General features: G+C 35.0%; 60 protein-coding genes and 1 pseudogene (1 of these 61 running past the window's edge). 42 read left to right on the top strand and 19 right to left on the bottom strand.

Translation table 11 applies throughout. The features are described 5' to 3' along the window. Together ABX784_RS01545 and ABX784_RS01540 are read left to right on the top strand one after the other, a co-directional pair. Window positions 1-1342, top strand: the 3' portion of a protein-coding gene (locus tag ABX784_RS01545) for a hypothetical protein (protein WP_372651761.1). Its footprint begins 359 nt before the window's first position; the window shows 1342 of its 1701 coding nt (coding positions 360-1701); its start codon lies beyond the left edge, outside the window; the stop codon is at window positions 1340-1342. Between the two features lie 44 nt (window positions 1343-1386). Next, a complete protein-coding gene (locus tag ABX784_RS01540; RefSeq protein ID WP_372651758.1) occupies window positions 1387-2517 on the top strand; it encodes a PDC sensor domain-containing protein in 1131 nt (376 codons plus the stop codon). Here ABX784_RS01540 and ABX784_RS01535 read toward each other — a convergent pair. Then, window positions 2510-2902, bottom strand: coding sequence for a hypothetical protein (locus tag ABX784_RS01535; protein ID WP_372651755.1), 393 nt, complete (start codon window positions 2900-2902; stop codon window positions 2510-2512). The two genes, ABX784_RS01540 and ABX784_RS01535, sit on opposite strands and share 8 nt — an antisense overlap. Before the next feature lie 162 nt (window positions 2903-3064). Between ABX784_RS01535 and ABX784_RS01530 the strand changes: the two genes are divergently transcribed. The 8 genes from ABX784_RS01530 to ABX784_RS01495 all read left to right on the top strand — a co-directional run bounded on the left by ABX784_RS01530 (window position 3065) and on the right by ABX784_RS01495 (window position 13939). Next, entirely contained in the window at window positions 3065-6100 is a 3036-nt protein-coding gene (locus ABX784_RS01530) for an AAA family ATPase (protein WP_372651753.1), read from the top strand. After that, window positions 6090-6914, top strand: a complete 825-nt coding sequence (locus ABX784_RS01525; RefSeq protein WP_372651751.1) for a mechanosensitive ion channel family protein — start codon at window positions 6090-6092, stop codon at window positions 6912-6914. The genes ABX784_RS01530 and ABX784_RS01525 overlap by 11 nt, the downstream gene beginning before the upstream one ends. 242 nt (window positions 6915-7156) lie before the next feature. Continuing rightward, the gene (locus tag ABX784_RS01520; protein WP_372651749.1) at window positions 7157-9772 is read left to right on the top strand and encodes a PAS domain-containing protein; all 2616 of its coding nucleotides are present in this window, start codon (window positions 7157-7159) and stop codon (window positions 9770-9772) included. A gap of 2 nt (window positions 9773-9774) precedes the next feature. After that, window positions 9775-10602, top strand: a complete 828-nt coding sequence (locus ABX784_RS01515) for a protein-glutamate O-methyltransferase CheR (protein WP_372651747.1) — start codon at window positions 9775-9777, stop codon at window positions 10600-10602. Beyond that, window positions 10602-11069 (top strand): chemotaxis protein CheD, encoded by a 468-nt coding sequence (locus ABX784_RS01510; RefSeq protein WP_372651745.1) that lies wholly within the window; start codon window positions 10602-10604, stop codon window positions 11067-11069. The genes ABX784_RS01515 and ABX784_RS01510 overlap by 1 nt, the downstream gene beginning before the upstream one ends. A 3-nt stretch (window positions 11070-11072) precedes the next feature. Then, complete coding sequence (locus ABX784_RS01505) at window positions 11073-12569, top strand: chemotaxis protein CheW (RefSeq protein WP_372651743.1); 1497 nt, start codon at window positions 11073-11075, stop codon at window positions 12567-12569. Between the two features lie 49 nt (window positions 12570-12618). Continuing rightward, window positions 12619-13470, top strand: a complete 852-nt coding sequence (locus ABX784_RS01500; RefSeq protein ID WP_372651740.1) for a hypothetical protein — start codon at window positions 12619-12621, stop codon at window positions 13468-13470. 139 nt (window positions 13471-13609) lie between these two features. Continuing rightward, window positions 13610-13939 carry an SWIB/MDM2 domain-containing protein gene (locus ABX784_RS01495; RefSeq protein WP_372651738.1) on the top strand — a complete coding sequence of 110 codons (330 nt, stop codon included), beginning with the start codon at window positions 13610-13612 and terminating at the stop codon, window positions 13937-13939. A gap of 8 nt (window positions 13940-13947) precedes the next feature. Here the strand turns inward: ABX784_RS01495 and ABX784_RS01490 are convergent, their stop codons facing one another. Next, window positions 13948-14727 carry a substrate-binding periplasmic protein gene (locus ABX784_RS01490; RefSeq protein ID WP_372651736.1) on the bottom strand — a complete coding sequence of 260 codons (780 nt, stop codon included), beginning with the start codon at window positions 14725-14727 and terminating at the stop codon, window positions 13948-13950. A gap of 111 nt (window positions 14728-14838) precedes the next feature. Here ABX784_RS01490 and ABX784_RS01485 point away from each other — a divergent pair, with 111 nt between their 5' ends. After that, entirely contained in the window at window positions 14839-15489 is a 651-nt protein-coding gene (locus ABX784_RS01485) for an O-methyltransferase (RefSeq protein WP_372651734.1), read from the top strand. A 3-nt stretch (window positions 15490-15492) separates the two neighbouring features. Further along, window positions 15493-15933 (top strand): NINE protein, encoded by a 441-nt coding sequence (locus tag ABX784_RS01480; RefSeq protein ID WP_372651732.1) that lies wholly within the window; start codon window positions 15493-15495, stop codon window positions 15931-15933. Here the strand turns inward: ABX784_RS01480 and ABX784_RS01475 are convergent. After that, entirely contained in the window at window positions 15911-16642 is a 732-nt protein-coding gene (locus ABX784_RS01475) for a glycerophosphodiester phosphodiesterase (protein WP_372651730.1), read from the bottom strand. The genes ABX784_RS01480 and ABX784_RS01475 overlap by 23 nt on opposite strands. 109 nt (window positions 16643-16751) lie before the next feature. Beyond that, window positions 16752-17066, bottom strand: a complete 315-nt coding sequence (locus ABX784_RS01470) for a hypothetical protein (protein WP_372651728.1) — start codon at window positions 17064-17066, stop codon at window positions 16752-16754. A gap of 219 nt (window positions 17067-17285) precedes the next feature. Between ABX784_RS01470 and ABX784_RS01465 the strand changes: the two genes are divergently transcribed. The 3 genes from ABX784_RS01465 to ABX784_RS01455 all read left to right on the top strand — a co-directional run bounded on the left by ABX784_RS01465 (window position 17286) and on the right by ABX784_RS01455 (window position 20627). Continuing rightward, the gene (locus ABX784_RS01465; RefSeq protein ID WP_372651726.1) at window positions 17286-17525 is read left to right on the top strand and encodes a hypothetical protein; all 240 of its coding nucleotides are present in this window, start codon (window positions 17286-17288) and stop codon (window positions 17523-17525) included. 134 nt (window positions 17526-17659) lie between these two features. After that, entirely contained in the window at window positions 17660-19663 is a 2004-nt protein-coding gene (locus tag ABX784_RS01460) for a methyl-accepting chemotaxis protein (protein WP_372651724.1), read from the top strand. A 67-nt stretch (window positions 19664-19730) separates the two neighbouring features. After that, window positions 19731-20627 carry a M23 family metallopeptidase gene (locus ABX784_RS01455; protein ID WP_372651722.1) on the top strand — a complete coding sequence of 299 codons (897 nt, stop codon included), beginning with the start codon at window positions 19731-19733 and terminating at the stop codon, window positions 20625-20627. 1 nt (window position 20628) lies between these two features. Here the strand turns inward: ABX784_RS01455 and ABX784_RS01450 are convergent, their stop codons facing one another. Continuing rightward, window positions 20629-21075, bottom strand: coding sequence for a DMT family transporter (locus ABX784_RS01450; RefSeq protein WP_372651720.1), 447 nt, complete (start codon window positions 21073-21075; stop codon window positions 20629-20631). A gap of 112 nt (window positions 21076-21187) precedes the next feature. Between ABX784_RS01450 and ABX784_RS01445 the strand changes: the two genes are divergently transcribed. Further along, window positions 21188-22303: a DNA recombination protein RmuC gene (locus ABX784_RS01445; RefSeq protein ID WP_372651718.1), complete on the top strand. Its 1116-nt coding sequence runs from the start codon at window positions 21188-21190 to the stop codon at window positions 22301-22303. A gap of 57 nt (window positions 22304-22360) precedes the next feature. Next, complete coding sequence (locus ABX784_RS01440; protein ID WP_372651715.1) at window positions 22361-22498, top strand: hypothetical protein; 138 nt, start codon at window positions 22361-22363, stop codon at window positions 22496-22498. Between the two features lie 55 nt (window positions 22499-22553). Here the strand turns inward: ABX784_RS01440 and ABX784_RS01435 are convergent, their stop codons facing one another. Both ABX784_RS01435 and ABX784_RS01430 read right to left on the bottom strand, forming a co-directional pair. Beyond that, entirely contained in the window at window positions 22554-22931 is a 378-nt protein-coding gene (locus ABX784_RS01435) for a response regulator (protein WP_372651712.1), read from the bottom strand. Window positions 22932-23127: 196 nt separating this feature from the next. After that, window positions 23128-23766, bottom strand: a complete 639-nt coding sequence (locus ABX784_RS01430; RefSeq protein ID WP_372651709.1) for an alpha/beta hydrolase — start codon at window positions 23764-23766, stop codon at window positions 23128-23130. Window positions 23767-23902: 136 nt separating this feature from the next. On the opposite strand from ABX784_RS01430, the gene ABX784_RS01425 reads away from it, so the two are divergent. Beyond that, window positions 23903-24517 (top strand): 50S ribosomal protein L25, encoded by a 615-nt coding sequence (locus tag ABX784_RS01425; protein ID WP_372651707.1) that lies wholly within the window; start codon window positions 23903-23905, stop codon window positions 24515-24517. Further along, window positions 24498-25973: a hypothetical protein gene (locus ABX784_RS01420; protein WP_372651705.1), complete on the top strand. Its 1476-nt coding sequence runs from the start codon at window positions 24498-24500 to the stop codon at window positions 25971-25973. Before ABX784_RS01425 ends, ABX784_RS01420 begins: the two co-directional genes overlap by 20 nt. Here ABX784_RS01420 and ABX784_RS01415 read toward each other — a convergent pair. Continuing rightward, on the bottom strand, window positions 25970-26500 hold the full coding sequence (locus tag ABX784_RS01415; protein ID WP_372651703.1) for a hypothetical protein: 531 nt from the start codon (window positions 26498-26500) through the stop codon (window positions 25970-25972). The genes ABX784_RS01420 and ABX784_RS01415 overlap by 4 nt on opposite strands. Before the next feature lie 166 nt (window positions 26501-26666). On the opposite strand from ABX784_RS01415, the gene ABX784_RS01410 reads away from it, so the two are divergent. Beyond that, window positions 26667-27140, top strand: a complete 474-nt coding sequence (locus ABX784_RS01410; RefSeq protein WP_372651701.1) for a DUF962 domain-containing protein — start codon at window positions 26667-26669, stop codon at window positions 27138-27140. Here ABX784_RS01410 and elbB read toward each other — a convergent pair. Both elbB and ABX784_RS01400 read right to left on the bottom strand, forming a co-directional pair. After that, window positions 27127-27786, bottom strand: a complete 660-nt coding sequence (gene elbB / locus ABX784_RS01405; protein ID WP_372651696.1) for an isoprenoid biosynthesis glyoxalase ElbB — start codon at window positions 27784-27786, stop codon at window positions 27127-27129. The two genes, ABX784_RS01410 and elbB, sit on opposite strands and share 14 nt — an antisense overlap. A 2-nt stretch (window positions 27787-27788) precedes the next feature. Then, window positions 27789-28382: a tRNA (guanosine(46)-N(7))-methyltransferase TrmB gene (locus ABX784_RS01400; protein WP_372651693.1), complete on the bottom strand. Its 594-nt coding sequence runs from the start codon at window positions 28380-28382 to the stop codon at window positions 27789-27791. Window positions 28383-28440: 58 nt separating this feature from the next. Here ABX784_RS01400 and ABX784_RS01395 point away from each other — a divergent pair, with 58 nt between their 5' ends. Further along, window positions 28441-29316 (top strand): DMT family transporter, encoded by an 876-nt coding sequence (locus tag ABX784_RS01395; protein WP_372651691.1) that lies wholly within the window; start codon window positions 28441-28443, stop codon window positions 29314-29316. Here ABX784_RS01395 and grxB read toward each other — a convergent pair whose 3' ends face one another. Then, the gene (gene grxB, locus ABX784_RS01390; protein WP_372651689.1) at window positions 29317-29961 is read right to left on the bottom strand and encodes a glutaredoxin 2; all 645 of its coding nucleotides are present in this window, start codon (window positions 29959-29961) and stop codon (window positions 29317-29319) included. A gap of 100 nt (window positions 29962-30061) precedes the next feature. Here grxB and ABX784_RS01385 point away from each other — a divergent pair, with 100 nt between their 5' ends. From ABX784_RS01385 to ABX784_RS01355, 7 genes are all read left to right on the top strand, one after another. Beyond that, complete coding sequence (locus ABX784_RS01385; protein ID WP_372651687.1) at window positions 30062-31933, top strand: MFS transporter; 1872 nt, start codon at window positions 30062-30064, stop codon at window positions 31931-31933. Beyond that, complete coding sequence (locus ABX784_RS01380) at window positions 31930-32352, top strand: PPC domain-containing DNA-binding protein (RefSeq protein WP_372651685.1); 423 nt, start codon at window positions 31930-31932, stop codon at window positions 32350-32352. The genes ABX784_RS01385 and ABX784_RS01380 overlap by 4 nt, the downstream gene beginning before the upstream one ends. Next, window positions 32339-32791 (top strand): HAD family acid phosphatase, encoded by a 453-nt coding sequence (locus ABX784_RS01375; protein WP_372651683.1) that lies wholly within the window; start codon window positions 32339-32341, stop codon window positions 32789-32791. The genes ABX784_RS01380 and ABX784_RS01375 overlap by 14 nt, the downstream gene beginning before the upstream one ends. Window positions 32792-32801: 10 nt before the next feature. Next, window positions 32802-33002 carry a hypothetical protein gene (locus ABX784_RS01370; protein WP_372651681.1) on the top strand — a complete coding sequence of 67 codons (201 nt, stop codon included), beginning with the start codon at window positions 32802-32804 and terminating at the stop codon, window positions 33000-33002. A 24-nt stretch (window positions 33003-33026) separates the two neighbouring features. Continuing rightward, the gene (locus ABX784_RS01365; RefSeq protein ID WP_372651679.1) at window positions 33027-33701 is read left to right on the top strand and encodes a hypothetical protein; all 675 of its coding nucleotides are present in this window, start codon (window positions 33027-33029) and stop codon (window positions 33699-33701) included. Between the two features lie 348 nt (window positions 33702-34049). Beyond that, window positions 34050-34505, top strand: a complete 456-nt coding sequence (locus ABX784_RS01360) for a hypothetical protein (RefSeq protein ID WP_372651677.1) — start codon at window positions 34050-34052, stop codon at window positions 34503-34505. 37 nt (window positions 34506-34542) lie between these two features. Continuing rightward, the gene (locus ABX784_RS01355; RefSeq protein ID WP_372651675.1) at window positions 34543-35736 is read left to right on the top strand and encodes an MFS transporter; all 1194 of its coding nucleotides are present in this window, start codon (window positions 34543-34545) and stop codon (window positions 35734-35736) included. Between the two features lie 25 nt (window positions 35737-35761). On the opposite strand, the gene ABX784_RS01350 is transcribed toward ABX784_RS01355, so the two are convergent. Continuing rightward, entirely contained in the window at window positions 35762-37753 is a 1992-nt protein-coding gene (locus tag ABX784_RS01350) for a transketolase C-terminal domain-containing protein (protein ID WP_372651673.1), read from the bottom strand. 325 nt (window positions 37754-38078) lie between these two features. Between ABX784_RS01350 and ABX784_RS01345 the strand changes: the two genes are divergently transcribed. Next, a complete protein-coding gene (locus tag ABX784_RS01345) occupies window positions 38079-38318 on the top strand; it encodes a hypothetical protein (protein WP_372651671.1) in 240 nt (79 codons plus the stop codon). A 46-nt stretch (window positions 38319-38364) separates the two neighbouring features. Continuing rightward, complete coding sequence (locus tag ABX784_RS01340) at window positions 38365-39786, top strand: aldehyde dehydrogenase family protein (RefSeq protein WP_372651669.1); 1422 nt, start codon at window positions 38365-38367, stop codon at window positions 39784-39786. Here ABX784_RS01340 and ABX784_RS01335 read toward each other — a convergent pair. Further along, a complete protein-coding gene (locus ABX784_RS01335) occupies window positions 39779-40570 on the bottom strand; it encodes a substrate-binding periplasmic protein (RefSeq protein WP_372651667.1) in 792 nt (263 codons plus the stop codon). The genes ABX784_RS01340 and ABX784_RS01335 overlap by 8 nt on opposite strands. Further along, entirely contained in the window at window positions 40567-41589 is a 1023-nt protein-coding gene (locus tag ABX784_RS01330) for a sugar ABC transporter substrate-binding protein (protein WP_372651664.1), read from the bottom strand. Before ABX784_RS01330 ends, ABX784_RS01335 begins: the two co-directional genes overlap by 4 nt. A gap of 198 nt (window positions 41590-41787) precedes the next feature. Between ABX784_RS01330 and ABX784_RS01325 the strand changes: the two genes are divergently transcribed. From ABX784_RS01325 to ABX784_RS01295, 7 genes are read left to right on the top strand one after another with little or no spacing between them, the layout of a single operon-like run. Next, window positions 41788-43491: a cytochrome c gene (locus ABX784_RS01325; RefSeq protein WP_372651662.1), complete on the top strand. Its 1704-nt coding sequence runs from the start codon at window positions 41788-41790 to the stop codon at window positions 43489-43491. Between the two features lie 4 nt (window positions 43492-43495). Further along, window positions 43496-44053, top strand: coding sequence for a GNAT family N-acetyltransferase (locus ABX784_RS01320; RefSeq protein WP_372651660.1), 558 nt, complete (start codon window positions 43496-43498; stop codon window positions 44051-44053). Window positions 44054-44108: 55 nt separating this feature from the next. After that, the gene (locus ABX784_RS01315; protein ID WP_372651658.1) at window positions 44109-45296 is read left to right on the top strand and encodes an NAD(P)/FAD-dependent oxidoreductase; all 1188 of its coding nucleotides are present in this window, start codon (window positions 44109-44111) and stop codon (window positions 45294-45296) included. Beyond that, window positions 45293-46093: a DUF1338 domain-containing protein gene (locus ABX784_RS01310; RefSeq protein ID WP_372651656.1), complete on the top strand. Its 801-nt coding sequence runs from the start codon at window positions 45293-45295 to the stop codon at window positions 46091-46093. The genes ABX784_RS01315 and ABX784_RS01310 overlap by 4 nt, the downstream gene beginning before the upstream one ends. Continuing rightward, a complete protein-coding gene (locus tag ABX784_RS01305; protein ID WP_372651654.1) occupies window positions 46077-46793 on the top strand; it encodes a glycerophosphodiester phosphodiesterase family protein in 717 nt (238 codons plus the stop codon). Before ABX784_RS01310 ends, ABX784_RS01305 begins: the two co-directional genes overlap by 17 nt. Further along, window positions 46794-47375, top strand: a complete 582-nt coding sequence (locus tag ABX784_RS01300; protein WP_372651652.1) for a hypothetical protein — start codon at window positions 46794-46796, stop codon at window positions 47373-47375. Further along, on the top strand, window positions 47376-47909 hold the full coding sequence (locus tag ABX784_RS01295; RefSeq protein WP_372651650.1) for an NUDIX hydrolase: 534 nt from the start codon (window positions 47376-47378) through the stop codon (window positions 47907-47909). It begins immediately after the preceding gene. Here the strand turns inward: ABX784_RS01295 and ABX784_RS01290 are convergent. Next, complete coding sequence (locus ABX784_RS01290) at window positions 47890-48441, bottom strand: NYN domain-containing protein (protein ID WP_372651648.1); 552 nt, start codon at window positions 48439-48441, stop codon at window positions 47890-47892. The genes ABX784_RS01295 and ABX784_RS01290 overlap by 20 nt on opposite strands. A gap of 20 nt (window positions 48442-48461) precedes the next feature. Then, a complete protein-coding gene (locus tag ABX784_RS01285) occupies window positions 48462-52076 on the bottom strand; it encodes a hypothetical protein (RefSeq protein WP_372651646.1) in 3615 nt (1204 codons plus the stop codon). Between the two features lie 160 nt (window positions 52077-52236). Here ABX784_RS01285 and ABX784_RS01280 point away from each other — a divergent pair, with 160 nt between their 5' ends. Further along, a complete protein-coding gene (locus ABX784_RS01280) occupies window positions 52237-53580 on the top strand; it encodes a hypothetical protein (protein WP_372651644.1) in 1344 nt (447 codons plus the stop codon). Here ABX784_RS01280 and ABX784_RS01275 read toward each other — a convergent pair. Together ABX784_RS01275 and ABX784_RS01270 are read right to left on the bottom strand one after the other, a co-directional pair. Beyond that, window positions 53568-54251: a lysophospholipid acyltransferase family protein gene (locus ABX784_RS01275; protein ID WP_372651642.1), complete on the bottom strand. Its 684-nt coding sequence runs from the start codon at window positions 54249-54251 to the stop codon at window positions 53568-53570. The genes ABX784_RS01280 and ABX784_RS01275 overlap by 13 nt on opposite strands. A gap of 56 nt (window positions 54252-54307) precedes the next feature. After that, entirely contained in the window at window positions 54308-54829 is a 522-nt protein-coding gene (locus ABX784_RS01270; RefSeq protein ID WP_372651638.1) for an RNA recognition motif domain-containing protein, read from the bottom strand. 212 nt (window positions 54830-55041) lie between these two features. Here ABX784_RS01270 and ABX784_RS01265 point away from each other — a divergent pair, with 212 nt between their 5' ends. The 4 genes from ABX784_RS01265 to ABX784_RS01250 all read left to right on the top strand — a co-directional run bounded on the left by ABX784_RS01265 (window position 55042) and on the right by ABX784_RS01250 (window position 57370). Then, a complete protein-coding gene (locus ABX784_RS01265; protein ID WP_372651636.1) occupies window positions 55042-55596 on the top strand; it encodes a hypothetical protein in 555 nt (184 codons plus the stop codon). A 164-nt stretch (window positions 55597-55760) separates the two neighbouring features. Then, complete coding sequence (locus ABX784_RS01260) at window positions 55761-56855, top strand: hypothetical protein (protein WP_372651632.1); 1095 nt, start codon at window positions 55761-55763, stop codon at window positions 56853-56855. Between the two features lie 19 nt (window positions 56856-56874). Continuing rightward, on the top strand, window positions 56875-57159 hold the full coding sequence (locus ABX784_RS01255) for a hypothetical protein (RefSeq protein WP_372651630.1): 285 nt from the start codon (window positions 56875-56877) through the stop codon (window positions 57157-57159). Then, window positions 57095-57370 carry a YgjP-like metallopeptidase domain-containing protein gene (locus ABX784_RS01250; RefSeq protein WP_372651769.1) on the top strand — a complete coding sequence of 92 codons (276 nt, stop codon included), beginning with the start codon at window positions 57095-57097 and terminating at the stop codon, window positions 57368-57370. Before ABX784_RS01255 ends, ABX784_RS01250 begins: the two co-directional genes overlap by 65 nt. Before the next feature lie 10 nt (window positions 57371-57380). On the opposite strand, the pseudogene ABX784_RS01245 reads toward ABX784_RS01250, so the two are convergent. Further along, window positions 57381-57671, bottom strand: a pseudogene (locus ABX784_RS01245) (DNA-formamidopyrimidine glycosylase); the annotation flags it as partial.

Below are 57671 nucleotides of genomic sequence, written 5' to 3'. Positions count from 1 at the left end.
CGATTGGTTCAGTGAGGAGAATCAAGAGATTTTGAATGAAATAAAAGAGCTTCAAATAGAGCTATCTAATGCTGGTTTTATTCGAAGACGTTTCATAAAAGCAAAAATAAAAAAGTTAAGAAAAGAGCTTAATGGTGGAAGCCGTAAAGTTCCAGACCTTAGGTACAATGCCAGTGGAAATGTTATTAAAAGCAAAGTCTTTGTTAAAAATGGAGATGATGTAAATACTATTTTTAGAAATATCAGCAATAGTATTTCGACTGCTTCATTTAGAACAAAAGCATCAGAGTCCGGAGATACAAAAAACTTCCGCGATACTTACCCCGTAAGAATAGATAGAGACTCTATAAAACCTGGAACAATTCTCTACGACCCAAATGGACATATAGGAGTTGTTTATGAGGTAACTCCTAATGGAAAAATACATCTCATTGATGCTCACCCAGACAATTCATTAACAGCAATTACTTATGGTGAAAAGTTCTCAAGAACTTCAGTCAAAATTGGTGGAGGCTTCTCTAATTGGAGACCTTTTTCTTATGAGGATTCTCAAGTTAATTTTAAAACAAATGAAGAGCTTGAAGATTATGACCTATCTCAATACCAAAAGAGTAAGGACTTTACTTTTAACGGAAAGGTAATGAGTTTCTACGAATACGTAAGAAATAAACTCTCAATTGGTAACCTTGTCTATGAGCCAGTTAAAGAGCTTAGAGAACTTTTAGGTGAATTGTGTTACGAGTTTCAGGAGAGAAAATTATCTGTGGATAAAGCTATCGCTTCTGGAATTAACAAGCAGGCACATCCCTCTACTTTACCGAGTAATATATATGGAACAGATGGAGACTGGGAAACTTACTCTACTCCTTCTAGAGACGCACGTCTTAAGGCCTCAATTCGTGAGGGGAGAGATCTTGTTAAGAAAATGATTATCTTAGACTCTAAAAGAGATCCGGCTCTTCTCTACAGTGGAGCAGACCTTAGAAGCGATCTTGAGCTTACTTACAACCAAGAAGTAAAGAAATGTTCAGTTTCAGTTGAATCGTCAATAAATATTAACATTCAGATGAACCTACATGAAATGCTAACATCTATTTATAAGCAATCCTTTGATCCTTACCATTGTATTGAGTTAAGGTGGGGACTTACAAGCGAAGAAAACCTAAAGAACTGCCAAGATTCTAAAGATAAATTGGATTGGTACCAAGAAGAACAGGGGCTTAGAAATACAATTGATAGAGATTATTCTCTAAAGATGGATTTCTCTCTTTTTGAGTTGGGAAATGCAGAGATTTCGCTAGTTGAGCAGGAGAATATTTCTATCTTAAATGCGCTAAAATAGCTCAATATTCTTTACTTTTTCCTAACTATATTTTATTGTATAGCATGAGGTCTTTAGTTGCTTTTTTATTTTATATTGCCAGTTTAAGTTCCTTTTCAGTGGATTTAGAGATTGCTGTTTCTTCAACTGAGCTTGGCGGAGTGAATGAAGAGTTAATCAGGTCGATAATCTCCTGCACAACTAAGACACCAAAATCAAAAATTAGCATTCATAGACTCCCAAGTCTTCGTGGCAAACAAGAATTCTTAAATAAATCTACCGATGGTTATTATCCCACAACTTTCAATCCTCGTAAGAAGCAAGATGGTCTTTTTCCTTTGTATATTGATGAAGTTTTAATGGTAAGTCTTAAGAACATCACTTCAAAGAATATCTCTCTTGGGCTAGTTCAAGGTGATAATACTCACTACTTGAAAAGACTTAAGAATTATCATCTCACATTTTCAGTTTTAAACTCTAATACTCTCTTGAGAGGGCTTATCGACAGAAGAGCTGAGGCCATAATTATCAAGCGCTCTGATATACCTCCTTCTTTCTCCCTTGAAGGTTATGACTTAACATCCTTAGAGTTTGTAGAGTCTGGTATAGAGTTAAATTCACGCTTTTATAAAAAAGTAAAAATGTCTCGAAAAGAGGTAAGTCATAATTATACCGAGTGTTTACAAAAAATTAACTTCAATCTCAAGTATGAGAAGAAGGTCGTGCTGGCCGATAAATTACTCACAGACGTTGCTAATATACAAAGAGCGCTGAACCTAAAAAGAAGGAGTATTCCTTCTATAAAAGAAAGAGACAATATCTGGAAAAGTCAAAATCAAGACGAAGAGTTTATTCAAAAGGTTTTACAGAGTAAGGAAAGTCGAGAATTAAGAGACGTTCTTTCTGGAATGGACTTTGTGACAGAAGCATTTGTGTTTAACTACCAAGGGGCAATTCTTGGAGGTTTAGCTAGAACGAGTGATTTTGATCAGTCCGATGAAAAGAAGTATAGACTAGTTAAATATCAAAATACTTTTAGTCAGAAAAATATAACAGATATTTACTTTGACCCTTCTGCCGGAGTATTTCAAATTGGCATAATGATTAGACTTGAAGATAATAAAGGTCGATTTGCTGGTGGAGTGTATATAGGGGCCAATATTAATAAAATATTAACCCACTACAATATTAATTAAAATCTTTGCACGACCAGTTCTTAGAGTGGATATCGTGAGAAGGGATTCTAGCAAATGCAGAATAATTACCATCACTGGCCTGCATAACCTTATCTATTCTTATTCTGAAGTTACCTGTCGTATAGGTTTGAACTTTTCCATCATATTTTGAAAGTAAATTCACTTTCTTAAAGTATGAATTGATTCTCCCATCTTTTAGAGTATTAATTTTTATTTCATGAAAGACTCTCTTATTACCAAATCTTGACTGAAGTATATATGCATCATCAACAGGAGAGTTGTGATTCAAACTAACACAGCGGTAGAGAGCTTTTCGGTTTGGCTTAAGGCCAGCATACGCAGGTTGAAGTAAACTTATTGTAAGTATCGCTAGTAATGATTTCATATTTTCTTCTCCATGTTTTTGTATATTATATCAGTGATTGAAAAAGAGGTGAGGTTAGAAAAATATTCGTTGACGCGCAAGGTCTTAGAGGTGTCGATTTAGTTGTTTCCAATTATCAATAAGAACCCTAAAATAAGGTAAATACTTATTTTGGAGTCTTCATTGAAGAATATTACTAAGCTTATCTTCTTCTTCCTCATATTTTCGACAAATGTCTTTGCCGAAAATAAGTGTGTAAGAAGTGAGATCAATTCATTAAATGATACTGTTATTGGAAATATCCAACAGAGAAAAGTTGGAATAAAAAATGTCCTCGAAGGTAGAGGTGGTGACAGTTCATTAATTTGGAATGTCTTTGGTCATAATTTCGATTATTTAAAAACTAATCAATATATCAAGAATCTAGAAATCATAAATAAAGACTCAAAAGGGATATCTCCTGAGTATGAGTTTCTCTCTAATTGTCTAAAAGAACTCAAACTTACAAGAAAGTATAATAACCTAGTTAAACTTTCTAGAGAGTATAATAATTTAAAAATTGATCTCTTAAAAAAGAACTTATTATTAAATAATACAATTAAACTAAGTATTGACTCTAATAGCGCAATCCCTTCACTCGCGAAAGAAATAAATGATGAGTACTCAAAGCTTCAGTCTTTAAAAAGAGAAATAGAGAAAGACCTTGCAAGAAATGAGTCTAAAGTAATTGAGGAGGACTCATCTAAAGAGGTTACTTTCTATAAGAACTCATTACTTAAATTGAAGCTAGAGCTTTTAAAAGTAAAGGGTCTTTACAATAGAAATTTACAACAGAAAATTGAATACTTTAATCTAAAATCTCTAAAACTAGCCAACTTATCGTCAACGTATAATGAAAGTGATGTTCAAGCTATTGAATCCCACTTTATTGAAGTTGAAAAAATCTGGAAAGAAGTTACGAGACAGAATTTCTATGATCTTATTAAAAGCGTTCTTATTTTTGATCTTCCAAAAATACCTGAATCATTTACTGGAGAAGTTAGTGATTCAGAAGAGCTAAGAAAAGATAGAGCAAGTCTCATTAGTTTCAGAAAGGAAACTATTTCAGACCTAACAAAAAAGAAAGAAGAAGAGCTTAAGCTTTTAAATAATTTACTCATTCAAATAAATTCACTTCGAAGTAATTATTATAATAAAATTAGTTTTGAGTTTCTTTCGGGGCGTATATTTACTTATTCATATTTTGGGTCTCTTAAAAATGAAGTCTATGCATCACCTTATAGAGTTTTAAATTATATTTATTCAAAATATTTATTTGTAAATGAAAAGGTATCTTTGGGTAGAGAGGGGATTACGAGTCTAAGCTTAATTATTCTCAAGTATATATTTATAATTCTTTCTTTGTTGAGCCTAAGACTCGTTCTTAATAAAGCTCATGGTTATCTAGATAGAAAAAATAGAAGTTTAATTAACCGTAGAAATAGAGCAAAGGTCTACCGCTATCTAACAACAATTTGGAATAAGCATAGCGAGAACTTTCTTAGTATTTCTTGGCTTATCATTTTGTCGTGTATTTCTTACTTCAAGCTACTTGAGAATATTTCAATTATTTTAGATATTTGTATTGTTTTCATAATTGCTAAGACAATTAGATCAATAGTCATACTCTTTTTGAGTTCAGTTTCTTTAATTGATACGAGAAACTATAAGAACTTTAGAGAGAAGGCCGAGGACACTGCGGGAAGATTTGCAACAATCTACCTTGTCTATTCATTGATCATGGTATTTTTAAATCTAACTGTTGGGAAAGTATATATTTACTCAATAGTTAAGGTCATCGCTATTTTATATTCTTTTTACCAGGTTATGGAGGCTTCCTCGACATGGTCAGATGAATTTAATAAGTACACGGAGAAGAAGTTCTCAGGTGTAATTGTTGATAAAATTGAAAGATTCTATAAGTTTCTTCCTAAAAAGCTACAAGCAATATTTAGTTTGATATTCATTTCTATATTAACGAGTATGGATATTTTTATAAAAGCAACTGAGAACTTTGCAATATCCAAAAAGATATCAGCTAACTTATTTAAAAAACAAATTGAAAGTGTAGAAGTAGAAGATGGTGCTGATGAAAAAATTCCTCTGGAGTATAAAGACAAGTTTTCTTTTAAGTCTCTAGAGCTTGAAGACCACTATGTAGACCACACTCAAGAGATTGAAGCAGGTATTAAAGAAGAAGTTGTAGAGTGGCTTGAAGGAAAGTCTGAAGAGCACTCGGTCGTTGTTCATGGAGACAAGGGGATAGGGAAGACGACTCTTTTAAAAAAAGTGATCAAAGATTTAGGTAGTGAACATGGAGAAAATTTAAATTTTATCTATACAAAAGTTCCTTCTAAAACAATCGATAAAGATAAGGCATTCAAGTTTATTGAAGAGTCTCTAGGGTTTGAAGAGGAAGGATCATTTGATCTTTATAGACTCGATAAGAAACTTGAGAAAAAAACAGTACTTGTAATTGATGAAGCTCAAAACTTATTCCTTTCACACACTAAAGGGTTCTCTGCATATAACGCTCTTATTAATATGATTAACCTAAGCACTGAAAATATCTTCTGGGTACTTTCATTCAATAAGTATAGCTGGCTTTACTTAGATCGAGCATTTGGTCGTAGTCAATTCTTTAGAAATATATTTGCTTTAAAGGGCTGGGATGACAATGCAATCAAAGATCTTATTTTAAAGAGACACAAAAGTAGTACCTATAAGCTATCATATGATTTACTTATAAATGCTACCAGGTCACAAGATGAGATGGATCGCTATACAACTATTGAAGCTAAGTTCTTTAAACTTCTCTGGGAATTATCTCGAGGTAATCCAAGGGCGGCTCTCTACTTGTGGATGACGTCACTATCAAAGAGAAATTCAAAAACGTTTAATGTTCATATCCCTAAAGATGCTGACTTAGATAGCTTAGATAAACTTGGTGATGATATTTTCTTTGTTGTGGCAGATGTTTTAAAGCATGAGAACTTATCTCCTTCAGAGATTGAGAGCACTACTAACTTGCCAAAAGGGATTGTAAGAAACGCAATTAAAGTGGGACAAGAAAGAAATTTCTTTTTCAAAGATGAACAAGGGAGATATATGATTGAAATATCTTCTCAATACGGTCTTATCAAGTATTTAAGATCAAAGAACTTTATATATGGAAACTGATATTGGTAATATGGTATTTACTTTTTTTAAAGTAGATAAGATTTTTCTTTTTATATTCCTAATTGCGTTAATTGTACTTTTCATTCGATTGGTTAATTTATGGTCTGAAAAGTTTCAAGAGAAACTCTCTGGTAGACGTCTACTCATTCTACAGATTACTACAGTTTTCTCTTTTGCCACATACTTAATAGGTACTCTAGGAGCTTTTTACTTTGTTTTTAGACCTTCTAAAGAGCTTCTTCTAACTGTTGGTGGATCTGCTGCTGTAGCATTTGGTTTTGCTTTAAAAGATCTTGTTGGGTCTGTGATCGCTGGCTTTATTTTACTTTTTGATAGACCATTCCAAGTGGGGGACAGAGTTACTTATGCAGATAGCTACGGTGAAATTAAAAGCATTGGTCTAAGATCTGTAAAGCTTCAAACTTTGAATGATGATACTGTCACAATTCCAAACTCTAAGTTTCTTACTGATACTGTTGCTAGTGGAAATAGTGGTGCATTAGATATGATGATAGTTACACCATTTTATATTTCTATCCACGAAGATTTAGACCACGTTAAACATCTACTTCATGAGGTTGTGATTACGAGTCGGTTCGTTTTTCTTGAAAAGCCAGTTATTATAACTTTTGAAGAAACTCCAATATCAAATGACTTTGTTATCAAAGTAAATGTTAAGGCCTATGTACTAGACGTTAAATTTGAAAAATCATTTCTTACTGATATTACAATTAGAGGAAGTAAAATCCTTAGAGAGAATGGGATTAAAAGACCTAACTCTACTGTTATAAATTCTCCGATAGAATCAGTATAGAAGCTATAAAACTTGGCATAACAGGATGACTAACCTTAAGGTATCCTTGATACTGGGACATATGTCCTGGTTTTTTTTATGGTATTTTATAATTTATTTTCTTAATAAATTCCATACTTTATATACAGAAATTAAAGAGGACATTAAAGTTTCCATTTAGGGCCATATTCCTTCCCTCCAATTCTTAAGAAATCCCCATACTCTACCCGAAGGGAAGATAAATATTTAATATGGAGAAATAAATGAGTGCAGCTTTAAAAAATGTAGAAGAATTCAAAAACGAGCTTAGTCATGACCTGCTTTCGGCCTACCAAGCTGTTGATAGAGTTCTTTGCGTAATAGAGCTTCTACCTTCTGGGGATATAAGTAATGCTAATGAGAACTTCTTAAATCTTCTAGGTTATCACTCAGTAGATGATATTAAAGGAAAGCATCATAGAGTTTTATGTGAAGAAGAGTATGTTAGCTCATTAGAATATAAAAGCTTTTGGAATGAGCTTAGAAAGGGTGAACCTTACCTCGGTGAGTATCTTTTCAAAGGTGCCAACGGTTTAGATAAGTGGGTTCAGTGTACTTATAGCCCAATTATTAATGACAAAGGTGATGTCACAAAAATCATTGCTTTTACTAGAGACATAAGTTCATTAAAAAGTAATATACAAGAGCTTGAGGGGAAGATGAATGCTATCTCAAAGTCGCAAGCTGTAATCGAGTTTAATCTTGATGGTTCAATAATTTCTGCCAATGAAAATTTTCTTACGACTGTTGGATATAAGTTAGATGATATTATAGGTCAGCATCATAGAATTTTTTGTGACAAGGATTATGCTAGCTCTTTAGAGTATAGTGATTTTTGGGAAAAGCTTAAAGCTGGAAGATTTGATTCAGGTGAATACAAGAGGCTTGGACGAGACGGGAAAGAGATCTGGATTCAAGCAACATATAATCCAATTTATGGACAAGATGGTAAACCGTATAAGGTTGTAAAGTTCGCGACAGACATTACTGATACAAAATTAGTAAATGCAGATTTTGAAGGAAAGATAGATGCTATTTCTAAAGCTCAAGCAGTTATCGAGTTTAATCTAGATGGAACTATTATATCTGCGAATGAAAATTTTCTTTCGACAGTAAACTATGAACATGGTGAAATCGAAGGTCGTCATCACAGTCTCTTTTGTGAGGAAGAGTTCGCAAGCTCATCAGACTATAAAGCGTTCTGGGAAAAACTCAGAAACGGTGAATTTCAAACTGGTGAGTATAAGAGATTAGGTAAGGGTGGTAAAGAGGTTTGGATCCAGGCATCATATAATCCAATTTTTGATATGGAGGGGAAGCCATTTAAAGTTGTTAAGTATGCAACGAACGTAACTGATGAAAAGTTAAGAAATGCGGAGTTTGAAGGAAAAATTAATGCTATTTCTAAAGCTCAAGCAGTAATTGAATTCAACCTTGATGGAACCATATTAAATGCTAATGATAACTTTCTAGAAACATTAGGTTATGAACTTTCTGAAATTGAAGGAAAGCATCACCGAATCTTTTGCGAAGATGGATTTAGCTCGTCCCGTGAATATAGTGCCTTTTGGGATAAGTTAAATAGAGGTGAATTTCAATCAGGAGAGTATAAGAGAATTGCGAAGAATGGCAGAGAGGTATGGATTCAAGCATCGTATAATCCAATATTAGATATGGATGGCAGACCATTTAAAGTCGTTAAATTTGCTACAAATATAACAGCTGAAAAGTTAAAGGCTGAAGCTATAAGTAAATCTCAAGCAGTAATTGAATTTGATTTAAATGGAAATATACAAAATGCTAACGAGAATTTCCTTAAAACTGTCGGTTATAGTCTAGATGAGATTATAGGAAAACATCATAGATTATTTTGTGATAGCGAATACACTAAAACACCAGAGTATGAAAACTTTTGGAGTGATCTAAGAAGAGGTAACCCAAATAGTGGCAGATTTAAAAGATTTGATAAAGACAAGAATGTAGTATGGCTACAGGCCACTTATAATCCTAGTTTTGATAATATGGGAGTACCTTGTGGGGTAACCAAATTTGGCTCGGATATAAGTATGCAAGTAGAAGTAGAGGAAACAGTTTCTAAGTTATCTGAAGAGTTTACTAACAGCACTAGAGATATATCGAATAAATCATCAGATGTAGCAACTGGTGCTCAGGCGCTTGGAGCAACCACTGAAGAGATGAATGCTTCGATTGAAGAACTTACAGCATCGATAAATGCTATTGCTGAAAACTCAAAGAATACTGACAGTGTTGCTAAAGTAACGCACGATGAAGCAGAAGCAGGTGCTCTGGCCATTGCAAAGGCAATAGAGTCTATGGATTTAATAAGTAAGTCATCAGAAGATATAAGTGAAATAGTAAAAGTTATAAGTGAAATAGCTAATCAAACAAATCTATTGGCATTCAATGCTGCAATAGAAGCAGCTAGGGCCGGAGAGCATGGTTTAGGATTCTCTGTTGTTGCTGATGAAGTTCGTAAATTGGCGGAGAGATCTTCGCAGGCCACGAAAGAAATTTCAAAACTAATTAATGAAAGTGTGAAAAGAGTATCTCACGGAAGTGAAATTTCAAAACAAGCTGGCGCGGCATTCGATAAAATTGTTGAAGGAGTTAATAAGACAACTCAGGCCATCTCGGAAGTGTCTTGTGCAGCTGAAGAGCAGTTAACTGCAGCAAAAGAGATAAGTACAGCGATTCAAGAAGTTGCAGAGCAGGCAGAAGTCTCTGCAGCAGCTTCAGAATCTATAGCGAGTGCAACTCGAGATCTATCTACTGGCGCTGAAGATCTTAAAATTACTGTTGATAAGTTTAAAGTAGCATAGCTATGGCACTTGTTATTGAAGAACTAGATATTGATACTCTTAGAGAAGTGATCTCACTTGTTCATAGCGCTACAGGGATTTCTATACCTGAGCACAAGAAAACAATGATTAAGAGGAGACTCTCTTCGAGGCTTAGGTCGCATTCGATAACAAGTTTTAAAGAGTATTTGTCACTTGTGAAGAAAGATAATAATGAACTTGTTCACTTTATAAATATGGTGACAACAAATGAGACGAATTTTTTTAGAACGGATAGGGTATGGGAATATTTTGAACAAATATTTCTCACTGACTTTTTAAAACATAGTGCAGGTAAAACCTTGAAGATGTGGTCTGCTGCTTCTTCTACGGGAGAAGAGGGCTACAGTCTGGCCATGAGCTGTGAAGAGTTTAAACAAGAGCATAAATGTCAGTTGAATTATAATGTTCTAGGAACGGATATTGCTAGCAGTGTTGTCTCTCATGCTGAATGTGGAAAGTATGAAGGTCGAAATATTGATAACCTAAGAAAGAAGAACCCTTATAGACTTGAAAAGTATTTTAGAGAAAAAGATGGCTTATATAGTATCTCACCATCTTTAAAATCTAATACGTCATTCAAGGTGCATAACCTTTTTAAGGTTTTAGATGAGCCTGGTAGTTTTGATATTATTTTCTTAAGAAATGTTCTCATATATTTTACTCCTGTAGATCAAGAAATAGTAATTCAAAACATAGAAAAAAAACTTTCACCAGAAGGGATTTTAGTTATAGGAGAGTCTGAGTCTTTATCAAGATTAGATACAAAACTAAAGTTTGTGTCTCCATTAGTTTACAAAAAGTGTAGTTGATGGAAAGGGAAATCATAAGAGTTAAGATTGGAGAGGTGAAGGTAGGGCATCGTACGCAACTACTTAAGACAACTCTTGGTTCATGTATTGGCATATCAATATATGACACTGTTAAAAAGAAGTGTGCTCTGGCCCACTGTCTCTTGCCTGAAAGTGATGAGAACTTAGGTATAGGTGCAAGATATGTAAACCAAGCAATAGAGTCATTATTTGCTTTAATGAAGGTTCGTGATCGTGATCAAAAAGAGTTTATTATCTCTTACGCGGGAGGAGCTAATATGATGTCTCAAATACAGCTAGAATCTAGTAATAAGATAGGAAATAAAAACTTAGATGCTATTAGAAGCATTTTAAAAAAATATAAATTTAAGGTGAGAGAGCTTGATTGTGGAGATACTTTCGGTAGACAAATGTCCATCGACTGTACTGATGGAAAAGTCATAGTCTCAAGACTTTTGAATGGATAGAGTATGGATAACTTGAAAATTAGTGATGATATTGTAGAAGCGGTAAGTGAAAGACTCATTTTTGGTTCTTTTGTTGTTGGAAGACTAGAGGTGGCAGTAGATGTTGCTCTTGTCCAGGAGGTCGTAAACTATCCTGAGACATTTACTAAGATGCCCCTGTCTAGTTCATGCCTTGAGGGGATATTTAGCCTTAGAGGCGCGATCATACCAATTTTAAATTTGAAGAGCTTATTAGGCCTTGGCAATAGTGAAATCATTGGAAGTGAGAAGATTGCAATCGTAGACTGCGATGGAGCCAAGATTGGACTTGTATTTGACTCTACTTCTGAAATTTTAAGAATTAATCAATCTGATATTCTTTCGTCCAATCCATCAAAGGGACAAGAGGGTTATATGTCCGGTTGTATAAAGCTAGATCAAGATTCACGAATCTTAAATATTTTAGACATTAAAAGCTTAGTCAGTATTGCTAACTTAAATGATATTCTAACGAAGCAAAAAATATCCTCTGGAATCCTTACTCATAAAGAATTTCAACGAAACTTGAAGAAATGTATTGTTTTCACTGTAGGAAGTCTAAAGCTGAGCTTTGAAATAAATGGTATTAATGAGGTTATTAAAGTTTCTGAATTGAAGGGAAGTCATATTCAATGTGAGTTATGTTTAGGCATGGTAGAGTTAAGAGGATTAGTCATCCCAATTATTGATGTCAATAATCTCCTAGAGGGAGAAGGATACAGCGAAAGCTCAATTGAAAATCAAAGAATTATTATTCTTAAGAGTGAAGGTGTTTCTTTGGGGCTATTAGTAGACTCTGTACAAAATATTCAGCCTTTTTCAGATGGTGACTTATTACCTATACCTATTCTTAGAGAGAAGCATAAAGAGATCTTTGTGGGATGCATATCAAGTGAATCTAGTGAAGATGTTATTTTAATAAATCATGAAACAATTTTAGCTCATAATGAAATTGTCGAAATATCAAAAGGACATGATCTCATTTATAATAAAGACTATAAAGATGTTAACTCTGTTAGAAAAAAGGTTATTAATCAATCTTTTATATCTTTTAGAATTAATGACTTATATGGACTTGAAATAAGTGAGATTAAAGAAATCATAAATTATTCAGAAGATATAATTCCATCACCTGGTTCATCACCACTTATAAAAGGTATGCTCAATTTGAGAGGGGATGTCATAACAATTGTGGATGCTAGGGAGATGTTCTCTATCGATCGCATTGATTTAGACTTCCAAAAATCTAAAATTCTTATTTTTGAGGCAAAGTCTAAATTAGTAGGACTCGTAGTAGACTCATTAGAAAGTATAATCACTATTGATATAAATTCAAAATTAGTTCTTCCAAGTATTGTGACTCGAGATTTAGAGAAAAGACTCGGTGACGATTTAAAGGAAGTTATCTCATTCAAAAAAAATGACGATCTAGACACTGTTTTAACTATTTTAAACCTAGAGAATATTGCATTGCGCTTTTAAATTTGAGTTAATCTTATGGTATGAAACTCTCATTATTTAGGAGAGTTTCATGTTTAAAATATTAATACCATTTATATTGATTCAGTTTTCTTTTGCATCCTCTATCCCTGAGAATGACCTTTTACGTCCCGTGTTGGAAAAATCAGATGAGCAGAAAGAGAATTTCTTTCGCTTAGTAGGAAGCGTTGAAAGAGCGTATAGAGAAGATATTGAGTCCTATGGAAAAACTCTTGTTGTTACTAGTGATTGGGAAGATCCAAAAGTGAATGCCTCTGCTTGGAAAAAAGGTGTTGAGTATAACTTTAAAATCTATGGTGGTCTCTACCGCTTTGAGCCCGTAACTGACGATGCGTTCCTACTTGTTGCTTGTCATGAAGTAGGACATCTTATTGGAGGAGCTCCAACCTATAAACCTTTTAATAATGCCAGCTCTGAGGGACAGGCCGATTATTTTTCTGTTTCTAAATGTTTTAGAAGAGTCATAAGAGGTGAGGACCACGAGAGTGTGATAGGAAATACCCCTTTAAGCCCTCTAGCTCTATCTGAGTGCGCTGAAAGCTTTGCTACTAATAGTGAGCAATATCTAATATGCCTAAGGACTTCTGTAGCGATTGTGGCCATGGCCAAGACTATTAAAGCAATCTCTGATATCCCTGAAGTTCCACAAATCGATACTCCAGATCCCTATGTAAGAATGTTCATTATTTTTAATGGCTATCCAAACCCTCAATGTCGAATAGATACACTTTTTGCTGGAAGCTTATGCCAAGTTTCCTCTGATGTAGAAAATGATTTTGATCTTCTACTCTATAATCAGGGGAATTGTTCGGTTGAAGGTGGTGACACAAGAGGGCTTCGTCCACTGTGCTGGTATGTTCCAAGAAGTGATATTCAAGAGTAACGCTAAGGGTAATATTGCAAGTGCGCGTTGAGTCTATTGATTATTTCGATAAAATCGGGCACTTTAGAGTGTTCAATCTTGGCATTGTTCAACTAGTTATGGGACAATCTCCTTAATATTAATAGATAAAGGATTAACAATGGCAGAAGAGAAAGGATTAAAGAAACCAGTTAAGTTAAAGTCTGAGCTAGCAGCAATGCTTAATGCAACAGAACTTCCAAGAACTGAAATCACAAAGAAACTTTGGGATTATATTAAAGCTAATAAACTTCAAACAAAAACTGAAAATGGTGCAGCTGAGAATGCTGGAAAGTATATCGTTGCTGATTCTACTTTACTTCCAATTTTCAAAAACACGAAGTCTACTAGTAAGTCAGGTAAATTAACTGACCTTACAAATATGAAAGAAGGCGAAACTATCAACATGATGCAAATGGCAGCTGTTGTTGGTGCAAATATCGAAAAATAATATTTTTCTTAGCGCCTTAGGGCGCTAGTTTTTTTTTCCTTTCCGTATTTCTTCCAAACTTCATCTAACTTTCCATTTTTACGTAAGTTATCAATCAAGCTATTCATTTCGCTCGTTGTAGGATGATTATCTTTTCTCACTAGGATTGTATGACGATAGACTTGGTCAAACTTTTTACTCACTAAAATTTTATCTCTAAATTTAGGATTTTGATTTAAGAATAAATTCAAATATGATTTAGTCACAATTGCAATAGTGGGCTCTTTTCGAGTCACCACATTCTTAATATTATCCTCATGGTTATTACCAAGTCTCATATTGAAATACTTTGAGAGATAATCTTTGTCTGTCACCAGATTTGCAAATTGGTAGTGATAGCCTACTATTCCAAGGATAGTTTTACCTTTAAATGTTGAAAAGAATGTCTCATCTCTATCAGGTTGGGCCTTGGCAATAAAAACTTCCCCACCATTTAGAATGACTTTAGTTGGCTCAATAGGTTCTTCTTGCCAGCCCCAAATGATATTTTCAAAGAATATTAAATCATACTTTTTCTTATTGAAGTCTAAGTATCTTCTTTTTGCTGAAGTAGGCTTAAATGTAAATTGATACTTCTCTTGGAATTGATTAAGTGCATTTATTAAGTCTATGGTCATTCCGGAGGGAGCATTGTTTTTTAGAATAACAAATGGAGGAAACTCATATCCACCAACAATAACTTCTTTCTTTGCGAAAGTTGATATAGTTAGGATCATAGACATTAGAAGTATTAAAGATTTAGTTTTCATAGCTGACTATTGTAGCAGAGTTTAATATATTGTGTAAGTGTGTCGCTTGCAGCTAAGTAGGGGATGGTTTAAAGTAATATTAATTATTAGCATTAGAATATTGAGGAAAAGTTGAACTTTTTAGATGAGAAGATATTAAATTATTCAATTGAGAAATCAACATGTCCAGGAGAGGTCTGTAATGATCTTGAAGTTTATACTAAAGAGAACCATCCTCTTCATAGAATGATCTGTGGGAAGCTTGAGGCCTCTCTTTTAAAGTTTTTAATTAGTTTATCTGGTGCAAGTGAAGTTTTAGAGTTAGGAACATTTACAGGCTATTCTGCTCTGGCCATGGCAGAATCACTCCCTGATGGCGGAAGAGTTACAACGATTGATAAAAATAAGAAGATCTCTACTATATCAAATGAATTTTGGAAAAAGTCTGAGCACGGAGCTAAAATTAATCAATTATTTGGCGACGGACTAGAGGTTCTATCAACCCTTAAGTCTAAGTTTGACTTAGTCTTCATTGATGCTGATAAAAGAAATTATCAGGCGTACTTTGATAAGTGTTTAGAGTTATTAAATGAGAATGGTCTTATAGTCGTAGATAACGTCCTTTGGTCAGGCCGAGTTGTACCAGGCTTTAATGACGATCTAGAAGAGGATAAGAGTACTAAGTATCTTATGGACTTCAATGATTATATTGAAAGTCGTAATGATTTAGTTAAAACTTTATTACCGATTAGAGATGGTATTTATCTTATAAAAAAGGGTTAGAGAATGACGACATATATAGTTAAAAATGATGAGAGAGTTGTAGACACTCATAGTAAGGTATTTGCTTATATTCTTTGGGCATTTGGGTTTACAGGTGTTCATAGGTTTTACTTTGGTAAACAAATTACTGGAACTATTTGGCTTTTTACAGGTGGAGTCTTTGGAATAGGGTGGATTGTTGATGCTTTTCTTATTCCTGAAATGGATGATGAGGCAGATATCACATTTTGGGATGGAGATATTCAATATACTATTGCTTGGATACTACTTCTTCTATTAGGAGTGTTTGGGTTTCACCGCTTCTATATGGGAAAGATTGGTACAGGCTTAATTTATTTACTGACAGGGGGAATATTCGGAATAGGTATTCTCTATGATCTATGGACTCTCAATGAACAAATAAACGATGTAAACGTGACTCTTAGAAAGAGTCACATAGGTTAATATGATTGCCCGGCTTGAAAACACCAAACAGGCCGGCTGCTTTTATCTTATTACACCAATAGTGATCTTTATCCTTAAAAGTTTTTTTAAATTTAGATTTAAAACCTAGGAATCCTACTTTAAAAGGCATGTCATACTTTGATTCAAAAATGATATCAGCGTTCTCCATATACTCTTCTCTAAAGTCTTGTAGAAGGGATATTGTTTTTTCTTTTGCTTCTTTTGAGTAGATGTACTTAATTTCAACAGACATAGGTTTTCTTAATCCAATCTCTTTTGATAATTCTAAGAATTCAGAAAGTGTCGGTATCTTTTGATCAGGATGATCTGTTAGATGAAGAGTTTGTAGTTGGTCGTAGGTTAGCTGATGTATCTTTATTAGATTGAACTTCTTTTTTAAGTATGACACATTATTCTCTTCATATATTCTTTCTAACGCCTGAAGATTTTGCTTTTTATTTACCATTCTTCTAATTGTTTTATCGTGAAAGACTACCAATCTTCCATCTTTAGTCTCTTGAATATCAAACTCTAAATAAAGAAAGTTCTCATCAAACTGTAACTCATTTAAAGAGTGCTCTAGTGCTGTTAAAGAATTTTCTGGTAAATGACTATAATACTCTTTCTTGCCACCACCAGCTCTGTGACCTAAGTTTTTTGCAAAAATATTCGTAGAAATTAGTAGAAATACCAGTATGACTTTTTTCAAAAATAAACTCCCTTTTATATGGAAGCCTATCGGACTTTGAATTACTTTTCTAAAATAAAATAAGGCTACTGCCTTTCTAGGGGGAGAAAAGGCAGTAGCTATATAGACATTAGTTTCCTAATGTATAAGCATTATGAATAGATTCAATTAATTTTCCAAATTGTACTGCTGAGATTTCGCCTTCTCTTGCCATCTCTCCGAACTCTAATGACTCAATTGACTGAACTCTTGAACAAACGTCTTTACCTAAATCTCTAGTAATTTCATTCGCTGCAAATCTGATGAACTCATCTTCAGAGTTTAAATTTATCATTTCACTACAAGGAGCATCTTGATAGAAATCAATAGATTTTGAAGTTTCAACATTTGCTGATACGCTGGCAATGCTTGTAAATGCAGCAGCTAACAGAATTAACTTTTTCATACCTGATCCCTTTTGTTTGGTAATTTATTTGTTTTATATTAAGCAACTTTGAGGCCAAGAATTTGAATGGGGAATAAGGTACTTATAGATTAGAAGCTGTTAATTAGATAACAACTGTCAAAATTATAGTCATTTTAAAGAGATTTATTGTCTTGAGTGTTGACGAAAACTGGAGACTGAAAATAAAATAGAAACTTAAACTTTTACATGAGGTAAGAAATGGCTAAGAAAAAAGCAACTAAGAAGGCAGCACCTAAAAAGAAGGCAGCAGCTAAGAAAAAAGAAATGTTAATCGTTGGTTCTAAAACTAAGGAAGCACTTAAAGGGAAAGGGTACAATGTATCTTCTGACACTCTTGAAGCAATGAATGAATATGTATACTGGCTTGTTGATCAAGCACAAAAGAAATGTACTGCAAATGGTAGAAAAACTATCAGACCATACGATATCTTGGCCTAGTTACAGCTACTTATGGGGAGGCCCTCTCCCCATTTTATTTAGCAATCTTAACTTAACAATAATTTAATATAAATTCTTAATATTTCAATCTAGCTTAACTGATACACTCCGATAAGAAGTTATAAGGAGTTATCATGAATTTAAAAATTAGGCTAATCCTGTGTTTCCTCTTAGTTGGAATCATCCCATTTGCTATATCAAGTTATATTGCTGTGGATAGAAGTAGTGATGCGCTAGTAAAAGGTGTTCATGAGAAAATTGATGCTACAAAAAGTTTAAAGATAGATCAACTCACCAATCTATACTCAAGGTGGTACTCCAATGCTGAACTATTGGCAGCATCTAGAAAGCTACAAGATATTTTTGTAAGGGCAGATGAATCTGGATGGGACTCAGTCTCTAAGTATAAAGATTATTTTTTAGGAGTTAGTAAGAACACTCACTTTGAAGACTTGTTCTTTGTTACAGATGAGGGAAAGATAATTGGTGCCGTAAAGAATGAAGCTCTTATTAATAGCAGTATGGATCAATTTCTAAATACTCCTCTTTACAAGGCGTGGAATAAAACAAAATTAAATGAAGAAGAGTTGGCCGTTTCATACTCTTCTTTAGAGAAATACTCTGCCCTTGATGGTAAGCACCAATCATTTCTAGTGGTAAAGTTTGCAAACAACTCTTCTGCAAGAGGAAGGTGGGATGCTGGAGCTAGTATTGGATCTATTATTTTAATGTTACCAAATGAAGAAATTGATAAGATTGCAAATAATAGAGTAGGGATGGGAGAAACCGGAGAAACCTACTTTGTTGTAAAAAAAGAAAATGGTGAAACTATCTATGCTTCAAATAGAGTTGTAAAAAATGGACCTATTGGAAAAGTAAAGAAGGGATCAACAATTGCAAAAATCTTCAATGATAAGAAAGATTTTGATATTACGAAAGTAGGATCTACTGGAGTGACTGAGATCGCTTATGCATCATACTTTACCTTCAATGAAGTAGAGTTATCAATGCTTATCACTCAATCTCAAGATGAAGCTCTAGCTTCTATATCTGCCTTTGAAAAGTTAATAGGAATTCTTTCAATAGTTTTTTGTATCGCTATTTTTATCGTAGCTTCATTTATTGGAAATACAATTTCTAAACCTATTTTAGCAATTAGTAATAAACTTTTTAAAAATGCAGAAGATGTATCAGGTGCGTCTAAAAGTATTGCTGTATCAAGTTCTAGATTATCTTCTGCTACAACAGAGCAAGCGGCAGGCCTTCAGGAAACAGTGTCATCGGTTGATGAGATTAGTGCAATGATTGACCGTAATACAGAGGCATCTAATGAGTCGAAGGCTGCATCCGAAGAAAGCAGAAAAGTTGCTGAGGACGGTAAGAGAACAATTGATGAAATGATTAAGGCGATTGAAGATATTAGTGAAAGTAACTCTCAAATTACTGGAGAGATGAGTGAGTCAAATAAAAGAATTGCAGATATAATTAAATTAATTAAAGAGATTGGTGAAAAGACAAATGTCATCAATGATATTGTGTTTCAAACAAAACTCCTATCGTTCAATGCTTCGGTTGAAGCTGCTAGAGCGGGGGAGCATGGAAAAGGCTTTGCAGTTGTAGCAGAAGAAGTTGGAAATCTTGCGAATATGTCTGGGAAAGCTGCTGAAGAGATATCTGAAATGTTAGATGGAAGTGTAAAGACTGTTGAGGATATTATTACAAGTACTTCAGAGAAGGTGGATGGACTTATCTCTAAAGGAAAGTCTACTGTTGATAGAGGGGCTAGCTTAGCAACTAAGTGTGGTGAAGCTCTTGATCAAATTGTAGGAAATGTATCTCGAGTAAATAGTCAAGTTACTGAAATAGCCAATGCCTCAACTGAGCAGTCTCTTGGAGTTCAAGAGATTAATGCGGCAATGAAACAATTAGACGAGGTAACACACTTAAATAATCAAATTTCTAATGAAACAAATAATCAAGCTGACGTTCTTGAAGGACAGTCAAAAATATTATTTGAAGAAGTTATTAAGTTAATGAGTGTTGTAAATGGTAAGTCTGATAAAAAAGAAGCTATCATTGATAAGAATAATGATGATGGTGAGGATGATACACCTGATTCTTTTGATATGGCAGCTTAGCTTATTTCGAAGATAGATTGACGTTATGTTTAGTGAGTTCCTATAATAATATTATTAGGAGCTCACAATGAAAAAAATAATATATATTCTTGTTTTTATAATTACTTCTTGTTCAACCTCAAAGAAAGTTACAATGCTTACGGAGCAAGACAAAGAGTCTAAGGCCTTAAAGTTTCCTAAAGCTCTCACATCTACAATCAATAATGGTGCGGTAAAGAAAGTGCAATTTATTTACCCGTTTCAACATATAAATGCAAAACTCTTTTGTGCTGGAAATGAAGTCGCTCTTGGTACTCCTCAGGATGGTCTAGTTACAGTTTACGTTTCTTCTTCTAGGCATAAGAACACTGGTAGCTTTTGGTGTGAGTATCGTTTTGTTGTAAACAAGATTGAGAAGAAAGTCGCTGTTGCAAAATTTAATATTATTGATTCAAAGTACCCTCTAAGAAGATTAACTGTTGCTAAGAAGTACGCTCAATTGGATGCAGAAACGCTTGAGAGATGGAAGAAAGAATCAGCTCATACTGCAAAGGTATACTCATCAGCAATAAAAGACAGAGCTTTATTTGAAAAGCCTTTTGTAAAGCCACTTAATTCTAAGATAACAGCAACCTATGGATCAAAGAGAGTCTTCAATGATATGAAAAACTCTTGGCATTCAGGAATTGACTTTAGAGCACGCCCTGGCACAAAGATTCCTGCTGCAAATAGGGGAAAGGTTGTTCTTGCAAGACATCACTTCTTTACTGGTAAAACAGTTATTCTAGACCACGGGATGGGGATTATGACAATGTACTGTCACCTAAGCGAGTTCAAAGTGGAAGAGGGAGATATTGTCCCTCAAGGTGGAGTATTAGCACTCTCTGGTAACACGGGAAGATCTAGTGGCCCACACCTTCACTGGGGTGTGAGAGTTAATGGACACTGGATAAATGGCTTTTCAATGCTTAAAGAAGGTATTTAATTTAGAACTTTATAATTAAATATGTTCCAGAAAAAAGCAAAAAGACACCGAGAAGTCTGTAGAGATTAATTGTTTTGATTGGTAGCCCTAGTACTCCGTAGTGGTCTAAGACTAAGCTCATTAATAATTGCCCTGCTATTATTAGTGAGATCCAAGCTGTCGATCCAAGTTTTGGTACACCTACTATTGCTGCAAATACGAAACAACTTCCAATCAATCCTCCAGATAGTAATATAGGGCTAAATGAACTCAATTGTGCAATTGATGGAAATTTAACTGGCCCAAAGAGCATAAATAATAGAAACACTAAGAATCCACCACCAAAAGATATAAGTGCTGCTATCAAAGGGTGTCCTACTTCTGAAGATAGTTTTGCGTTAATGATTGCCTGGAATGGTACAGCGAGTCCTGCACAAATTCCTAATATTGAAAAATATATTTTATCCATAATAATGATCCTTTTAAATATACTCTCACTTAGAACTTAGTATTGAAATAGAATAGTACTTGCTTCTAGTAAAAGTTATGAGAAAATAGAGTTATAAATTTCTGGAGTTTAAATGTCTATCAATCTGATCCTTCTTTGTTTAATTATTTTTTCCTTAGTTCTCATTATAAAAAAACTGTATTTAGACACAACTTCAAGTGACAACAGGGAAAGTCTTTATCAATTCAAAGAGCAAATAGTCGAAAAACTCAATGATGATTCTTTAAAAAAACAACAAGACCTATATGAATTTAAGAGTGACCTCTTTCAACAGCAGCAGGAGAGTATGCTTGGCCTTCATAAAATCATTGAGTCTAGGTTAGATACTATATCCAATAAGGTCCAAGAAGACTTAGAAAAGGGATTTAAGAAGTCTAATGAAACTTTTCAGGGAGTTATTGAAAGGCTTGCAAAAATAGACGAAGCGCAAAAGAAGATAGAATCCCTCTCTACAAATGTTGTTTCTCTACAGGATGTTCTAACTGATAAAAAGAGCAGGGGAATCTTTGGGGAAGTACAGCTCAGTAATCTATTGAGCTCAGTCTTTGGAGATAAAAATGAAAAAGTCTATAAAACTCAACATCTTCTTGGTAATGGTAAAATTGTTGATGCGGCCCTCTTTCTTCCAGATCCAATAGGCCTCATCTGTGTAGATTCAAAGTTTCCTCTCGAGAATTATAAGAGATTAGTAAGCGTGACAAGCGACTCTGCTCAAAAGACGTTATTTGCTAAAGAATTCTCAAAGAATGTTAAAAAGCATATTGATGATATAGCCACAAAGTACATAATAACTAATGAGACAGCAGATCAGGCCATACTATTTCTACCTGCAGAGGCCATCTTTGCTGAGATTCATGCCTATCACTCTGAGCTTGTAGAATATGCTAATCAAAAGAAGATATGGTTAGCTTCTCCTACAACTTTTCTTGCAACCCTCACAACTGTTCAAAGTGTATTACTTAATTTAGAGAGAAATAAGTATATGTCTGTCATGCATGAGGAGATTAATAAGTTAGGCGATGAATTCACTCGATATGAAGAGAGATGGAATAAGCTAGCAAAGCATCTTGGAACAGTGAGTAAAGATGTGGATGATATTCATATTACTACGAATAAAATTAGTGGTAGATTTCAAAAAATAATGACTGTAGATATTGAGAATAGTGAATTTTTGTCTCCGAAGGACTAGTCTGGCCATAGATTTTAAGCTATACTGACCTCAGATTAAGCTAAATTGGAGTCTAGAATGAGTTTTGAAGTATTTGTTGCATTGTGTCTTGTTGGTTGTTGGGCACTATTTCCAATCTCTTTAATGATTGCGACTAAGACTTTTGATGATGATATCATCGGTGGTGGACATCACGATCACGACGAAAGTCACTAGAAAGTTATATATAAAATTTAGAAGCATATCTGCCCGCTACCACAGTGGGCTTTTTTTATTTATTCTCATTAAGAATCTTATTAACTAGCGCTACTACAATCTTTGGATTAAACGGCTTGGGTAAAAGAACAGTATTCTTTAAAGACTTCAGCTTAATATCGTATGTTTCAAGTTCTCCAGTCATAAGTAGAACGGGTGGTCCATTTGCTGCGATAATCTCATTTGTTAATTTAATACCGTCTTTCTTTGGCATATTTAAATCAGTAATGATCAAGTTGAAGGTCTGATTCTTCATCTTTAGTGTGGCCTCGAGCCCATCTGCTGCTTGGACAACTCTATAACCTTTACTAGTAAGTAAATCTGAAATCACACCTCTAATTCCACTATCGTCATCGACTAGAAGAATTTGTGGTAAATTATTTCCATTGTTCATACTTAACCTCAAGTTGAGTGTCCTTGTTTATTGTGTACTTAATGATCGGGCAGATAATGGTTTTAGAGTACTTAATTCTTCTTCACTTCGTTAAATCACTCATTATTTTAGAGGGTTAAGTGAGAAAATTAATATTTTCTTTAGCAGCTCTTAGATATGTCTTTAGTTGATTTTTATTGGAAAAGTGCCAACTCTTTCAGATTTGATTATTTAGCCAGCCTGCTAGATCCCTAATTTCAATTATATCAATTTCATGACCCATGTCGTACTCGTGAAAAGAGATATTTAGACCACTGTCTGTCAGTCTCTTCATTTGAGATTCAACACTATTAAAGTCAATCGCTTGATCATAGTGACCATGGGCCATAAATATTGGAGTCTTAGAGTGAACTTCTTGAGCTTGAACTTCCATCTTATCTAGATAGATCCTAGGGCTCAGACAGACCACACCGGCAAAGGTACGCTTCCAAGCTAGAAAGCTATGTAGTGATATACATCCACCCTGTGAGAAGCCACAGAGTATTATATCTTCGTCCTGGTAGCCATTTTCGTTAAGTTCATTGATTAGTAGCTCGAGCTTTTCGATAGAGCTCTTTATTCCATCTCTAGGCTCTCCTGGAGGGATATCGTACCAAGAGAATCCAAAGTAGTAGGGAGTAGGTGCATTGATTAATAGATAGTCTAGGCATGTCACATTTACTTCTAAAGCAAAGTCTTTAAAAGAGGACATTTGATCACCTAGTCCATGCATGACAATCATAATCTTAGTTGAACGTTTAGGTCCGTTAAATTTAGCAGGCAAAAATGTACTGTCGAAGACTTTGGATAATTTCATATTTAGTTTTCTACCAATTAAGGCGAAGAGATTCAAGTCACAGGGGACAACTGTTGCCTCGTGGCGTTAAAAACTAATTTTAGTTATAATCAATATGTATCCGTTTATTAGGATCAATACAATCATGGAGGTACGAGTGTACGAATTACTAAAAGCTGAGTGGAGAGAAGAACCTGTAAAATCTTTAAGAAAAGAAGGTTATGTTCCAGGTGTAGTATATGGAAAGGGAATGGATTCGGTGAACTTTAAAGTTCCATCAATTGCAATTTCTAAGTTCCTACATCATTCAGGAAAAGTATTTGAAGTAGAAGTAGCAGGAAGAGGGAAGCACCTAGTTTCTCTTGATAATGTACAATGGGATCATATGGGCGATAAAATGCTTCATGTATCTTTCCATAAAATTTCTGCAACAGAAAGAACTACAATTACACTACCAATTCACTTTGTAGGTGAAGCGGCAGGTAAGAAAGAAGGTGGAGTTGTTCAACACGTATTACACGAAGTTGAAGTAACAGGTCTACCAGGTGATATGCCAGAATTTATTTCTGTAGACGTATCAGGACTAGCTATTCATGATAACTTTGCTCTTAGAGACATTCCATGTCCTAAAGGACTTGAGTGGGCACATGACGTAGAATCAAATGTTGTTTCTTGTCATCCTCCAAAAGTAGAAGTTGTTGCTGAAGAGGAAACTGATGTTACAGCTGAAGTTGTTGCAGAAGTAGAATCTGATGAGCAAGAAGCTGCTTAATCAATTTTCTAAATTAATATCTAGGCCCAAGTTTATTATACTTGGGCCTATTTATTTTCTAGCTCTTAATTCATCAGCAAATCTAATCAATAAGAAAGTCACCGCGTTTAGCTGGATCTCTGACCCAGATAAACCATTCTCTGGAAAGTGTTATGAGTACGACATCGAGACCGGAGGTCAGGCGTTTCAGGCCGTAACTAGTAAAAGTAAATGTAGGCCAGATAAGACAATCTATCACTGGGTGCCTAGTGAGAGAGGTGTTAGTGGTAAATGCTTTGAAATTGATGAAGAAACGAAGGGACAGAAATTTGCTCGAAGTACTGCCGTAAGTAAGTGTGTCTCAGAAAACGCTAGTTATGCATGGGAGTTAACCTCTGAAATCTCAGGAGAGTGTTTTGAGATTGATGGAAACCTAAAGAGAAAGGTGAGTAAAGGCCTATGTGCTCCTAGCAAGGTCGACCATCATTGGCTCTCGAGAGAGAATGGATGGGGTGGAAAGTGTTACGCTGTCGATAGCATTCAAGGACCTAGTGGTTATATTGAGAGTGTGAATACTAATAACTGTAAACCTAATGACACAACTTTTGTTTTAAATATGAAAAAGGAAGGAGATCAAGGCTACTGTTATGAGGTTGCAGTAAACGGAGGAGAGAAAGCTTTCTCTAAGAGAGTGAGTCGTTCTAGTTGCTTTAGTAATCCTTCTGTAAAGCATATGTGGAAGAAAGATAAAAGTGGTATTGGTGGAGACTGTTTAGAAGTTAGAAAGACTGCAGACTCTCGAATTTCAACTCGTAAAGTTGATTATAAAAATTGTGTAGACTTTAAGACTAAGTATTTCTTCAAGCGCACTGGTAGTTATTCTGGGGAGTGCTTGTTGATAGATACTCCGTCTTCAGGAGTGAACTTTTCAAAAAGTGTGGTTAAAAGAAACTGCCGTGAGGCGGTAAAAGATATTCAGTATAGCCTTGTGGCAAATGAGTTTGGAAAACCTATATGTATAGAGAGTGACAAAGAGACAGGTGGAGACTTATTTATAAGTAAAGTTTCTATCAGTAAGTGTGAAGAAACAAATATTAAACCCAAATGGATTCTTGAAGAAGATGGTTGGAGTGGTAAGTGTGTTGAGCTTAGAACTATTGGGAATTCAGTAAGAGAGAAGTCAATAAATAAAGAATTATGTAGGCCTAAAGAAGTAAGAACTCTTTGGCATAACTTTAGTAAACTTAATGGAAAGTGTTTTGATATTGATGCAAAGCTTGGAACGATTGGTTTTGTTAAAGAAGCGCCTCTAAAGAAGTGTGCACCAAAATTTACTAAATATATTTTCTACAGAGAGAAGGGAAGTAATGCAGGAGATTGTTATCTTGTTGACCGAGAGACCTCTGGAGAGAAGTTTAATAAGAAGGCCTCTCCTAAAAAATGTAGAGAGAACCTGATTAAAGTTCCCTTAGATTAAATTCCAAATCCACTAGTTAGAGCAGACTTATCGTATAAGTATAATTCTGTTAGATATGCGTTCTTTTGAGATACATAGTCTGAAGAGCTAGGGATAACTGGATTCATTACTGACATCTTATAAGTATGAGTACCTACAACTCTTCTTTCGTCATCATGATCACGACCAAGTCTACAGTGGCCTAATTCATGATAAATCATAATCTCTTTTTGAATGTCATCAGTTGATTCCCACCATGATTTCTTTATTAAGATTTCTTTTGTCCCATCACTATATGTATTGCATACACCATCGTAATCTTCGTTTGTTGTATCACCAAAGTTTATAGGGATATCTCCAACTTCAAAGTCTGATTCATTTAGGTTTTGAGCAGCATTTTTTTCAAAAGAGGTTATATAAGGTTCAAAGACACTGGCGCTTACCGCATATTGTTTTGTTCCCTCTAGATACTGTGCATGGTTAGAGTTTACTTGTACTCCACAGCTTGCCATTGTAAGCATAAAAATAAGTAGTGTTAGTATTCTCATTAAATTCCCCTCATCATTTATCTACCTATTAATGAGCAATATATATACCAACTTTTTATCCACTTTCTGGTAGTTTAGGGGATATTTTATTGTCTAAATTTTAGACACAGTGTAATTCCTATACAGTTGTAAAGTGGAGTATAATAGAAAAAGCCAAAGGGAAATTATGAGAACTTTAGACGACTGGTTAGAGGAGTATGGGGAGAGTCATCGGGATGAAGTTAACCAGTTAATTCATAAGTTTTGTGTACCAGCGATAGAGTTCTCGCTGCTAGGGATTCTTTGGGTTCTTCCAACTCCCTCTCTTTTTTGGGATATTCCTTACTTAAATTGGGCAACGATTCTCTGCTTAATCGCACTTATTTTTTATAGCACATTAAGAAGCTTTATCTATTTTATTGGGGCCTTCATAATGATGATTCCAATGTTGATTCTTGTAAACTTCCTCGTTACTCACTTTGGTGGAATTATTGTCTATGGGTTTATTTCACTATTTTTAGTTTCTTGGATAGGACAATTTATAGGACATAAAATAGAGGGGAAGAAGCCATCTTTTTTTAAGGACCTATTATTTCTATTCATAGGTCCTTTGTGGGTATTAAGGTCGTTATACGTAAAGCTTGGACTCAAGACCAATTGATAACATTTTCAACGACTGCACTAATTCCTTTCTGTACTAGATGTAACTTATTATCATCATACATATAGGCAGGAGTTGTTGCGATCTTGTTCTTTTGATCTAAGTGAAATTCATCCTTTCCACAAATAATATGTTTGGCGCCGGTCTTTTCTACTTCTTTTGCTGTAGCTTCATCATTGCCTATTGTTACTTCAATTCCATTTTCTCCAAGAACAAGAGATAGTAGAGCTGGGGCTATACATATTGCTCCGATAGGCTTTTTAGAGTCATAGAAGTCTTTTATAGTAGTTTGAATCGCTGGTGAAGCTTCGCCTTCTGATCCCTTAAAGGCAAAAGTACAAAAGTTCTTTGCCACTCCAAATCCTCCTGGGATAAGAAGTCCAGAAAAGTCTTTTGAGTTCATTTCACTAAGAGGTTTAATATTGCCTCTCGCTATTCTTCCAGATTCTTCAAGTATGTTTCTGTTAGTCGAAGACTCATCTCCACTTAGGTGATTGAGAGTATGAAACTGATCTTGATTTGGTGCGAATACTTCATATTCGGCCCCATGAGTATCTAGAGCAAGAAAAGTTAAAACTGACTCCCTGATCTCGGCTCCATCAAAGTGTCCACAACCAGATAAAATTACTGCATACTTCTTTGTCATAATTAATCCTTTTTTCTAAATATTTGATCATATATAACTTGTCCTCTTTCGAGGTACTTTCTTTCAAAGTGCGTTCGACCTATATGTTCAGAGTCTTTTTCAATTATAGTATTATGTACACATTCAAGATTCCATACGTTGGTCATAAACTCCATAGATTCCTCAGCGTAGAATAATTCATTTGTTGCCACATGAATTGTACCATTGGGCCTTAAGCATTCTATCACTTTCTCCATAAATGGCATGGCATGAAATCTTTTATTTTGTTGACCAGGTTTAGGATTAGGGTTTGGAAATAAAAAGAAGAACCTTGAAACTGATTCTTTTGGAAGTAGGTGAGTAACCCAAGATATACCATTTTCATGAACAGGAAGAAGATTTTGAGGGTTTCCGTGCTTTGTAAAGCGTCTTTCAAATTTCTTAAACTTATCTGTTGTATGCTCAATTGCTACTAAGTAACGATTTGGGTTACTTATTGCGTATTGAATGGGGTGTAGTCCAACTCCACAGCCAATTTCTACGTCTAAAGGAAGTGTCGGGAGTTCGAACTCAGTAATTTTTGGCATTGGGATATTTTCAGTATTAAATTTTCTCATAGCTTTATTTAGCACATTTTTCTTAGGTATAAAATAAACTCGTGATATAAATAATACAATGAAAGATGTCTACCTGTATGGACTCGGTGCAAATTTAGCTTTTGCAATTGGTTCTCAAATATTCACTATTTACTCTAGGCAGATATCATCAAGCTGGATGAATTGCTTTAAGGCGATTGTTGGTGCCATTGCTTTTGGGATATTTGTTTCTCTCTTTGGTTCTTGGCATAGTATAGAACCAAAATACTTTGGACTATTCTTCTTCTCAGGCTTTATGGGACTTGGAATTGGAGATATATTCCTTTTGAAGTCTTTTTCCTTAATGGGACCTGGGCGAACACTAATGATCTTTGGTTTTCAACCTTTGCTTATTGGAGTACTGAGTTATTTTGTATTTGATCAGGTGATGGATCCAAAAAAGTTTTTGGCCATTTTCTTTTGTATTCTTTGTTTAGCAACCTTCTCTCTAGAGTCTTTTAGAAAGTCAGGGTCCTGGGATTTAAAGGCGATATCTATTGCATTTATTGGTGTCTTTCTAGACGGGGTAGGAGTTATCATCACTCGTTATAGCTTTGACTTTAATCCTGAGCTTTCTGCCATGGAGGGAAACTTTCATCGCTGCTTAGGAGCAATCTTTGCATTTATCCTTCTTTCATATTGGAAACCATTTAAGTTTTTCAAAAAATGGAAAGAGCAGGAGTTTAAAGTTAAGGGTGTTCTCATATTTGGAAGTCTAATGGGGACTTTTCTAAGTCTTGCCCTTTATTTAAAAGCGATACAGACTGCTCACTTGGCGACACTTTCTGGGATTGCAATAACTGGGACAATCTTCTCAAGTCTACTAGAGTGTATCGTTGAGAAGAAATGGCCTAGCCGTTATCTAGTTGTCGCCTTCATTTTCTTTTTAGGTGGAATGTATATATTGAGCAGATAGTTAATCTTTCCAAAAGTCGATATGATAATCGAATTTACACTCTCTTTTTACACGTTGAAGGTAGTCGTGAACAGTTTTTGGAAATTGATATTCAGGAAAGATATACATTCCCCAAATATGAGATGCGATCATAATATCGAAGATACTTAGACTTTCGCTCTTATAGAATTTATCAATATGTGGAATTAAACTTTCTAAGTTATTTTCGAAACTCTTTAAATACTGATCTCTGTTTTGGATGAGTTTATTAAATGGGCCTCTTTTAACTTCTTTCTTTGTTTGAAAATAAGCTCTAGACTCATTGTTAAATTCAGGAGTCCATATCCAGTATGGCATACAAAGAGAATGTACATCACTTCCTAGTTTCGAAAGCAAGTCTTCTACCGCATCTCTTTCAGATGTTTTTAAGTTTTCATTTTTAAGAATATTACCTTTATCTAGCTTTGCAATGATATCTAAGCTTTCGTTTATATTTTCTCCATTACTAAATGTGAAAATAGGCAACATCTTTACGCCAGTTAAAGACTTCGGTTTTTCTTCTTCGTTGTATGGAAGGACTATTGACTCAAATTCAATATCTAAGAGTCCTAGCGCCATCCTAACACGAATACAAAATGGACAATGTACATAGTGGTATAATTTCATATTCCTAATTTTAGAACACGAAATAAAGGCAGGCAATAATTAAAATAAATATTAACATTATGAAGCAAACTCCTTAGAATAATTCTAATAGGAGTTATGTGTGTCATTTAAGTTAATAAGTACTGATCGAAGGTTTTCACCACTATTTTGGACAATGTTTCTAGGTGCATTAAATGATAACTTCTTCAAGAATGCTCTAGTCATTATTATTGCTTATAAAGGTATTAGTTTAATGGGACTCAGTGCGCAGTCTCTAGTTGCTATGGCCGGTGGAATCTTTATTCTTCCATTTTTCTTATTTTCGGCAACTGCGGGGCAACTTTCTGACAAGCTATCTAAGTCTACACTAGTTAAATATACTAAAGTCACTGAGTTTCTTATAATGCTCGTTGCAGCTCTTGGTTTCTATACTGATAATTTCTATATTCTGCTATCAACACTTTTTCTAATGGGAACTCAATCGAGTTTCTTTGGTCCTCTTAAGTATGGAATTATCCCTCAGCTCTTAAAGAGAGAAGAGCTTGTTTCAGGGAATGCTGCTGTTGGTGGAGGTACATTCTTAGCGATTTTAATAGGGACAATTATTGGTGGACTGGCGGTAACAACTGAAAGTAACTCTCTTGTAATTTCTGCAGGTATTCTTTCTGTTTCTGCTCTTGGAATTATCACATCACTATTTATGAAGCATGTTGATCCTGTTGACCGAGATGTCAGTCCAGATTACACATTCTTTAAGCCAACCTTTGAAATCATTAAGCTTACTATAAAAGATAAGTTAATCTTTAATACCTGTATGGGAATATCATGGTTTTGGTTTTTAGGTGCTGCGATACTTTCACTACTACCTAATCTTTGTAAGGATATATTTCATAGCTCTGAAAGTGTAGGGACCGTATTCCTTGCTTCATTCACTCTAGGGATGGGGACAGGTTCTTTTCTTGCTGAGAAACTCTCACAAAAGAGACCTGAAATGGGAATGGTTCCATTAGCAGCTCTTGGTATGAGTATCTTTCTCTTAGATATGTCCTACTCTGCAATGAACTTTCAATTTGATTCAACAGCTCCTCTTTTCACTGTGATTCAGTTCTTTGAGCAGAGTTATTCAGCAAGATCTCTTATTGATTTATTTCTCGTTTCAATTTTTGGAGGTATGTTTATCATTCCTCAATTCACTTTCTTACAAGATTACACTCCACGTAATATACTTTCTCGTATTATTGCAGGAAATAATATTTGGAATGCTATCTTTATGGTTACTGCTGCTATTTTTATAATGGGCCTATCTGGAAGTGGAGTATCCATTCCTTGGATATTTTTGATTTTAGCTATAATAAATATTTTCTATTCAATATATATATATTCTCAGAATACAGGGGTGACTCTACGTTTTAACTTTTGGTTATTATCAAAGTTTTTCTATAAAGTAGAAATTACTGGAAGAGAGAATATTCCAGAAACTGGCGCAGTTGTAATTGCTTCCAATCACGTTAGTTTTGTAGATTGGATAATGGTTATGGCCGCATGTCCTCGTCCTGTGCGTTTTATTATTGACCATGCTTATTACTATAAAACAGGATTTACCTTCTGGTTAAAGCAGGCCCACCTTATTCCAATCGCAACAAGAAGAGAAAGCTCTGAACTTTTAAATAATGCTTTCAAACATATTGAAGATGGTTTAAAAGATGGCCATGTGATCGGACTCTTTCCTGAAGGGTGGATTACAAGAGATGGAAAGCTAAGAAAGTTTCAGCCTGGAATAAAGAAAATAGTATCTATGCAACCAACTGTTGTCGTTCCAATGGTTATAGATGGTCTTTGGGGATCTTTTTTCTCTTTTGAAGGAAAGGGAGTTTTAAAGGGATTTAGACTTTCAAAAAGAAAAGTAACACTTAAAATACTTCCACCTCTAGATTCAGAAGGTTTTGACTTTAAAGAATTAGAGCAAATATTTAGAAAGGAATTAAATCAATGAAATATGTAAAAGAAGGAAATTTGATTTTTGTTGTAATCGATAAAGGAGAAGATCTATTTGAATCTCTTTATGAAGTACAAAAACGTGATGGCTTCCTTGGTGCACAGGTTTCTGGTATTGGTGCTTTAAAGAATGTTGAAATTGGTTTTTTTCACTGTAGTGAAAAGTCTTACGATAGGACTCATATAGAAAATGAAAAAGAACTTCTCGCTCTCAATGGGAACTTCACTTTCAATGATGGGAAGCCATTCTTCCATCTTCATACAGTTCTTGGAAATGAAGACTATACTACTACTGGAGGGCATCTCTTTAGCGCTGAGGTTGCTGTAACATGTGAAGTTTATCTTCAAGTACATAATATGAAAATTGAAAGAAAACCAAATGCTGAAATAGGATTAAACCTCTGTGAGCTCTGCTAAAAAGAAATGTATTATTGTCGACCTAGATGGAACTCTCACGAATTGTGAGCACAGAGTTCATCATGTTGAAAAGTCTCCTAAGGACTGGGATAGTTTTAATAAAGCTATGCTGAGTGATACCTTGAATGAATGGTGCGCTGAGCTGATTTTAGGAATGAGAAAGCAAGGTGCTTCAGTGATTCTCCTTACCGGAAGAGACGATGACTATAGAAGTCATACTGAAGACTGGCTTAAAAAGCACTCTATCACTTATGATGAGCTTTATATGCGCAAGGCACAAGATCATAGAGATGATCATGAAATAAAGAGTGAGACTTTTTTAGAATTTATTGCGCCTCAGTATGAGACATTATTTGTTGTAGAGGATAGACTAAGTGTAGTAGAAATGTGGAGAAAATTAAATATAACTTGCCTACAATGTGATTGGGGTAATTTTTAGAGAGCAAAGTATGATCCCTCGTATGCAGATTGTTAAAGAAAATAATGAAATAATACTCCTTGGAGACTTTAGCGAAGAAGGCATGGATTTAGATGAAGTAAAGGAATATTTCACAAATTGGCTCGAGAGTTATCCACAAGATAACCTAGATAATACAAAATTATTTTACAGTGCTTTTGAGGGTGAGAAGAAAGAATTCACTCTACATTAAAATATAGTTAACCAAGGAAGGTTTATGAAGTTAACAATTAGTATTCTTGCTATTTGTCTCCTTACATTCTCATGTAAAAAAGAAGAAAAAGACGATAAGAAGTCCTCCGATGAGAGATTTATATTTGGTAAAGAAATAGCAAAAGAGCGCGCTCTTGAAACTGGTGAGTTTGCTGTAGCTAAAGAGATGTGTCAGTCTCTACAAAATAAACGAGAATATTTTGAAGAAAGAGGGGATAGAGAATTGAGCTTTATTTTCTCTCTATCTGATAAGTCGTGCAATACAGATGATTATTCAAGTGCTAATGACTATAGCGTAAATTTAAGAGTACCAAGAGTTGGTGATTTAACTTTTGATGGACCAAGAGGAACTAGCTTCACTGAAGATATTCTCACTGATGTTCATCCTCATGTTGAGTCAATCTGTAGCAATGTTTTGAAAGATATCAATATAACTAATGTTCAAACTGTTGGCTCTATAAAGTATCAGTATCGATTTTTAAGGGCCACTAATGGTTATATATTTGAAGTCGGAAAATTTGCTCAAAACAACTCTAATGTTTATATTCCAACATTCATTGAATCATTCTCTATTTACTCAAGTGCTGCTGCACTAAGAGAGGGAATGGTTGGAAATAGAATTAGAGTTACTTCTTGTTCGAATGGTCAGGCGCAAAGCTCGCGACAGATTTTAAAATAACCCTCTCTTTTTGGCCGTGTTTAGCGCGGCCAACTTCTTCACTTGTAGTCTTCTCATAAAGCACACTAATTAATAAAGTTATCGCCAATACAAGATAAGGTATTGTCTCAACTAATTTCAACTTCCAGTTCGTCTTCATTAACCATCCTTGGTTAAATGTCCCTAACACTATTAAAGCAAAACGTAGGCCAATATTTTCAAACATCTTAGCTCTTTTTCGTGTCATTTAGGCACTGAGTGGCCCCAATTAGTCACCGATGTAAATACTCTGTGAATTTATGTCAGGTTTTTAACGGCCCCATTGAATATCATTTCTTTAATAGATACAAAATAATACGGAGGTTTTTAATGAAGTATATTGTTCTTTTCACGTTACTAGTTTCTTTAAATGCAAAGGCCCAAGATCTAAAAAAATTAAAGAGTAATTCCTTTTGGGTTGAATCCAATCATATTGAGCCATTTGATTTTGATACTTTTCTTTTAAAGAGTTTTAAAGGGAGCAGATTGGAACTCATTTGCTCTGATAATCCTTTTCTTGGAAATAAACACTCCTATATCAAATACACAAATATTTATGGAATTCACGTTAAAGACTTTTTATTCAAAGATGAGTTTCAGTGTCATTCTTTTAAGAAGTTTATAAATTCAGTCTTTCCAGCGATCAATGAGAATAACTCAGTCAAAATACAATTTAATAAAAATGATGGATCCGTTGAAAAAATACTTCTTCCTGATTTAGATATCTATGAGAATGGTGATAGCTATTATAAAGACGTGAATAATAAAGAAATGGCCAATATATAAAGGTTGGCACTAAGTTTATTAAAGTCCATAATTAGTTATGGACACAGCTCTTAAGAAAAATATATCAAAAATCTTTGCATTTAACAGTGCATGGATGTTTTTAATTATCCTGCCTATTATAGTTCCTTATTATAGATCGAAGGGACTTTCGATGCAGGAAGTCTTTGAGTTGCAGTCATTTTTCTCTCTCATTGTATTAATATTTGAACTTCCATCTGGTTATATTGCAGACCTAATTGGAAGAAAGAATACATTGATTGTTGCCAGTTTATTTGAGGGAGTAGGGTTCTCGCTACTTCCAAGTTTTGATCATTTTTGGGGACTTATTTTTATTCAATTCTTACTAGGTGTTGGGGTCTCTTTATTTTCAGGAACTGATATTTCGATTATTTATGATTCTCTTCATGCTATGAAAGAAAAAATAGTAAAAGGAAGCGAAGCTAAGATTGTAGGAAAGAAAATATTCTATACTCAAACGTCAGAGGCCATCGCGGCCCTTGTTGGTGGGGCCCTGGTCGTTAGCAGTCTCGACACTCCTGTGAAAGTTCAGGCATTTATTTGTTGGATACCATTCTTTATATCTCTTACTGTCACTGAGCCTCCTAGAGAAAAAATGAGTAGAGTAAGCCATAGAGAAAACTGGACTGATATAACTACAAAACTATTTAAGAGTGGTTTATTACTCAAGTTCATAGTTCTAAATAATATCATCTATAGTGCTTCAACTCTCTTAGCTGTTTGGACTTTTCAAGATTACTGGCACACTCTTGGTATTGATTACAAATACTTTGGCTATCTTTGGTGTTTAACTAATTTTCTTGTGGGTGTTATTGCTAGATTTGCTCATGATTTTGAAAAAAAGTTAGGAAGTGTGACACTACTTCTTATGATTGGCGCCCTACCTGTAATTGGCTTTATTGGAATGGGAAAAGCTGGAGGTATTCTAGGTGTTTCTTTTTGTTTCACATTTCAAATATGTAGAGGGTTCACTCAAGTTATATTAAAGGATGCTCTCAACGCGAGAGTAGGATCAGAGATGAGGGCCACTGTTAATAGTATTGTTGGTCTTGGAATGAGAGTAGTATTTATTGTGTTAGGACCTATTCTAGGTTGGCTGATCGATAATAAAGGCTATGAGTTTAGCTTAACTATCTTTGGGTATATATTTATTCTTTCATTCTTTATTTTTCTACTGCCTCTCATAAAGCTAAGAAGAGAGTTTAGAAAGTAACAAAGGCCCCGAAGGGCCCTGTATTTTATATTGAAAGACAAGCTTCAATAATGTGATTTTCTGAAAGACCGTGAAGGGCATAAAGCTCATCGGCCATATAAGCCGATTGACCAAACTTACCACGGTTAGCAAGAGACTTAACTTTAAAATCAACACCATTCATTGCTAGTTCATGAACAATCATTGATCCCATTCCACCAATTAATTGATGATCTTCAACCGTAATTAACTTTCCGTTAGTTTTTGCTAACGCAGTCTTTAAAGTATCTAAGTCTACTTTATTTGCAAAAGGACTATTGATCACAGTTGCACTCTTACCTTGTTTTGCCAGTTCAGCAGCGGCATTTAGCGCCTTCTGTACTAGTGGACCATTTGTTACAATCGTAACATCGGTTCCTTCTTGAAGAACTTGAGCTTTTCCCCATTCATAAGTAAGGGAATCATTATAATATTCTGGGTGATTCTCTCTACCAAAGTAGAATAGAACTGAGTCAGCTACTCTTCCGGCTTCTCTTTCTTTTTTAATATTTTCAATTGCTGAAGTCATATAGCTTTGTGCTTCACTTGAACAAGAACAAACTACTGTTGTTACATGTGGAATTGAAGAAGTTGCAGCAAGGTAAGTTGTAGCTTGGTGAGAAGCACCATCTGCTGCATCTTGAAATCCTGCATGACTAAACAGACCAATAATTGGTGCCTGTGATAGTGAAGACATAATTAATGGAAGGTTACCTTTTGTGATAGCAAATTGTGCAAAAGTATCTACAACAGGAATAAGTCCCTGCTTAGATAGTCCTACTGCTGTATTTATCATATTTGATTCAGCAATACCTACGTCTACAAAGTGGTCTGGGTAAGCTTTTTGAAAATCTTTTATTCCAGTAGAACCTTGTAAGTCTGAAGATACAGAAAATACTGGTAGACCATTCTTTACTGCTTCAATTGCTGCTCTTGCAAAACCTGGCTGAACTTTTTCTTTTTTTACTGTTGATGTAGTTGCACTCTCTTTAGGAGCTGGCTTACTTTCTAAAATTCCTTCGGCCCACTCTGTTAGTTCTGCGGGAGTGTTGTCTTCAAAGATTTCATCTAAGAATGGAACAAGCTTGTCATCATAGGCCTTGAGAGGGTATCCATGTCCACCTGAAGCACTTTCTTCAGTAGATTTTACTCCAAATCCCTTTACTGTCTTAACAATGACACAGACTGGTTTTTTAGGGTCTTTCTTTGCTTCTTCAATTGCACCTTCTAGAGTGTTATGTACTTTTTGAAGGTCATTTCCATGCTCTTCTCTTATTACATTCCAACCAAGAGTTGCTAGTGAGTCAAAAGTTGGCTCCATTGAAAAAGAGTCTTCTTCAATTCTTCCAGATAGCTTTGTATTATTATCAGAGATTACTAATACAAAAGGATTAAGTTTACCTTTTGATGCTAGCCCAGGTATTGCTGCAAAACTTTCTTTTGTTTCGCCTTCCATACTTCCACCATCACTTAGAAGGCATAGAGTCGTTCTGTCGTTACCAATAAGTTTATCGGCCAGTGCAAGTCCCTGTGCTTGAGGAACTCCTGATCCTAGTGGACCATTTGAAAGAAATACACCTTCAGGGTTAAGGTGAGCTTCACCATGTCCTGTTAGCTTACTTTCTACAGATCTAAACTTTCTAAGGTCTTCAAAAGTTAAATTATCAAATCCATAATTTGCTCTAAGAGCATAGATTCCGTTTTCTGCGTGACCAGCATCGTTTACAAAGTTAAATGTATCGAACCAATTCTTTGAAGTGTCTTTAAACATGATGGCATGTAAAGAAGATGACATTTCTGCAAAAGCTGCTGGACCACCCCAGTGACAAGCAGCTCCACCGATAACAGCGTGTTGATTCATTAGTGCTACAAGGCCTCTGGTTACCTTTGGGCAAGCAAGAGTCATATCTGTTCCATCAATTGACTTTACTGTTGTTGAATATTTAGGACCGTTGCTTGGTGTATTGGCCAATTTATTCTCTAGATTAAGAGGTTTCATTACTTATATCTCCGACGTGTAAGGATTTGTTTTTAGTGAGTAAAGGGTAGTCGTTTTTTAGTAAACTGTTAAGTCCTAGATAGTGCATGCTGCGATAAAGAAGTTAAATACATGGTGTTCGATTTGTTGGCACTCTAACTAATTGATTTTATATTATTTCTAAATTTGTTTAATTTAAGCCGAGTGTTTAAGTTAAGAATCTCGATTTATAACTATTTGAATATATTCAGAACTAAATTTTTTTCTTAATTTTTCTTTAGAGAATAATGCGCATTGGCGATAAGATATAAGAGTAGAGAATATTAATCAAGAGGGGGCTTTAAGAATGTGTGATGTATGTAAGGCCGAAGGGTTAGATGCAGCTTTTAGAAATGGTGAGAGACTTCGTATCTCAGCTTCAAAGCTTTATCGTGTGTTTAAAGGACAGACTGCAGTTATTAAAGTTTGCCCATTGCATGATATCCAGCTCTTTATGCTAGGAGAGCAAAAGTTTCTTTTAGAAAATTTGGGTTTTCTAAAGCATCTCAATCAAAATAGGGGAAACTTTGTAACTAAGAGTTTCTAGCCGAATCATAGCTATTCAATTTATAATAAATTAAATTGGAGTAGCTATGACAAATAAGAGTTCATTTATAGATGGGAAGTATTCTTCTTCTACGTCTGAAAAATTAATCGTAAATGATAAATTCTCACTAAAAGAAATAGCTTCAGTCTCCTTAGCTAATAAGGGTGATATTGAAGATGCTATCGTTAGCTCTAGAAAAGCATTTAGTGAATATTCTTCTTTTTCTGCTGGTCAGAGACATGAGCTAATTGAAAAATTTATTAATATTTTTAAATCAAATGAAGATAGATTGGTTAACCTCATTGTTAGTGAAGCTGGCAAGCCCCTGTCTTATGCTAAGGGAGAGTTTTCTAGATGTGTTGATACTCTAGTCTTGGCCTTAGAGGAATGTAGAAGAATTGGAGGAGAGGTCATCCCAATGGACTTTGGAAACTCTGCTGGGCGAAAGGCCTTTACATCCAAATTTCCTGTAGGACCTATACTTGCTATTTCACCTTTTAACTTTCCTCTAAACCTAGCCCTTCATAAAATTGCTCCTGCTTTTGCTGCAGGTTGCTCTGTTATTTTAAAACCTTCTCCATATACGCCTCTCTCAAGTTTACTTCTTGCTGAGTTTGCAAAGGAGGCCGGCTTCCCTGACGGTCTATTGAATGTAGTCATTTGTGATAATGAATTAAGTGAACAACTCGTTAGAGAGGAGAGAATCAAGCTCTTAAGCTTTACTGGTAGCCCAAAGATTGGTTGGCTACTTAAAAGTATTGCAGGAAAGAAGAAAGTAATTCTAGAACTTGGTGGTAATGCATCAGCAGTTATAGATGAAACTTGCGATTTAGTTCAGGCTTCAAAAAGTGTAGCTCTTGGAGCATTCTTATACTCTGGTCAAATATGTATATCTACTCAAAAAGTTTTTATTGCTGAATCTATTTATGATGAATTTAAAAAGCTTTTAATTTCAGAGGCTGAAAAACTAGTCTGTGGGACACCTAATGATAAAGATACTATCGTAGGTCCTATTATAGATAAAGTTCACGTAGATAGAATTTTGGACTGGATTAATAAGGCAAAAGAAAATGGTGCAAAGATACTTTGTGGTGGAGATTTACATGAGGGGAACTCACATATAATTTCTCCAACTATCATTGAGGACTACAAAAGAGATGATCTAATAAATAGTGACGAGGTCTTTGGACCGGTTGTTTTACTCAAGCCTTTCTCTAGCGATGATGAGGTTATAGATTTAGTTAATGACTCGAGCTTTGGACTACAGGCCGGAATATTTACAAATAGATTAGATTTCATAAAAAAATGCTTCTCTAGAGTTGAAGTTGGTGGCCTGATCATTAACTCTATACCTGGCTTTAGAGTTGATCAAATGCCTTATGGGGGAGTTAAAGACTCTGGCCTTGGACGTGAAGGAATTAAGTACGCAATTGAAGATATGACAGAGATGAAGCTTCTAGTTATCTAGTGAGTACAATATTCCAGTCTATAATATTGTATTTTTTTAGAAGTATATTTAGCTTTCCAGACTTTCTGTAGTCTTCAATGAATTCCTTCAGGTTATCCTGAACCGTTTTCTCAATAGGAAGGCCTTTGCGACTAACAAACTTTAATGGGCTATAGCCAAAAATAGAACTTGGAGTTAATAGGACTTTGTCCTGAAATTCTGTTTTTGAGTAAAAATATTTAAGAACATTATAATCTTCAATGGCATAATCAGCTCTTCCTAAAGCGATTAAATCAATAAGTCTATTATGAATTCTAGAGCCAGTTATTAATTGAAGAATTGATTTGTTTGTATTTATCTTTCTCACTTCGCCGTAAAGGTTTTCACTTGCCTTACTTCCTGGGACGAGAAAAATACTTTTATCTTTTAGATCAATAATATCTAAGATTACAGGGTTTGTGCCTACTCGAGAGATAATACCTGCAGAACTCACTCCTAAGGTTACGTCGTAGATCATTAAGTCAGAAAAGTCTCTTAGGTCAAAAGATGTAAATAGAGCAAGGTCTTTAGTTCCTCTTTTTAGTGAATCTTCTAAACGAGCATAAGGAGTCGTTTCATACTTCACTTTTATACTATGCTTTTTAAAAAACTTATTTAGAAGTTCTACTATATAGCCCTGCTTGTCTCCATTTGTGCAGTAGTAGGGACAGGATGAAGAAATTGCTATTTTGTAAATTTTCTCCGCTTTAAGGTTCATAGAAAAAGTAACCAAAGTGAGAAGAAGTACCAGTCTTGGAATCATCATTCTATTCTCTTTACTTTATTATCCCAGCTAGAATCACTCCATGGAAGTTCTACTTGCTTAGGAAGAGTACCATCCATTCCAGTGAAAGAGTTCAGAGTAAGTTTTGTTACAGGGAAGGTAGGGATGAGTAATCTCTTAGAGATTTTATTTCCTTTTAAGAAATCAAAGCCCGCCTGCATACTTTGTCTGCCTATTTCTGCGCAAAATTGTGCACTATTGATAACCGTTATATTTCCATCTTTTATATTTTTAATTGAGTTAGGGTCACCGTCAATTGTGGCCACTTTTATCTCATCTCTCTTTGCTTTTTTTAGTGCTTGAACAATAGGAAGTCCACCGCCATCATTTATAGTGAAAATAACATCAACACTACCTTTTTTAGGGAAGTCTTTTAGGATTTGGTCTCCAACAATTCTTCCGCTAGAGGGTTCAACAGCATTATATGTTCCGATAATTTTATACTTTTGCTTGGCCTTCTTTAAAGTATCAATAAAACCTTCAACTCTTTCAATAGTACTGGTTACTCTTGGGTACTCGACAATGATAATCTTTATTTCTATGTCATTACTATAAAGAGATTCAATATATTGACCATTCAGTCTCCCTGCTTGGTAATTATTTGATGTGATAAAACTTGTAAGGTCTCCACCTAGAATATATTGGTCGTAGGCAATGACAGGGATTTTTAATTTATTTGCCATCTGAAGAGGCCCAATAAGTGCGGAGTTATCTGTAGGCTGAACTATAATCAGATCTACTGCTTTTCTATCTTCGAGTACCTTATAGAATTGCTCTATTTGTCTCTTTGCTCCCTCTCTACCATTTCCTGCAACGTAGGCATCAATGACAATATTATACTTAGTGTTCTTTGTTATTTCTTTGGCCCTTTGTTCAAGACCTTTTCTCATTGATACTTGACCCTCTATGTCCATAGACCAGTATAGGGCCGCGACTCTATATGTCTTAGCAGTTGTTGACAGGGAGAATATGAATAAAGAAGCCAGTAATATAACTTTCATAATATTTCCTCACAGGGGACATATGACCCATATTGTACACTTAACCTAAATTAACTTCCATTTAAGTATATCTTAAGATGTATTAAGAAAACAATAGGTTACTTATCCCACCTTAAGAGGTGTTGACATTTCTTTTTTTCATAACCTTGGTCAAAGCGTATTTTATTTGATGTAATCCTTTGAGATAAGGAGCCTTTTGTGAAAATTGTATTATATTCTATCGTTTTAGTTATTGTTTCCCTTCATGCCTCTCTGGCCGACAATTCAGATTGGGACACTGCTGATTGGAGTAAGGGGTACAAATTACCAAAAGGTGAAACTCGAGAAAATATCTATGATGTTGATGCAGTTGAGTTAGCTAAGTTAAAGCACAATGGATATCTTCACGCTCTACAGTATCCTGTGACTGTTACGGGTCTACTTGTTCCCCTTGATCCTCTTCAAGATTTTTTAGAAGCGGATGAAAAAAATCCACTCCGTAGGCTTGTTTCAAAAATTGCTAAGAAAAGAGTGGGCTTTAACTCAGTTCAAGAGATGTATGACTGGGTAGGGTTGAACCCATATAATGATAACGAAGTTGAGAGTGGTATTTACCAGATTCCTTATCCTGGTGGAGAGAAGCCTGACTTTCCTATGGGCGCAACTATAATGAATACAAAGAAGGGAAAGGGCCTAACATTTAGCTGTGCCACTTGTCATACTTCGAGTCTTTTTGGAAAGAGTGTCATGGGGCTAACAAATAAGAGAGTAAGAGCAAATAGCTTCTTTCATATGGCCAAGAAAACAGTTCCTTTTATTCCGAGCAAGCTTTTTCAAATTGGAACGAGAGCATCTGACGAAGAGAGACAGCAGTTTAGAAGAACAAAGTATAATCTAAATGCAATTGGCGCGGTTGTTCCACAAGTTTTAGGACTTGATACCTCGCTTCCGCAGGTTGCGCTGAGCTTAGCTAGAAGAAATAACGATGAGTACGCTACTAAGAATAAATTTCTAGAGAAGTTTCCAAGACAAAATCCTCTAAATCATTTTGTTGCAGATTCTAAACCAGCGGTTTGGTGGAATTTAAAGTATAAGACGAGGTGGCTATCCGACGGTTCAATTGTTGAAGGTAATCCAATATTTACAAACTTTCTTTGGAATGAACTTGGACGTGGGACTGACTTAAAAGAGCTTGAAAAATGGATGCAAAATAACACTCAAAAAATAAAAGAACTTACAGCAGCTGCCTTCTCAACTAAGGCGCCTAGGTGGACAGACTTTTTTGATGCATCGACAATAGATATCTCTTCTGCAAAGAGGGGGGAGAAGATCTTTGAGAATAGCTGTGCTAAATGTCACGGTAGCTATGAGAAGGCATGGAGTCTTGAGAATGCTGCTGAGTTAAGTGAAGTTGAAGTTCTAGAGACGCTAAAGGTTAATTATCACGAAAAGACTCCAGTTAAAAATGTGGGAACTGACCCACAGAGATATCAAGGGATGAAGTTCTTCTCTAAGAGACTAAATGAGTTGAAAATTTCCAAATGGATGCAAACAAAAGTTGAACCTCAAGAAGGTTATGTACCACCACCTCTTGTTGGTATCTGGGCAAGGTACCCTTACTTTCATAATAACTCTATTCCATCTCTTTGCGCCCTTTTAACTAAGGCAGAGGATAGACCAAAGAAGTTTATTCAGGGTCCAGCTATCAATAAAGAAACTGACTTTGACTCTGAGTGTGTTGGATACCCAGTTGGTAAGAATATTCCAAAAGAGTGGTTAAAAGATAAGGACGCTATCTTCGATACTTCTAAACGAGGGCTTAGAAATACGGGACATACAAAGATGTTCTTAGATAAGCAGGGCAATGAGAAGTACTCTCTTTTAGAAAAGAAGGACTTAATCAACTTTTTAAAAACACTGTAGTTCTATGAGCATTATCTTTAAGGAAATTGAGTTATCAGATATTGAAAACATTTTGAACTTTACAGATAAGTGGATTGGAAAGAATTACTTCTCAGCAGAAGAGTTAGAGGAGTTAATTTTTCTTGGTAGAACTAAAGAGATAAATTCGTCTTATAAGGCAGAGTCTCATGATGGTGAGCTTGCAGGGATAAGGCTTTCTCTCGCACCTGGAGAGTGGGTTAACTCTATGAGAGGTTTATCTACTGATCTTTGGAATGTTGATCCTAAAGAAGTGGGATACTTTAAAAGCCTCTTTGTTAGTGATGAGTTTCAAAAGCAGGGAGTGGGCAGGTCACTTTCAAATTTATCCATTGAGCAATTAAAAAAAGCAGGTGCTAAAGCTGTTATATGCCACTCTTGGCTTGAATCTCCCTCAAATAGTTCGCAGCGCTACTTATTGAGCATGGGCTTTAGCGCTGTTAAAACACATAAAGAGTTTTGGTCAGAAATAGATTATCACTGCACTAAGTGCGGCCCTTCTAAGTGTCTTTGCACTGCTGTTGAAATGATTAAATATATCTAACTACACTTTCATGGGAAAGCCTCATATGCTAATCTTATAGTATATGGGGTAATATATGAGCGTTTCGCTTTGGCAGGATAAATCTAAGACTAAAGACTTAGAAGTTCAAGAGTTTGACATTGTAATCATTGGCGGGGGAATCGCTGGTATCTCTACTGCCTATTGGTTAATAAAAGAGAACCAAGGGCTTAGAGTCGCGTTGTTAGAAAAAGGTGAGCTTGCTAGTGGGGCAACTGGAAGAAATGCTGGTTTTATTACCTGTGGCTCAGTGGAGCATTTCAACCGTCTCGTCGAAACTCATGGTACGGATAAGGCGCTTGAAATTTGGAAGTTCTCAGAAGAGAATTTAAAGCTTCTAGAAGAAAATATCATCAAAGAAAATAATGAAAAAAATCAATTTGAAAAAAAGGGAAGCTTCTCCCTTGCTTCCACTGAAGAAGAGTTTACTGAGTTAAAGAAGTCATTTGAACTAATGAGTGAACTTGGAATAAATGTAGAAGTCTTAGAAAAAGAAGATATTGAAAAACGCTTGAATGTCTTTGGTTTTGTTGGAGGTATCAAGTATAAAGATGATGCCTCTGTTCATCCTGTTCTTTTGTTAGAAGAGATTCTTAGTACATTTAAAAGTAGTAAATACTTTAGTCTCTTTGAAAATAGTGAAGTATTCAATATAGAGCAAGCTGGGGAGCTTAAAAGAGTGCATACTAAGTCTGGAAAATTTGATGCTCCTATTCTTATTATGGCAACAAATGGCTACTCATCTCAATTGCATCCATACTTTAGTGATAAGATTTATCCCACTAGAGGTCAGGTTCTATCTACAGAATCATTACCAAAATTCTTAGAAGGCCCTTGTTACGCTAACTTTGTTCTAGACTACTTTAGGCAAACTCCCACTGGAGAGGTGATCATTGGTGGATTTAGACAACTAAAGAGAGATACAGAGGTTGGCTATAGTGATGAGATTACAGATATCATTCAAGAGGCCCTGGTAGACTTCTTAAATACCCATATTCCTTCGGCGAAGGGAAAGAAGATTACTCATAGATGGTCTGGAATTATGGGATTTTCTGCAGACGGACAACCTATGGTTGGATCGATTCCTTCTGATCCTCAGATTTATTTTATTGGTGGCTTTACTGCTCACGGAATGGGACTCGCCTTTAATAGTGGAAAATGTTTAGTTGATCTACTATTTAATAGGACCATTCCTGAGTTTATCTCAGCAAAGAGGTTTGTATGAATTTAGATGAATTACTTGAAGACCTTTGGAGTGATTACACTAAGCTTACTCCCATAGCTCATGAGATTCATAGTATGCTAAGCGATAGAGGAGAGCAGATATCAAATGATCATATTGCGTTTAGAACATTTGCTCATCCTAGTATAGATATAACAATTTTTGAGAATTTCTTTAAACCATTTGGCTATGAAAAGCGCGGTGAATATAAATTTGAAGCAAAGAAGTTAAATGCTATCCACCTTGAAAATATTAATAATTCAGATTACCCAAAAATATTTATAAGTGAGCTACGTTATAAAGAGCTTAGTAAGGAATGTATTTCTATCGTTGAGCGAGAGATTGAAAGAGTAAAAGGGATTTCTCTTAATGAACTTCTAGAGAAAAAAGACATCTTTAAGGTATCAACTAAGGAATATGAAGAGCTCGCTAGTGACTCTGAGTATGCAGCATGGCTGTGTGCTTTAGGCCTTAGAGCAAATCACTTTACTATTTCTGTTAATAAGCTTAAGTCATTTAAGAATCTTGAAGAGCTAAATAAACTTCTTCTTCAAAAAAATATACCTCTTAACCAATCTGGAGGTATAATCAAAGGAAGTCCCCATGAATATTTGGAGCAAACAAGTACTATGGCCAGTAAGGTGGAAATTGAATTTACAGATAAGATCATGTCAGTGCCTACGTGCTATTATGAATTTGCTCTTCGCTATAAGCTTTCTAATGGTGAGCTCTTCCAGGGCTTCGTCACTCAATCCGCAGATAAAATCTTCGAAAGTACAGATCATGAATTGGTTAAGTAAGACTCCCATAGCTCACAGAGGGCTACACGATATTGAAATACCTGAAAATAGCCTTGGCGCTTTTAAGAGTGCTATTGATTCTAGCTACGTAATTGAACTAGATGTTCGTTTAACTAAAGACGGTAAAGTTGTTGTTTTTCACGACCTTGAGACTTCTCGCTTAATGGATCAAAACTATAAAATTAGCGATACAGATTTAAGTGAGCTAGAAGAGCTCGCTCTAAAAGGTTCTAATTTTAAAATACCTTCGCTTAAGACAGTTTTAGACTTTGTTGCAGGTCGAGTTCCTTTATTAATTGAGATAAAAAATGAATCTAAGGTAGGATTACTTGAAAATGAGCTTGTGAGAATCCTTGATGATTATAAAGGTGAGTTCGCTCTTCAGTCTTTCAATCCACTATCTTTAAAGTATATCTCTAAGGTGAGACCTGATTTTAAGATTGGTTTACTCGTGGGCTCTTTTAGTAAGTCTAAACTCCCTTTTGTAAAAAAAATATTTTTAAAGTATATGCTTTTAACTCCTTATCTAAGGCCTGACTTCTTTTCAATCGAATATGGAGTGAATATTTGGATGCAGAAGTCGATGCTAAAGATTTATAACGATAGGCCTATCCTATACTGGACAATTAAAAATAAAGAAACTGCTTCTGAACTTATTAAGTCAGGTCATGGCGTTATCTTTGAAGGATTTAAAATATAAATGAAAAAGTTCTCAATCACTATCTTAGCTGTTGCACTGGTTTTAAGTGTTATTTACTTTCTATCTAAAGAGACTGAAGTTGTTGTCACTGAGTCAAATATAGTTCAAGACACTAGTGTTCCAAAGAAAAAAAGTGAAATTAAAATAAACACAGAAGATGAATCCTTTGATGCTAAAGCAGAAGAAGAGTTTGAGACTGCTCAGTTTGATCAATACCTAGAAAAAGTAGAAGATGAGTGGAATAAGAATATGGAAAATCTCTTCTTAGTTAAGAGCTCTAATTCTGATAAATTTCTAAGAGAATATAATAAATTAAAAAATGGTTATGAAAAAGAGAGAGAGAGAAGGTATGAGGCTTTCCATGAAATGATGGAGGCCAAGTATGGACCTAATTACTCGTACTCACCATCAGCAGATGAAGAGATGTTTAATGAGAAGCTTGTTAAAGTTTACGAAGAAAATCTTTCAAAAATAATTGGTAAAGAAAAAATGATTGAGTATATGAAAGTTAAAGATAGCTTTAATCGTAAATTAGAGGAAGAAGCAGGTAGTTCTGAATCTTATCTTTTAATAGAGTTTTAGATGATCAGAAAATGGAAAACCAATAGTTATACAAATATATTAAATACCTTCGTTTTTAATTACTTTAAAGCGGAAAGAGAAAGTGGTGAGCTCAAGGGACAGTTTGATGTACTTGAGTGTCGAAACTGGATCAATGTCTTTGCTTTTGATAGCTCTAATCAGCTTATCTTAGTTAAACAATATAGACATGGAATTGATGACATCACTATTGAAGCAGTAGCTGGAGTTGTTGAAAAAGGTGAGGATCACCTAGTTGCGGCCAAGAGAGAGCTGCTTGAAGAAACGGGTCATTCTTCAGATAACTGGACCCATATCGGTCGTGTATCGGCCAATCCGGCCTTTATGAATAATTACTGTGATTACTATGTTGCGAGAGACTGTCTAAAGGTTTCAGAACAAAATTTAGATGCCTTAGAGGAGATAGATATACTTACTCTCTCTCTAGAAGAGGCCCACTCTAAAGTAAGAAGTGGTGAAATTCACCACTCCCTTTTTCTAGCAGGTTTAGGTCTGCTTAGTTTGTCTTCTTTGTAACTTTCTTCTTTGTTGATTTCTTGACTTGAGCTTTACTTGGTCTCTTATTGCTAGGAGACTTTAAAGTAAACCAATCATCACTTGTAATTGGGTGAAAGTAATCAGCTTCTTCAATTAGAAGGTGATGAGTTGTCGATTCAATTGCCGCAATCTCAACTCTTACACCCTCAGACTTCAAGTGGCTCACTAGTTCAATATAGTCAGAGTCTCCTGACATAATGATAATAGTATCCACTTTTTGAGCTAGTTGAGTTGCTTTAATTGAGAGAGGAATATCAGCACTCTTGTGACAAGGTCTAACTGAGCCGTGATATTTATCGTGTAATCTCTCTGCTAACTTTGAAGAAATATTCTTTCCCTCTCTAAAGTATATTAGTCTATTAAGACCTCTATTAACTAAGAGTCTAGGAATGAGTGTATCAAAATTTAGCATTGTTGATTGTTTTGAAGATTCTGAATGAATACTTCTTTCAATGTTGTTACCGTCAACTAGTACGGCAACAGATTGACTAATTTGAACTTCGTTGTTCATTAGTGCCCCCTTTAAGGTTTCTACTGTCTATACTGTAACAAGTTATAGAGTAATGCACCAATATTCAGTCTTTTTGCTTTTATATTTTCTGTATACAGAGGGTTAAAGTGTAGTTGAAAATGGTACTTCAAGACTTCTCCAGTCGAAGGTATTTTCATATATTTTACCATGTAATAGAAAACAGTCTTAGTTAAGGTCTTTTTCCAACCTTTAAGATCTGCCATCTTCTGAATTGATACTTCGTAGATAAGGAATGCCTCATCTAACTCATCTGTATCTATAACGTTGTCACCATTTTTATCAAATCTGACAAATGTCGATTCTATATTTAACATTGCTCCAATAAGAAGTGTAAAGTCACGCTTCGCCATTGGAATATTCTCATCAGAAGTATCTCTCGCGAAACCTTCTGTCTTATGGATGTAGTCAATAGTTGACTCTCTATCTTCTGTTTCAAAGTAAGTATTTAACTTTGGAAACATCTCTCCATATCCAAGCTTGTTTAACCAAATCTCAAATAGGTTCCCTCTATAGCATGAAGTATCAAAGGCCGGAGCTTCTTGTGTTCCACGATTTTCACAAAAATCTTTCATCTCGTGCATGACCTCATCTGTTAAGGAAGAAGCTATGAGAACGATTGTTACAAACTCTACACCCTCGTCTAGGCCTAGAGCATTGTCTCCATTTGAAGTGTTTTGAAATAGATCTGAGAGTAAGATAACATTTTCACCAAATGTTTCAAAGTTACTTGTCCACAGACCAAACTCTTCAAGAACCGGCTTAAAGTCAGTAAAGAGCATATTAATTCTAGGAATATCTACAACATCTAGCTCATCTTGCTTAATTGTATATCCTTCTAACACAATTCTAAATACGTGCTTAATAACAGACGTTAAGATATGTCCAAACTTTGTTCTTCTATACTCAGATCCTAAGTATTGAACGAATCGAGTCACAGGGGTTCCATCTGCGTCTAGCTTCTCGATTTTATGTGTATAGTGTCTATACTTTGAAACACTATCTAAGAAGTCTCTTCTAAGAGCTGGAATATTCTTTCTTCTTATTCCTGGGTATCTTTTAATCTTTGCAATGTTTAGCCAAGAGATAGGTTTTCTATTTTGTAGTTCTGTATCAAACTTTATATATGTTCTTTCATTGAAGTAAGTAACTTCAAGACCACCTTGAATATACTCTAATATCTCAGAGATATGACTAGCTTTAAACTCATGAATATCAGAAAAGTCATTTGGATCTAGAGTAGGGTCTTTTAATTGATGAATTACTCTTCCTTTAAAGCTTACGACACTAGGAGTGAACTTTGTGTAGTTTACTCTTTCGCTCTCTTCAACATTTAAGTTTAGAAGATAGTCCACTGCTGATAGCAGTTCTGTCGCATTGAAATATTCTAAACTCTTATCAATGATTAAGTTCTTCTTAACATCGTTAAAAGTATTTAGAAGAAAAGAGAAGTAGTTTTCATTATCAGCATCATTTGAAAAGTCTTTGTTCATAAGTCTAAAAAGAGATTTAGCATATGAACTAATTTTTGGAGAAGCTTCTAATAATTCAGAGAATGTGATGGTGCTTCTTTTTCCACCTAATATGATAGTTTTCAGTGCCGATATTTTATTTACTGTTTCTGATAGCTCATTTTCGCCTTCAAAAAGTATTGAAATACTCTCAGCAATTACTAGGTAGTCTAATTCTTTATTTATTCCTACAAGATTAGGTAGATCTCTTTCAATTATTATTTCTAACTCTTTGGCCTTGGCCTCTACTTCATTAGTGAATAGATCAATAGAGTCGGGATCTTCTTTTGCTAGTTGAGATTTTTCATCAAAGAATTTAGCAAATTCAAGAACTGACATACCTAATTGAGTAAGCTTTAGCGCTGACTTAATTTCTTGCACATTTATACTTTCAGGAGTTGTCGTTAAAACATGATCTTTAATTGCTTGAGTGAATGTTTCAATATCTTCAGAAGTAAGTTTAGGACCATTAGTCACTATCGGTGTGTGTGACTCATCTACTTGGAATAGTTCTTCTAGGATAATTGATACATCGTTTATCTCAAGTGCTTCAACACTTTCATCTTCAACTAAGAGAGGAAAAACTTGATTAAGTGCATGAGTAAGGAAGCTCCACTTCTTAGAGCTATTTGTTTCGTATGAGCTATTAATGAAACTCATGTCAAAATAGAATGATGCCAGGTTTTGAAGTTTATCTAAAACTAAGTACATCTCATCATTTGTTAATAAATTCTTTTTCCCGCCTGCTAGAGCAATCTTTATTCCAAAAATTGCGTCTATGAATTGAACCTCAAAATCAATTGAGTCTATTTCTTGAGTTAAAGTTTTCGTGAAGTTTAAGATATCAGCATTCTTAGGGATTCCACCATGCTCATCAAGTTGCTGTTTAATCCTATTAGAAATAACACCAATGTGTGAAACAAACTCTTTCTTTAGAAGAAGTTTTTCATCTAGTGTCTTTTCATCAATTTTCTTTGTAACTGCATTATGTTTTGCAAAAACATTTAGTCCGTCTAAAGAAATATCGATGTAGTTTAAAAGGTAGTTGAATTCTTTATAGTTAAATACTTTTGAGTCTCCACCAATTAAATCTTTCTTTAAACTGTTAAAGATTTTTTCATAATCTCTTATATTAAATTGGTCTTCGTCATCATCTTCATCACCAGTCGGTGTGATTCTATCAAATAGTGTATAAAGATCTTCTATATTGAAGATTTCAACTTCAGGCTCAAAAGTAAAAATAGAATGTCTGAATCTTTTTAAGATATCTGATTGAAAGTCGTAGTGCTTAGTATCTTCTTCAAAGTGGTAATTCTTAATAAGTGCAAAGTCTGTGGCCATAAGGATTAGCTTAGGTAACTTCGTAATTGCTTTTTCTATCTCAGTAGAAGTTAGTATCTGCTTTGAACCACCAAAGAATAACTTTTTAATAAATAGGATTGCGTTGGCCAATTTCTCATCAATAACATCAGAACCTAAATTTAACCTAGTGTTTAAATCTAAAAGAAACTTCTTTAAATCAACTTTCTTAGTTAGAGTTCCTGGCTTACTTATAATTTGAAGTGATGTATCTGCAAAACGATTTAGAGAGGCCTTAAGCTCTTCTCTTTTAAGAAATACTTTCGATCCATCTTTCTCTTTTTCCATATCACGCAATATCTTGGTGATAACGATAGCTTCTTTATTAACTGTTACCAGTAGCTTAAAGAGAGGTGTGATATTATCTCTATTAATTGATGTCGCCTCATCACGAAGCAGTAACATATTCAATTCAAAGATTAACTTTAGACCCTGAATAACTGTATCAGTGTTTTCTTTAAAGAATCTTCTTACAAAGTCAGATAGTTCACCCTCTGAGATTGTCGTTCTATCATTTGATCTTACGTAGCGGCTAAATTGAATAAAGTTATTTTCGAGGCAACGAATTTGTGCCTCAATATTGATTTCTAGGATATCACCAAACTTATCAGGATCTAAATCACAACCTGAGTTCAGTTCTGCTGAGACAAAGATTTCCTGATCTTTTACAGGTTCATCGTTTAGAAAGCCACACGATGACACTATAGAAAAAATTAATGTGAGTAGTAGTATTTTCAAACTCTTCATAATATCTTTGTTAAAGTAAATTTATACTTAAAATTTAGATGATAATTGAGCATATTACTAGGTCTAGGGCCATTTCACGTGATATTTACATGGTGCGTCATGCTTTCTGGTCTTATTTTAAGATATTTGAGATATTTAGAAAAAAGAGGAGAAATTACGAGTGTTTTACCGTAAAATCAATATATTAGCAGTTTTATTTCTTGCTTCATTTCAGTCGATGGCCGGATTTGAGGGAGGATTATCATACGAAAAGCTACTTCGCCTTAATTCACCACAGAATAAAACAGACGCCGTTGATTGGGTCACACTTTCTTCCATATATAAAGATAAGGCCCGTGATACTGAAGTCTATGGTGAGGCAAATCTACGATATTTCTTTAATGGACCTGAGTCTCTCAATTATTCACTACCTGAACTCTACTATTCTTCTGATACTGATGACTCAACGTGGACCTTTGGACGTAAGGTCGTTAACTGGTCATTAAATGAAAAATATTGGCTGGTTGGTAATTTAAACGGTAGGCAAGGCTTTACCTTACTCTCATCTAAGCAAGAAGGTTTAACTGGTCTTCACTATACAAAATCCGCTACTGATAATATTGATTTAGGTATTTTCTTCTCTTACTTTCATATTCCTGTTTTAAACCCTGGGATCAGTATTGAAGACGGTAAGGTAAATAGTAATTCTGAATGGATTAGAAGACCTCCTGAAAGTACAATAATATTAGGAACCGCCGTTCCTATTGAATATAGAATTAATATGCCCTCCATTGGAGATGTTGTCTTAAAGAAGAGTTTAGGAATCAACGCCGCCTATAAGTGGAAGAGTGGAGCTATATCTTCTTACGCTATATATAAGCCAGAGAACAATCTTCGAACTAACGCAGAAGCATCTCTTAGTACTGACGGAAGTAAGGTGATTGCTGTTGCTAATCCAATTGTAAATCACCATTTAATGTATGGAATCCAAGGTAAGCAGTACTTTGGTGATGTTCTAGGAGTTGTATCATTTGATGTAAATGATCCTAACGCCAATCTTGGTGATGACTTTGAGGTGCTAAATCCACTTCAACTCGAAGATGATGATAGAATTTTTGAATCAGAATACTTCACCATTAAGCCAAACTACGATAGAGAGAGCTACCTCTCTGTTTCAGCTAGCGTTGATAGAACAAATTATATTCTTTCGCTTAATTATATTCACCTTATGAGTGATAATACACGAGGAAGTGATGACTTCTTCTCTGAAACCGTGAAGTGGAAGAGTACAGTAGGGCTGATGGGAAGAGTTATGTGGACAGAGAGCTTATTTACTCTCATTGATTACCGCTATGACTTAAAGAGAGAAGATCAGATTATTAGAATTGAGGGGGATTACATTATCTCAAATTCTTTTAGCTTAAGAGTTGGAGCAGAGCTTATCAAATCTCCTGAGAACTCTTCATATTGGAGTGCGTATAGAGCAAATGATACGGTTTACACTTCAATCAATTACTTATTCTGATGCCAATTTTTCTTACTCAATTGATTCCAAGTTTTAAAAGACTCTACGGCCTTTTCTTCAAGGTCGTTTAGAGATTGCTCTAGTTGACTCTGATACATTGAAAACTCACTAACTTCTCTAATCATAATAGGCTCTCCATAAAGAACTACGACTTTAGTGAATGGTTTTGGAAGCCTAAATTTATCCCAGCTATTAAAGCTCCAATAAGACTTAGGTATTGGAAGGTAGGGGATAATTGTAGTCCCTGACTTAAGCGCCATATCAACAATACCAGGTTTAACTTTCTTAGCAGGTCCCTTTGGACCATCTACTGTCACCGCTCCAGGAAACCCTTCTTGTAGCTTTTCGATCATCTCTATTTTAGCTTCCTTGCCGCCCTTATCGACACCTGCAGCGTTTCTAGAACTTCCTCTAACAACGATAGTTCCAATTTTTCTACAAGTATAGGCCACTGGATCAGCATCCTTAGACTTAGAGACAATAACAACATGTGGGTTTCCCTCTTGAGCAAGAATTCCGTGTAAGAGATTTTGGTGCCAAATACCTAGAAGGTAATTTCCATTCTTACTAAGGCCCTGTGCTTTTTTTATATTGTCTAGACCAATGAATTTATATCTAAATGTTAAGCTGAATGCTTTTGCGATTATGTAAATTATATTTGAAAGAATCATAAATACCTCGAGTTACCCCGCTAACTATAGTAGAGCGACTCGAAGTAAGCAATAAACTATTTTCTTCTTTGGTGATTAAAGAGGTTGTGAAGCCCTTCTTTGCTGTTTTGTTTTTTCTTTTTAAGGTTGATCTTAACTTCTTCCTTAGAAAGCTCTTCAGCAGCTGGCTTGGCCTTAATGTGCTCAGGGTGAATTCTATCCTCAGCGATACTTACCTTAACTGTTCTTCCATCAACTACAGTTCCGTTAAGAGCTTTAACAGCGTCTTTAGCGGCCTTAATTGTTTGCATTTCTACAAATGCAATTCCCTTACTTCTCTCAAGCTTTTCATCTTGAATAAGGTTTACATTCACTACGTAACCAAATGGCTTAAATAACTTTAAAATACCAAAGTCATTTCTCTTGTAGCTCATATTTCCAATGTAAACGACTGGCTTAGCAATATCTTCTGTGATGTGAAAAGTTGCCTTTGGACCACGACTAGTGGATGGCTTGTTAAAACCTGCTGGCTTAACACCTGCTTTAGTAAATGTGTTTGGTCTGTTTCTAGTGTTTCTAGAATCTGTTTTGTTTCTCATAATGCGTTCCTTTGTAATCATTTCGCATAACCTAACACCAATAGAGGTCAAAAACTAGGGGCCTTGAATAAATACCTTTACGAGATGGGTAATAACTAAGAAGACGATCTTTAAATAATTGATTTTCTAATTTCTAATCTAGTCTAGAGTGTAAGAAATTCATAAATACAAATTGTTATAGATGTTTGTGATTCGGTGCGGTATGGTTACTTATGGAAAAATTATTATTACTGACTCTACTTACTGTAGCTGTTAACCCTGTATCTGCTAGACAATTTTGTGTTCTAGATGATGTTAATCCGATACTGTCTAGATTGGCTGAGAGAGTTAATGCTGACTGCACATGGACTATTCAAAAGGTAGTTAAAGAAAGTATCTTAGAGCAATGTCGAAATGCTGATGAGTCAGTAGAGGTTTCTTTTAGAAACTCTTCTAGAGATTCATTACTTTTTACTATCTACTCTTATACTTATGATATTCAAAAGCCTTATTATTATTGTAAAAACAAAGAAGGATATAACTCATATTTTTCACAATTAGTGTCCAGTCTTAGAAGTGAAGTTAGGGGTAATAATAGAGTTCAAGCTTCAAGCAGCTCTAGAATAAGTTATTCGAATTACTCTGTAGAAGTCGAAGAGGATGTAAAATGGAGATGTATTATTCCAACCTATGTTCCCATTCCTAAAACCTATACACAGCAACAGAAAGAAACTCTTGAGTTTACTTATGGTAACGATCACCGTTTTAAATGTGCAAAGTTAAAGTAATTACCTAATAAATATTAGGTCCAAAGTGACACCAGTGGTAGATATTTGAACTAAATATTATTTTATCTTATTAATATTACGAGAACACCAACTAGCTTCTAAAGAAATCTCTTTTCAGAGAATAACAATGTTTGTACTCATGAGTAAACAAATCGGAGCTTAAAATGAAATCTATCTTAAATATTTTACTACTACTATTAGTTAACCTTTCATTCTCAAATGTTTTGAGTAAAGAAGTTATTGTAGATGAATCAGGTCTCACTCTTGATCTATCTGGTTATGCCGGAAGAGATGGCCGCAATGGTGGACGCTGTGAACTTGGTGAAGATGGTGGTGACGGGTACTCAGGAGAAGATGCTATTATATATTTCTCTAATCTACTTCACTTACAAAACGTAGAATTAGATATGAGTGGAGGCCTTGGTGGAACTGCTGGCAGAAATGGTAGTTTCTATAACTGTGATGACTTTCCTGCTTATTCTAGAGCAAGAGATGGGCAAAGAGGACAGTACGGCCATATTTATCTCATTCTAAGAAGTTCACAGCTTGAAAAAGAGATTAAGCTAAATGAAATAAGTCTGTTAAATACAAGTGGAATCAGCCTTACTTTTTCTGGACATTCATGGATACAAGAGACTGGAGCGAGAGAATTATTTCATAATGAATCAGATATAAGAGATGAGTATCGATTATTTGATAGAACAATATATGAAAGTATAGATGTTGAGCTATCTCCTTCTGTTCTTGATATGAACTTAGAGGGACTTTCTTTATCTGTGAAGTATGATCTTAACTATAGTAGGGAACCAAAGTTATCTCTTTATAAAGATAATCAGAAGATTGCTGCACTTATTGATTTTGAATTTAAAAATAGTAAGCTCTTTATTAAAAATATCTTTTTTAAAAAAGATATTTTCAACACTAAGTTTTTAGGGCCTATTGGGGTTGGTGTTGAAACAGCACTATCTTTTAAGGATCCCTTATTTTTAAGTTCTAAGTTTGAGAATAGTTTTTCATTTACACTTTATAGGTATCATCCATTTATCGATAGATATGTGATTGTAGGAGGAGCTTCTTCTAAGTATTTAGCTGTCATTCAAAATGAAGATATTATATCTGTCACAATCGGTGGTGTTAGTGTTTTTAAAAACGAATTCTCACCAGGTAGTAAGTATAAAGTTAAAGTGAGCACTTATAAGTCCATTGGAAAAAATGGTCTTTCAAGTGTAATGGAACATTACTTTACTATTGCTGAGTAGTTCGTTTAACGGAGTCTATTTGACCAGTTTAAAGTACTTCAAAGACTATTTTGAGGAAATTATTTCTAAGGTTAACCTGCTTGTTGATTCTAATATCCTAAAGAGCTACTTGCTAAATAAGTACCCAAATTGTCACTCTATAAGGTTAGACAAGCTTCTATTTGAGTTTACAAATAATTTAAAAGTAGAGCTTATAAAAAAGGCTCCTCCTTTAAGTAAGGTCATCTACGAAAAAAAATATACAAAATTCTTTAGGAAACCATTCTTTTACTTCGAGAAGTCATGGTGGAAAACTAAAGAGTAAGCATGAGATCAGAGTTTCTTCAGTACTTAAAGAAGATCCTGAAGATATGTTAACAATGCTTGTTGTTCATGAACTCGCTCACTTTAAAGAGAAAGATCACAGTAAGGCCTTCTATAACTTATGTACCCGTATGCAAGAAGATAACTACCAAGTGGAGTTTGATCTTAGACTCTATCTTTTACTCTTGGATTTTGGGGAGAGTCTCTACTAAGAGTAACTCTCTACTTCTGGCATTTTGGACAATAGTATGTTCCACGTTGTGCCAGATACATCTTTTTAACAGGTGTTTTTTGGCATAGCTGACAAGTCTTTTGATAGAAGACCACTAAATGTCCCACTCCATTTCCTTTTGAGCCAGTAGTGTCTGCGTAGCCACCTTGGAAGGTTGTTCCTCCCGTCTCGGTTGCTCCATCAATTACTATCGCCGTAGCTTGATGCATGCGTTTAATTTCTTCTAGAGATAGAGACTTATTTCTACGAGTGGGGCGAACTCCAGCACGGGCACAGATTTC

Origin of the sequence: Halobacteriovorax sp., from assembly GCF_041587335.1 — a bacterium.
In the GTDB taxonomy this organism is placed as follows: Bacteria; Bdellovibrionota; Bacteriovoracia; order Bacteriovoracales; family Bacteriovoracaceae; genus Halobacteriovorax.
Note: the sequence above shows the minus strand (reverse complement) of the source record. Positions and strands in the feature narration are given on the sequence as shown.

Excerpts from the sequence above, each read along its gene's own strand:
- ABX784_RS01540 (WP_372651758.1), top strand. The coding sequence starts at position 1,387 with ATGAGGTCTTTAGTTGCTTTTTTATTTTATATTGCCAGTTTAAGTTCC.
- ABX784_RS01535 (WP_372651755.1), bottom strand. The coding sequence starts at position 2,902 with ATGAAATCATTACTAGCGATACTTACAATAAGTTTACTTCAACCTGCG.
- ABX784_RS01525 (WP_372651751.1), top strand. The coding sequence starts at position 6,090 with ATGGAAACTGATATTGGTAATATGGTATTTACTTTTTTTAAAGTAGAT.
- ABX784_RS01520 (WP_372651749.1), top strand. The coding sequence starts at position 7,157 with ATGAGTGCAGCTTTAAAAAATGTAGAAGAATTCAAAAACGAGCTTAGT.
- ABX784_RS01515 (WP_372651747.1), top strand. The coding sequence starts at position 9,775 with ATGGCACTTGTTATTGAAGAACTAGATATTGATACTCTTAGAGAAGTG.
- ABX784_RS01510 (WP_372651745.1), top strand. The coding sequence starts at position 10,602 with ATGGAAAGGGAAATCATAAGAGTTAAGATTGGAGAGGTGAAGGTAGGG.
- ABX784_RS01505 (WP_372651743.1), top strand. The coding sequence starts at position 11,073 with ATGGATAACTTGAAAATTAGTGATGATATTGTAGAAGCGGTAAGTGAA.
- ABX784_RS01500 (WP_372651740.1), top strand. The coding sequence starts at position 12,619 with ATGTTTAAAATATTAATACCATTTATATTGATTCAGTTTTCTTTTGCA.
- ABX784_RS01495 (WP_372651738.1), top strand. The coding sequence starts at position 13,610 with ATGGCAGAAGAGAAAGGATTAAAGAAACCAGTTAAGTTAAAGTCTGAG.
- ABX784_RS01490 (WP_372651736.1), bottom strand. The coding sequence starts at position 14,727 with ATGAAAACTAAATCTTTAATACTTCTAATGTCTATGATCCTAACTATA.
- ABX784_RS01480 (WP_372651732.1), top strand. The coding sequence starts at position 15,493 with ATGACGACATATATAGTTAAAAATGATGAGAGAGTTGTAGACACTCAT.
- ABX784_RS01470 (WP_372651728.1), bottom strand. The coding sequence starts at position 17,066 with ATGAAAAAGTTAATTCTGTTAGCTGCTGCATTTACAAGCATTGCCAGC.
- ABX784_RS01465 (WP_372651726.1), top strand. The coding sequence starts at position 17,286 with ATGGCTAAGAAAAAAGCAACTAAGAAGGCAGCACCTAAAAAGAAGGCA.
- ABX784_RS01460 (WP_372651724.1), top strand. The coding sequence starts at position 17,660 with ATGAATTTAAAAATTAGGCTAATCCTGTGTTTCCTCTTAGTTGGAATC.
- ABX784_RS01455 (WP_372651722.1), top strand. The coding sequence starts at position 19,731 with ATGAAAAAAATAATATATATTCTTGTTTTTATAATTACTTCTTGTTCA.
- ABX784_RS01450 (WP_372651720.1), bottom strand. The coding sequence starts at position 21,075 with ATGGATAAAATATATTTTTCAATATTAGGAATTTGTGCAGGACTCGCT.
- ABX784_RS01445 (WP_372651718.1), top strand. The coding sequence starts at position 21,188 with ATGTCTATCAATCTGATCCTTCTTTGTTTAATTATTTTTTCCTTAGTT.
- ABX784_RS01440 (WP_372651715.1), top strand. The coding sequence starts at position 22,361 with ATGAGTTTTGAAGTATTTGTTGCATTGTGTCTTGTTGGTTGTTGGGCA.
- ABX784_RS01435 (WP_372651712.1), bottom strand. The coding sequence starts at position 22,931 with ATGAACAATGGAAATAATTTACCACAAATTCTTCTAGTCGATGACGAT.
- ABX784_RS01430 (WP_372651709.1), bottom strand. The coding sequence starts at position 23,766 with ATGAAATTATCCAAAGTCTTCGACAGTACATTTTTGCCTGCTAAATTT.
- ABX784_RS01420 (WP_372651705.1), top strand. The coding sequence starts at position 24,498 with ATGAGCAAGAAGCTGCTTAATCAATTTTCTAAATTAATATCTAGGCCC.
- ABX784_RS01415 (WP_372651703.1), bottom strand. The coding sequence starts at position 26,500 with ATGAGAATACTAACACTACTTATTTTTATGCTTACAATGGCAAGCTGT.
- ABX784_RS01410 (WP_372651701.1), top strand. The coding sequence starts at position 26,667 with ATGAGAACTTTAGACGACTGGTTAGAGGAGTATGGGGAGAGTCATCGG.
- elbB (WP_372651696.1), bottom strand. The coding sequence starts at position 27,786 with ATGACAAAGAAGTATGCAGTAATTTTATCTGGTTGTGGACACTTTGAT.
- ABX784_RS01400 (WP_372651693.1), bottom strand. The coding sequence starts at position 28,382 with ATGAGAAAATTTAATACTGAAAATATCCCAATGCCAAAAATTACTGAG.
- ABX784_RS01395 (WP_372651691.1), top strand. The coding sequence starts at position 28,441 with ATGAAAGATGTCTACCTGTATGGACTCGGTGCAAATTTAGCTTTTGCA.
- grxB (WP_372651689.1), bottom strand. The coding sequence starts at position 29,961 with ATGAAATTATACCACTATGTACATTGTCCATTTTGTATTCGTGTTAGG.
- ABX784_RS01380 (WP_372651685.1), top strand. The coding sequence starts at position 31,930 with ATGAAATATGTAAAAGAAGGAAATTTGATTTTTGTTGTAATCGATAAA.
- ABX784_RS01370 (WP_372651681.1), top strand. The coding sequence starts at position 32,802 with ATGATCCCTCGTATGCAGATTGTTAAAGAAAATAATGAAATAATACTC.
- ABX784_RS01365 (WP_372651679.1), top strand. The coding sequence starts at position 33,027 with ATGAAGTTAACAATTAGTATTCTTGCTATTTGTCTCCTTACATTCTCA.
- ABX784_RS01360 (WP_372651677.1), top strand. The coding sequence starts at position 34,050 with ATGAAGTATATTGTTCTTTTCACGTTACTAGTTTCTTTAAATGCAAAG.
- ABX784_RS01355 (WP_372651675.1), top strand. The coding sequence starts at position 34,543 with ATGGACACAGCTCTTAAGAAAAATATATCAAAAATCTTTGCATTTAAC.
- ABX784_RS01350 (WP_372651673.1), bottom strand. The coding sequence starts at position 37,753 with ATGAAACCTCTTAATCTAGAGAATAAATTGGCCAATACACCAAGCAAC.
- ABX784_RS01345 (WP_372651671.1), top strand. The coding sequence starts at position 38,079 with ATGTGTGATGTATGTAAGGCCGAAGGGTTAGATGCAGCTTTTAGAAAT.
- ABX784_RS01340 (WP_372651669.1), top strand. The coding sequence starts at position 38,365 with ATGACAAATAAGAGTTCATTTATAGATGGGAAGTATTCTTCTTCTACG.
- ABX784_RS01335 (WP_372651667.1), bottom strand. The coding sequence starts at position 40,570 with ATGATGATTCCAAGACTGGTACTTCTTCTCACTTTGGTTACTTTTTCT.
- ABX784_RS01330 (WP_372651664.1), bottom strand. The coding sequence starts at position 41,589 with ATGAAAGTTATATTACTGGCTTCTTTATTCATATTCTCCCTGTCAACA.
- ABX784_RS01320 (WP_372651660.1), top strand. The coding sequence starts at position 43,496 with ATGAGCATTATCTTTAAGGAAATTGAGTTATCAGATATTGAAAACATT.
- ABX784_RS01315 (WP_372651658.1), top strand. The coding sequence starts at position 44,109 with ATGAGCGTTTCGCTTTGGCAGGATAAATCTAAGACTAAAGACTTAGAA.
- ABX784_RS01310 (WP_372651656.1), top strand. The coding sequence starts at position 45,293 with ATGAATTTAGATGAATTACTTGAAGACCTTTGGAGTGATTACACTAAG.
- ABX784_RS01305 (WP_372651654.1), top strand. The coding sequence starts at position 46,077 with ATGAATTGGTTAAGTAAGACTCCCATAGCTCACAGAGGGCTACACGAT.
- ABX784_RS01300 (WP_372651652.1), top strand. The coding sequence starts at position 46,794 with ATGAAAAAGTTCTCAATCACTATCTTAGCTGTTGCACTGGTTTTAAGT.
- ABX784_RS01295 (WP_372651650.1), top strand. The coding sequence starts at position 47,376 with ATGATCAGAAAATGGAAAACCAATAGTTATACAAATATATTAAATACC.
- ABX784_RS01290 (WP_372651648.1), bottom strand. The coding sequence starts at position 48,441 with ATGAACAACGAAGTTCAAATTAGTCAATCTGTTGCCGTACTAGTTGAC.
- ABX784_RS01285 (WP_372651646.1), bottom strand. The coding sequence starts at position 52,076 with ATGAAGAGTTTGAAAATACTACTACTCACATTAATTTTTTCTATAGTG.
- ABX784_RS01275 (WP_372651642.1), bottom strand. The coding sequence starts at position 54,251 with ATGATTCTTTCAAATATAATTTACATAATCGCAAAAGCATTCAGCTTA.
- ABX784_RS01270 (WP_372651638.1), bottom strand. The coding sequence starts at position 54,829 with ATGAGAAACAAAACAGATTCTAGAAACACTAGAAACAGACCAAACACA.
- ABX784_RS01265 (WP_372651636.1), top strand. The coding sequence starts at position 55,042 with ATGGAAAAATTATTATTACTGACTCTACTTACTGTAGCTGTTAACCCT.
- ABX784_RS01260 (WP_372651632.1), top strand. The coding sequence starts at position 55,761 with ATGAAATCTATCTTAAATATTTTACTACTACTATTAGTTAACCTTTCA.